This is a genomic window from Bradyrhizobium sp. MOS001 (assembly GCF_004634465.1).
Classification (GTDB): Bacteria; Pseudomonadota; Alphaproteobacteria; order Rhizobiales; family Xanthobacteraceae; genus Bradyrhizobium; species Bradyrhizobium barranii.
This window is the reverse complement of sequence record NZ_SPVJ01000010.1, coordinates 54,427-109,163: the sequence shown is the minus strand read 5'-3', so window position 1 is coordinate 109,163 and position 54,737 is coordinate 54,427. Positions and strand designations below refer to the sequence as shown.

Here is a 54,737-nt window from a genome sequence, read left to right as displayed (position 1 = left end):
CGGCGTGGTCGCCGGCATGGCGGGCATCCTGCTGATCGTCGGCGTCGACGCTTTCCACGACGTCGGCAGTGGCCTCGTCGCGGAGGCTGCCATCGTCGCCGCCACCATCTGCTACGCCTGCGCCGCGATCTTCGGCCGCAATTTCAAAGGTCTCGATCCGATGGCACCGGCTGCCGGCTCGCTGCTGGCGGGTGCGGCGGCGCTGATCCCGGCCTCGCTGATCGTCGAACAGCCCTGGACGCTGTCGCCCTCGCTGAGTTCCGTGCTGGCGCTGCTCGCGCTGGCGACCTTCTCGACTGCGGCGGCGTTCGCGATCTACTTCCGCCTGATCCAGACGCTGGGCTCGGTCGGCACCACCGCACAGGCGTATCTGCGCGTGCCCATCGGGGTCGCCATCAGCGTCGCCTTCCTCGGCGAAACCCTGAGCCGGACCGCCTGGATCGGGCTTGCCTGCGTCGTCCTCGGCGTCGCCGCCATGACGATTCCGGCCCGGCGGCCGGTCAGCGTCAAAACGTCATAATCAGGTGGGGAGAAGGGCGGCGGGCTCGCGATATTAAGGATATTCAACGGCTAGAGGCATGTTCCCCCGGGGCCGCAAACCATCGTATATTGGGCCTCCAATAGCCCGGTCCTCAAAAGCCCCAATGTCCGCCGAATTGACGCCGACCCCTGAGAAAAAGCGAACATTCTCGCTCTCCATCGGCCAGCTCACCTTCGGCAGCTTCCTCCTGGTGCTGGCCGTGATCATCGTCACCTCGACCGCGAGCGTGATCGCGATCCGGCACATCGATACGACCTTCGCCGAGTTGCAGCGGCTCCAGAGCGTCGGCGACCTGGCCGAGGACATCGACCGCCGCATGAACGAGCTGCGGCTCGCCGCGCGCGACTTCGTCACTGATCCCGGCGCCGGCACCCAGTTCAAGCAGGTCGGCGAGGCGGCCTCGACGCTGAACGACATCCTGAGGAAGACCCGCATCGAGCTCGCGCCCGAGCAGCAGGACATGATCGACGGGGTCACCGAGCGCCTTGCGACCTATCGCAATGGCCTCGAGCGGATCTCGACCCTGATCGACCGCCGCGCCCAGCTGCTCGCCGGGCTGCCGCCGCTGCGCGACCGGTTCGACGTGGCCGTCGGAGCCGCGGCGGACCGCGAGCTCGCCTCCCGCCTGTCGGAATCGCAGAGCCGGATCGCACTCGGGCTGCTCGCGCGCAACCCGTCCGCCGCCGAGCAGGCCGCACAGGGGATGCGGGCGATGGACATCGCGGACGCCAGGCTGAAGACGGCCGTGAACGACTATGCCGAGGCCATCATCGCGGTGGCGGTCCGGGAGCGGCAGATCGCCGATATCGACCGCGAGGTGCTGGGCACCGAGGGCCGCCTGATCGGCCGCGTCACGGAACTCCTGCGCGAGGTCAGCGCCCGGCGCGGCCACGTGCTGTCGCGCGATTTCGCCCGCACGCTGACGGAGGCGCGGTGGCAGAGCATCGTGTTCGGCACCATCGGCGTCTTGATCGGCATTCTCGCGGCCGGCTTCGTGGTGCGGCGGACCGTCCGGCCGCTTGCGAAGATCGCGAGATCCATCCGCGCGCTCGCAGCGGGCGAGAAGGACACCTCGATCCCGTCGGCCGACCTCGACAACGAGATCGGCGACATCGCGCGCGCGGCCGAAGTGTTCCGCCGCGCACTGGAGGAGGCCGACACGGCGCGCGAGGCGGCGGTGCGGGCGCTCACCGAGCAGCGCCTCGCCGAAGAGAGCTACCGTAAACTGTTCGAGGGCTCGGTCGACGGCATCTATGTCACGACGCCGGCCGGCGATCTCCTCAACGCCAATCCGGCGCTGGCGCGGATGATGGGCTATGACAGCCCGCAGCAGCTCATCGACAGCATCAACGACATCGCCCACACCATCTACGTCCACCCCGAGGCGCGCGCCGAATATCAGCGGCTGATGGCGCGCGACGGCATCGTGCGCGAGTTCGAGTACCAGGTGCGCCAGCGCAGCGGCAACATCCTGTGGCTGTCCGACAGCGCCACGGGCGTGCAGGACGAGGCGGGCAACATCGTCCGCTACGAGGGCACGCTGCGCGACATCACCGACCAGAAGCGGGCGGAAGACGCCATCGCCGAAGGACGGCGCCTGCTCCAGCAGGTCATCGACACCGTGCCCGCGGTCATCAACGTCAAGGACCGCGAGCTGCGCTACGTGCTGATGAACCGCTACATGGCCGGCATCTTCGGCATCGAGCCCGCCGATGCGCTCGGCCGCACCACCGCGGATCTGATGTCGCGCTACGGCGCAGCCAAGACCGACGAGAACGACAAGCGGGTGCTCAGGCTTCGAAAAGGTCTCGGCTTCTACGAAGAGGAATACAAGGATTCCTCCGGCAACATGCGGCAATGGCTGGTCAACAAGTTGCCGCTGCTCGATGCCGACGGCGAGATCGAGCGGATCGTCACCGTGGCGCTCGACATCGGCGAGCGCAAGCGCGGCGAGCAGGAGATGCGCAAAGCCAAGGAATCCGCCGAGACCGCGTTGCGAAACCTGCGCGAGACCCAGGCCTCGCTGATCGAGGCGGAGAAGCTCGCCGCGCTCGGACGGCTCGTCGCCGGCGTCGCCCACGAGGTCAACAATCCCGTCGGTATCAGCCTCACGGTCGCATCCGCGCTGGAGCGCAAGACCGCGATGTTCACCTCCGAAGTCGAGCGCGGCGAGCTCCGTCGCTCCACGCTCAACGACTTCCTCAACACCAGCCGCGATGCGTCCTCGCAGCTCGTCTCCAATCTGAACCGCGCGGCCGAGCTGATCCAGTCGTTCAAGCAGGTCGCGGCCGACCGCAACTACTCGGACCAGCGCAGCTTCGATCTCGGCGACCTCACCGAGCAGGTGGTGATGAGCCTGCGGCCGGGCTTGCGCAAACACAATCTGACGCTCAACGTCGAGTGCCAGCCGAGCCTGACCATGAACAGCTATCCCGGCCCGTATGGCCAGGTGCTGACCAATCTGTTTCTCAATTCGGTGGCGCACGCCTTCCCGGACGGCCGGCCGGGGATCATCGACATCCAGGTGCGCGAGTCCGGCAAGGACAATGTCGAGATCATCTTCTCGGACAATGGCTGTGGCATGTCGCTCGACGTCCGCCGCCGCGCCTTCGATCCGTTCTTCACCACGCGGCGCGACCAGGGCGGCACCGGCCTCGGACTGCACATCGTCTACAGCATCGTGACGAACCGCCTCGGCGGGCGGCTCGATCTCGATTCCGAGCCGGGCGAGGGCACGCGCATCCAGATCATCCTGCCGCGCACCGCGCCGCTCGAGCAGGCTGCGGAATAGTCCCGCGCCTAATCAGCTTCCGCGAGCTTGTGCAGCGTGGCGCCGAAAATCAGGCTGGCCTTGCCGACGAGCGCTGTGCCCGTCATCTCGGCGCGGGTGTCCGTGTAGGTCCCGCTGACGCCGATGCCGACCGGGGCAGGGCCGCCGAACAGCGGATTGTCATCGCCCCGCGGCGAAGTGTGCCGTTGCACCAGCACCTCGCCCTTGAAGGTGTGGTCGTCCTTCACGACGTAGCTGCCGGTGTAATAGAGGTACGCATCGCCGCCAAGGATCTTGCCGTCGCGAAAAAGAATCACGCCGCTGCCCTTACCGACTCGACCGTCGAGCAGGTTCACGTGAATCGAATAGAGGCCGTTCTTCATCACGTCCCACAGGCCGGCCGCCATCGCCCAACGGCGTAACCGGTAGAGCTTTTATGCCAAAGCGCGTTCCCGCACGCAACGCGGCAGTTTGCCGGCCTGCTGCCGCCGCCAGCCGTAGTTGTCCCGGCTTGTCTATGACACCACCATGACGGTCTGATCATGAGGCGAGGCCAGTCGTTGCGAATCAAGTTGGCCCGCGAAATGCATAACCATTGTTGCACTGGCCGCGGGGTGCTGGAGCAAGACAAACGTGAGCAACTGGATCGATTCCGGCGGCGATGAGCCGCGTCTGTACAGTGTGCGTCCCACGATTTGCGAAACACAACGGCCGACTGGCGGCGCGCCACGCTGGCGAAGCATGGTGAGCCTCACTTGCGCCCTGGCCCTGATCGCGCTCGCTGCCCCCTCGGGGCATGCGCGCGACCGCGGCCAGTTCGTCAACACCAATGCCGAATTGAAGGCGTGGTTCGACAGCCTGCGCAGCGGCAAGGGGCCTTGCTGTTCCGATGCCGACGGCTCGGCGCTCTCGGACACCGACTGGGAGAGCAAGGATGGACATTATCGTGTCCGCATCCCGCGCCTGGGCCACGTGCTCGACGGCCAGCAGCAGGAGCTCGTCTGGGTTGACGTGCCCGAGGAGGCCGTCATCTCGGAGCCGAACCGGGTCGGGCGCACCATGGTGTGGCCGATCTACGGCTACATGGGCGTCGCCATCCGCTGCTTTATGCCTGGCAGCATGAGTTAGCCGGGCGACAGCACGCCCGGCCTCTCGTCGACCTCAGATGCGGCGCCGCGTTAGGTGTATTTCTTGTCGCGCTCGAGCAGCTCGATGGAGATGCCTTCCGGGCCGCGGATGAAGCAGATGCGCACGCCGGGCCGGATCGTGGTCGGCTCGCGCGTGAAGGTGACGCCCTTGGCCTTGATCTCGGCCGCGACGGCGTCGATGTCTTTCACGGTGAGACCGAGATGGTCGAGGCCCTGATGCGGGTGCGGCGGCGGCGGGTTGACGGCGTTGTCGCCCTCGAGCGATGCGATGAAGATCTTTGCGCCGCCGAGATTCACGTCGATCCGTCCCGGCGCGCGCACGATCTCGCCGCCGAGGATGTCCCGCAGCCAGGCCGCTGTGGCCTCCGGATCGGGACTGCGCAGATGGACGTGATCCCAAGTGACGACGACTGGCATTTCATGTTCTCCCAACGGGGTCTTCGATGTTGCAGCGCATGTTAGCGGCCCCGGCTGGTGATCGCCACCGTCCTTGCCGACTCGGCATGAGCGCGGGAACCTTAGTTCGTCTCCCGGATTAAGGTAAGCAGTGGTCGAGTCCGTCGTCGAACGAGCCCAGGCCGCGGTCGGTGATACAGCCATGAACGCCAGGTTTGATCGGATCGGGTGGGGACGTTTCGCCGGGAGCGGCGAGCGCCTGGCGCGAGCCGTGACGATCGCGAGCGTCTCGTTCGGGCGAAGCCTGCTCTGGCTACTAGCGGCGATCATCGTCGGCTGCGGGGTGTGGATGCTGCTGCCGCTCTCCAGGGGCAACAGCACCGAGCCGGTGAAGTCTGACGTGGCAACGGTCGAACCGGCACCTCCGGGCAGTACGGCGGCGGCGGTCTCGCCGATTGTCGAAGCTCAGGCGCCAGCTGCGGCAGAACTCGATCGCCTCAAAATCTCATCGCAGACCTGGCGCCGTGGCGGGCTCGGCTCGAAGGCGCTGGTGACGTTCACGCTGCGAAACGACAATGACTATGCCGTTAAGGATCTGGAGATCGTCTGCGCGTTCACGCGACGCGATGGCAGTCATCTCACCGACCGTAGCCGCGTGCTTGCCGACACGGTAACGATGAAGAGCCGCAAGACCTTTGCCCGTATCCCTGTCGGCTTCATCAACGTTAACGCCGATCAGGCGAAGTGTTCGCTGGTTGCAGCACGGCGCGCGTAACGCCCGGAGTTCCCGGTAGCGGAAAAGTTACTGTCCGCAGGCCTTGGCCGAAAAACTTGGCGTTGCCATTTGAACCAAGGGCCGGGTGCAGGAACCAATTAGAGTATCGCCGGTTTAAGGCGAAGAGCCCACGCGGGGATGCGGGGGGCGGAGCGTGGCCGATGCCCATTTTCAGGTACTTCGTTTTCGTCGGTGGAGCGTTGCTCGCACTGTTGTTCGTGGCGGATTACGTTCTGCCATCGCAACCGGATGCACGGGCCATTGTCAGCGCAAGCAACGATCAGCCCCTGATCCGGATCCGGTCGGATCGCCATTTGCCTGAGCGTGTCGTGCTCGACACCAGCCAGCCGACGATTGCCGCACCCGCAGTGAAGACCGCCGCGGTCGTTGTGCCTCAGCCGCCGGTGCAGGAGGCTGCTTCGCCAGAGCTGGCCGAGATGTCGGCCAAGGCGCGGGTGCGCGAGACTTTCGCCCAGTTTACGCCGGCCCTGAAGGCCAACGCCGCTGCGGCCAGGAAGACCGAGGCCAAGCCGCAAGTTCAGGCGCAGTCTCAGATTCCTCAGGGGCAGACTCCTCACATCCAGGCTCAGCCCAAGCGCAAGGTCGCCAGGGCGCACCCGGCGCCGTATCAGGGCCGGTCGATGATGCTGGTCGCGCAGCAGCCCCATTTCGGTCTCTTCAACACAACCTGGTAAGGGCGCCTCCGACCGTCTCGAAACGAGACGGGGAGGGCTTTTAATTGGTCAATCTCTCTGCTAATTCGAACCTATTCGAACGCCGTCCGGTGCGCTGGCTTGCCAGCAGCGGTCCGGCGCTTCTCGGTTGCGGCCCAATACCCGGGCCGGGGCGCTCGTAGCTCAGCTGGATAGAGCATCGGATTTCGATTCCGAGGGTCGGGAGTTCGAATCTCTCCGAGCGCGCCACTTGTCAGGCTGGAGCCTCCAGGCCCCGGCCGGCTCAATCCGCGGGTCCCCTTATTTGCCCTGGATCTTCAGCCCATTGGGGCCGACATTGATCTGCAGGCCGTCGGGCTGTTTCTTCGCTTGGTAGAGGTTGTAGCCGAGCACGGCTGCGGTGACGACCAGAGCGCCGATGATCAGAAACAATAGATTGCGGCTGATGGACATTCTTTTCCCTGAACCACCTGGTTGACGGCGAGAAAAACCCCGCGCGTAGGGCGCGCGGGGTTTCTCAGCGCGCCCCCGGGGCTGGCTGGCGGCGCACTGCTCGGACCTGACAACGTCGTTCGAGGGAACCTGTTCCATAGCCGCCCGACGCGTGGTCAAGGCGAGCCATCGGCGTTGCGCCTGTGATGTCAGCTCGCGGAACGGCAGGTGTGCCGGGCCCGTGCCAGCGTGTCGGAGGGCGCCTCGTGGAAGGTCGCGCGGTAGGCCGCGGCAAACTCGCCGAGGTGATGAAATCCCTGGGCGCGTGCGCACGTGGCGACCGTCGCGCCGCCGCCCTTCAGGAGCCGCGAGCGTGTGGCCCACAGCCGCTTCAGGCGGATGTATTGATGCAGGCTCATGCCGCGCACCTTGCTCACCGCGCCGCCGAGCGTTCGGACCGAAACGCCCAACTCGCCGGCGAGATTGGCCGTATAGATCGGAGCGGTCGGATAGGCCGAGACGTAATCGTCGATCTGTTGCACGAGCCTGGCTGATCGCGCGCCTGCATTCGGGGCGGTGCGATCAGACAACGGGTCGATTTGAAACAGGTCGTCGAAGGCGAGCAGCAGACCCTCCTGGAGATGCGCGGCGACCTCGGTGGTTTCGAACATGTGCGGCTCTACGGACGCGGTCCGCAGGATGTCGAGAACAAGCTGACGCGCGTAGAGATGCGCCACGGGGTCCGCGATGCGAACCCACAATGTATCGGCGCGATCAAACCAGCCGCGATCTCTGAGCGCGGGGGAGAACATGATCAGCGCGTGGTAATTGGTCTGATGCTCGACGAAATGACAATGATGATTGCCGCGCAAGGCGATGAAAAAGCGCGAGTCGAGTTCGATCCCGCTCGAGCTGGCGCGCAGGTCGTCGGTCATCGGCAGGATCACCATGCCGCCCGGTGCGCGATAGGCGGTATCGAGAATCCGCGCAAACGACCTCGCCACGATGATCCGGCACCCCGGCAGGTTCACGATCGCACGCGCCGCAGCGAAGTTGGCGACGTCGAGCGGAATGCTGCGGGCGTCTTCCATCGACTCAGCCGGCCGAAACGCGTCGACATCGGAAAACCGGATCAACTGGAGCGCGGAGGAGGGGGCGAGAGCGTCGAAGAACATGCTTCTGGCCGAATGCTGAAATGTGACAATTAAATGAAAATCGATACATCGCAATCAATGGCGAAACAGGATGATTCAGTAAACCGGATTCCGGGCCGTAGTATTGCGGACATCATGCCACGCGGCGCGGCGGGTCGATGTCACCGTCAACGGTCCCGGTTCATCGGTTGGCCTGAGGCGAGGTCGATGAAATGGAGACGCGTGCAGGCGGGACAGGCGAAGGACTCGAAGCTCCGCCCCTCGAGCCGCCGCCCCTCAAGCCCCCGCTCGTCAGGCCTTCGCTCGTCAAGGCTCCGCTCGTCAGGCCTTGGCTGCCTCTCGAGATGCGTCTGCACATTCATGCCCGTCTGGGGGCATCGGAAAACAATGAAATCCGCCATCGATGTAGAATGACGGCGCATCGAATTTCATCTTTGATCTAGATCAGTTTTGGAATCGCTCCACGCAAGCCGCGGGTACGCGAATGGACGCAACGCGCGATCTCGCAAAAGCGAAGGGGCCCGAGAGGGCCCCTTTGGAAATCACCAGCGGCGATAGCGTGGTCCGTAATAGCGAGGCCCATAGGCGCGTGGCCCATACCCATAATATCGGGGCCCGTAATACGGCCGCGGGCCGTAATACCCATAATAGTTCGGGCGCCAGAAACAGCGTCCCCAGGCGTCGCAGACCATGCGGACCTGCTCGACGTCGGAGACCTGCGGCGTCGCAGGTGCGGGCGCGATGGGCATGGCGGACGCCGCCGGTGATGCCATGATGGCACCGAACAGGGATGCGGCGACGAGGCCAGTCTTGAGATTCATGATGTCTTCCTCTGCTTACGCAATACAGGATATCGAAGTTGTTCTGATCAAATTGTGGCGGAACCGAAATGTAATGCTGATGAACAAATCTTCAGCAAAGCTCGCCGCAGACCTGACCTTTCGCTTCGCAAGACTATCCCAGGTTCGCGCGCGTGACCAATGCTGCGCTTGCACTGGCGCTGCCTGGCAGGACATTGCGTTCATCTGCGATCCTGCGCAATTCGCCGGCGCGACTTCATCCCTAGTCTTGCCGTAGCCAGCGCTTCGAGGAATTCGAAGAGCAGGCTCGCGAGATTGCCTGGAGCTGTGCAATGGACAAGATGAGAATAGACAAGGGTGACTGGCTGATCGTGTGCGACGGGCGCAAGGCGCTCATTCTGGAAAACCTCGGCGACGAGATGTTTCCGAACCTCCACACCCGGGAGGTGCACGAGCAGCCCAATCCCTCGACCAGTGCGCAAGGGACCGATGCGCCGGGCCGGCTGAACGCCGCCGTCGGCGGCGCGCGCAGCTCGGTCGAGCAGACCGATTGGCACGATGAGGCCGAGCGTGCCTTCCTGCGGAACCTGGCCGGCCGGCTCGATGCCGCCGTCAGCGCGGGCGAGACCTCGGCCCTGACCATGGTGGCCTCACCACGCGCGCTCGGGATGATCCGCGCCGATTATTCGGTCGTGGTGCGCAAGGCGCTTCAGGGCGAGGTCGGCAAGGACCTCGTCAAGCTGCCGGTCTACGAGATCGAGAAGCAATTGCTGCTGTCGGGCGCCGCCAAATAGCGGCACCCGCAGAGGACGCGCCAGCGCGCCTCAGAAGCAGGGGTGCCGGCGGCCGTCCTGGCCGATATAGGTGGCCGAGCTCTGGTAGCAGCGGTTGTTCGACGGGCCATCGTAGAAGGCGAAGGTGCCGGGGGTAACGCCGGGCCCGTAATTGTGCAGATAGCTGATCGGGTAGGGCAGCGGGTTGGTGTAGTGGCGGTGGTACCGGTGGTGTCCACGCGCCTCCGCAAGGCTGGGGGCGAGGATTGCGGCCGACAGGGCAGCAACCGCGGCTACAAGCTTCAACGTGCTCATCTCGATTCTCCGGAACCCGCGAATAGGTTAGGTGTTTATAGCCATTTCGAGCCGCTGGGACACCCGTCCGGCACCCCGAAATCAGGGCCAAACCCGCAGATTCCCGGGTGGGTGTGACAGAATTGCCGGAAGCGGGTCCTTGGCTGCCCATTTTTGGCCTTTTCGGGATGCTTAACGAATTCCCCACACAAGTATGGCCAAAGAGAATTCGCTTAAGAATCCTGTCGCCGGCCCTTTGGGGGTCCTTCGAGGCCGGTTCATTCCTGAAGGCTTTCGCCGTCACGCACCATGCGCATCACGCTTTTGAGCCTGCTGTTGCTCTCCGTCGCCGCCGCCACGCCGGCGCGCGCCGAGCTGCACATCACCCGTGACCACGGCGGCTACGTCGAGGAGTACAAGGCCAAGTACAAGCGCGTCCGCGAGAAGGGTGAGCGCGTCATCATCGACGGCATCTGCAACTCGGCCTGCACCCTGGTGCTCGGCATGGTGCCGATGAACAAGATCTGCGTGACGCCGCGCGCCAGCCTCGGCTTCCATCAGGCCTATTACGACAAGGCCTTCACCTTCGGCATCAAGGTCACCAGCGCGGAGGGGACGTCCGACCTGATGTCCTACTACCCCAACACGGTGAAGGACTGGATCCGCCGCAATGGCGGGCTCACCACCGACATGAAGAAGATCAAGAACGGTGTCGAGCTCTGGAAGATCATCGACCCCTGTCCGGAAGAATGGTGAGCGGCTGAGCTGCGCTCCCGCTGTCCGTCGCAGCGCAGCATCGCTCGTTTGGAAATTCGCATTGCCGCACAGGCCCCGGTCGGGCAATGAGGGCGGCAATGAACCATAATCAAGAAGCCCTGACCGCCCGCGCCGCACCGATCCTGTTCGTCGTGCTCTGGAGCACCGGATTCATCGGCACCAAATACATCATCAACAACGCCGATCCCTTGACCTATCTCGCCATTCGCATGGCGATCGTGGTCGGCCTGATGGCGATCATCGCAGCGATTGCGCGACCGAAATGGCCGGACCGTGTCGACGTCGCGCATAGCGCCGTTGCCGGCATTCTCGTCCACGGCTTCTATCTCGGCGGCACGGCCATTGCGATCGCGCATTCGATCCCGGCCGGACTCTCGGCGTTGATTCCGGGCCTTCAGCCGATCCTGACCTCGACCATCGCCAACCGCTGGCTCGGCGAACGCGTGACGCCGGTGCAATGGGCGGGGCTGGTGCTTGGCCTCGGCGGTGTAGCGCTGATCCTGCACGGCCGTCCGATGACCGGCGAGGCGGGGCTCGGCTGGCTCGCCTCGGTGGTGTCGCTGATCAGCATCACGCTCGGCACGCTCTATCAGCGCCGCTACTGCAACCACATCGACTGGCGCGCCGGCAATCTCGTGCAATATATCGCCGTCACCGTCTTCTTCACGGTCGGCGCCTTCCTGTTCGAGGACCGCGTGGTGCACTGGACGCGGGAGTTCGTGCTCGCGCTTGCCTGGCTCGCCGTGGCGCTCTCGATCGGATCGATCGGGCTGTTGTACTGGCTGATCCGCCACGCAGCTGCGACCTCGGTTGCGAGCCTGTTCTACCTCGTGCCCGCCGTCACGGCGCTGATGGCCTATCTGCTGTTCGGGGAGAAGCTCGATGCGCTGGCGATTGCCGGCATGGCGATGTGCGCAGCAGCGGTGTTCGTGGTCAATCGGCGTTTCTAGGCAGGCAAGCCAGTACGTCGGAATACATCCCTGACGTGCGGCTCGTGCTAGGCTGGACTGATTTCAGCTTCCCTTTGGCAAGGTGATTTCCATGAAAAAAGCACGGCGTGCACTGCTCGGCAGGTCCTTGAGGCCGGTCCGGATTGCCTGCATCAACTACGCCGAGGAGATGATGAGCGAGCGGATGATGGGGAGGCTCACGGCGGCGCTCCAGAAATGCTACGACGAGCATTTCCTGCCGGTCTGGGGCTATCCCATCGATCTCGACGTCACCCGCAACCCGAAGCCGACGGACTGGCAGCTGCTCTATTTTGACGACGCCACCCACAAGAACTTCCTCGGGCGGCACGAGCTGACGCACCGCGGCCAGCCGATCTCAAAGATCTTTCTGAAGGCACTCGGCGAGGACGATCCGGTCAGCCTGGCGGCCTCGCACGAACTGTTCGAGATGGTGCTCGATCCCATGGCCAATCTGTGGGCCGACAAGACTCGGCACACCCAATATGCCTACGAGGTCTGCGACGCCGTGGAAGAGGAGTCTTTTCTCGTCAACGGCTTTCCTATGTCGAACTTCGTCTATCCGTCCTGGTTCGAACCGTTCGAGCATCCCCGCGGCACCAAGTTCGACCATATGGGGTCGCTCAAGGCACCGTTCTCGATGACGGAAGGCGGCTATGTCATCAAGAAGGTCAACGGCCGGAAGGTGATCAAGCAGTTCGGCTCATCCGAGAAGCGGAGGCGCTTCGCCAAGGAGGACCGGCGCGGCCATCGCAGCGAATTTCGTGATCCGCAAGGCGAGCATCACCCGGGCCGGCGCGCAGCCAAGCGGCGAGGGTAGGGGCGGGAGAAGTCTCCGGGCGCGCCCGTACCCGGAGACCTGCTCGAGCGCTGCGATCAGCGCTTGGCCTTCTTTTTCGACTTGGCCGCCTTCTTCGCGGACTTCCTGGTGGCTTTCTTTGCAGCCTTCTTGGCCGCTTTCTTCGACGACTTCTTTGCAGCCTTCTTCGAAGATTTCTTCGCAGATTTCTTGGATGCCTTCTTGGCTTTCTTCTTGGAAGCCTTCTTCGGCGCTACTTTCTTCGCGACCTTCTTGGCGGCTTTCCTGACCTTCTTGACGGCGGTGACTGCGGCTTCGCTGGTTGCCTCCACGGCGGTGGTGATCGTGTCCAGCGCCTGTTCGGTGATCGGCTTCTCGTCGTCCATATCGTCCCCCACGGTTTGTATGGAGCGATGACGATAGCGGGTTTCAAAATAGTGTCAAAGCAGCGCTCAACCTTTGCGGATCTTTGCGTAGGCGGCGAGCGCGCGCTCGCGCCCCTTCGCGTGATCGACGATCGGCTGCGGATAGGTCTTGCCGAGCGTGACGCCCGCGCTCGCAAGCTCGATCGGTGATGCCTGCCAGGGCTGATGGATCAGCCTGGCCGGCACGTCTTTCAGCTCGGGTACCCAGCGCCGGACATAGGCTCCATCAGGATCGAACTTCTCGCCCTGGAGAGTTGGATTGAACACGCGGAAATAGGGTGCGGCGTCGGCGCCGCAGCCGGCGACCCATTGCCAGTTGGCGGGATTGCTGCCGGCATCCGCATCGACGAGCGTGTCCCAGAACCAGCTCTCGCCGTCGCGCCAGTCGATCAGGAGATGCTTGACCAGGAAGGACGCCACCACCATCCGCACCCGGTTGTGCATCGCGCCGGTGTGCCAGAGCTCGCGCAGGCCGGCATCGACGATGGGATAGCCGGTGCGTCCGCGCTGCCAGGCGGCGAGCGCTTTCTTGTCGCCCTTCCAGGGAAAGCCATCGAAATTCGTTTGCAGGTTTTCGGTGGCAAGGCTCGGGTGATCGTGGAGGAGGTGGCGGCAGAATTCGCGCCAGCCGAGCTCGCTCAGGAATTTTTCGACGCCGGGCCCGATCGCGGGATTCTCCGCTGCTGCAAAGCGCGCGGCGTGCCAGATCTGCCGCGGGCTGAGCTCGCCGAACCTCAAATGAGGCGACAGGCTTGAAGTCCCCTCGCGATCCGGGCGGTCGCGATCGCCGACATAGACGCGCGCGGTGTGCATGAGGAAGTCGCGCAGGCGCACGCGGGCCGAGGCTTCACCCGGCGTCCAGGTCTGGCGCAGGCCGCCAGCCCAGTCGGGCTTTGTCGGCTCGAGCGTCCAGCTCTCCAGCGCGTCGCTGGCGAGCGGCGGCGCGGGGCGTAGCTCCCGCGGTGCGGGCAGAGGCTTGGGCGGATCGCCCAGCGACAGCATCCGCCGCCAGAACGGCGTGAAGACGCGAAGGCCGCGGCCCTCCTTGTTGCGGATCGCCGAGGGTGGGACCAGCAAGTCGCCAGGGAAGCTCTGCGAGTCCACGCCGCGCTTTGCCAGCGCCGCTTCGAGCTGTTTCTCGACGGCGTGGTGTGGCGCCTGCGCGACCCCGTTCCAGTAGACCATTGCGGCTCCGCTCTCGCGCGCCACTTCGGGGATCACCTTGGCCGCCGGCCCCTTGCGCAGGATCAGCGATCCGCCGCGCGTGGCGATCTCGGCGCCGAGCGCCCGCAGCGACTGCGCCAACCACCAGCGCGTCGCACCGCCCGGCGGCCGTCCGGCCATCTCATCCATCACATAGAGGCAGATCACCGGCGCGCCTGTCTTGGCGGCAGCATGGAGGGCGGGATGGTCGGACAGGCGGAGGTCATCGCGGAACCAGGCGATGACAGGCGGCGCGCTTGGCGTGGTCAGGGCAGGCCTCGTTTACAATTTGGCAAGCATGCCGCGTGCGGCGGTGTGAACCGTCGTTAATTCGGTCGTAAGCCGATTGCATGAATATGCAGGAATTCCGGGGGTAGTTCCATTCATGTCCAACCGTGCGACGGCAAAGTTCTTGCCGCAATTCAAGCTGGGTACCAAGGCCGTCCTGTGCGCTGTGCTGCTGATCGCCGTGAACACGGCGCTTGTGGTCGGCGCCGGCTACTGGTCGCTCACCTCCGCCTTCAACGATCGCGCGCTGCGCGACATCGAGGTTAATTTGCGCACGCTGGCCCTGGCTTTTGCCGAGGTCGTTCCCGACGCGAAGATCACGATGCGGGATGGCGGGGTCGCGCGCGCCGAGATTCCCAAAATGCCGGAGTTCAGGGATCACGCCATCGTCGATCGCGCGGTGTCCTATGTCGGCGGCAACGCGACCCTGTTCGTGTTCGATGATGCGAGCGGGCAGTTCGTCCGCCGCTCGACCAACGTGAAGAAGGAGAACGGCGACCGCGCTGTCGGGACCCAGCTAGCCGCCGATCATCCCGGGCAGGCCGTCCTGCGCCGCGGCGAGGCGTACAGGGGCCCGGCCACGCTGTTCGGCAAAACCTTCATGACCGCCTATTTCCCGGTCGCGGATGCCACCGGCAAGGTCGTCGGCATTCTCTATGTCGGCATCCCCATGGCGCAGTTCGAGAGCATGCTGACCCAGGCCATCGAGAGCATGGCGATTGCGGCCGGTATTGCGGCGCTCCTGGTCCTGGTCCTCACCTTGCTGGTCGTCCGCCGTATCACCAGGCCGCTGACCTCGGTCACGCGCTCGCTGACGGCGCTCGCCGAAGGCAAGAGCGACGTCGAGATCGATTGCGAGGATCGCGCCGACGAGATCGGCGAGATCGCCCGCACGGTCGCGGTGTTCAAGAGCAACTCGCTGGAGCGGGCGCGCCTGCGCAGCGAGCAGACCGCGGCCACTGCTGCCGCGGCGGAGCAGCGCAAGGCGGAGCTGCGCAATTTCGTCGAGCAGTTCCGCGGCGGCGTCGGCGGCATCCTCGACAAGGTGCTGAGCTCCTCCGGTGAGTTCGAGCGGGTGGCGCGGCAACTCACCGACACCGCACGCTCCACCGCCGATCTGTCGGCGCAGTCGGCCGGCGCATCCGAGAACGCCTCCGAGCACGTGCGCACGGCGGCCTCAGCCTCCGACGAATTGTCCCAGTCGATCTCCGAGATCACCCGCCGGGTGCAGGAATCGAACGAGATCTCCGCCGAGGCGGTACGGCAGGCCGAAGCCACCGACCAGCGCATGGCGCAGCTCTCGGAAGCGGGGGCGCGCATCGGCGACGTCGTCAAGCTGATCACCTCGATCGCCGAGCAGACCAATCTTCTGGCGCTGAACGCCACCATCGAGGCCGCGCGCGCCGGGGACGCCGGTCGCGGCTTCGCGGTGGTGGCCCAGGAGGTCAAGACGCTCGCCGGCCAGACCGCCAAGGCGACGGACGAGATCTCGAACCAGATCGCCAGCATGCAGCTTGCAACGGAGGAATCGGTCACCGCCATCAAGGCGATCGGCCAGACCATCGAGCGCATCAGCGGCATCGCGGGCTCGATCTCGGCCGCGGTCGAGCAGCAGAGGAGCGCCACCCACAACATCGCAGCCAGCGTTCGCGCTGCGGCCTCCGGTACTGCCGATGTCGCGGTCAATGTCCGTCACGCCGCCAAGGGCGCGAGCGAGACGGGAGAGACGTCGAGCCGGATGTTCGCCTCTGCCCAGGCGCTGTCAGGCGAGAGCCTGCATCTGAAGGCCGAGGTCGACAGCTTCCTCGACCGCGTGCACGCGGCCTAATCCAACTCGGTCATTTCCGGGGCGGTCCGAAGGACCGAACCCCTGGTGCGCCATTGCGCACCAGAGTTCGATGCTGGGATGACTTTTTGCGGTCGCTATCCGCGACCGCCAAAAGTCACTTCGGCTGCGGCACGATGCGGATGTAGGGCTTCGGTTCCTTCCAGCCCTGCGGATAGATCGTCTTCGCCTCGTCGTTGGAAACCGAGCCGGCGATGATGACGTCCTCGCCCTGCGTCCAGTCGGCCGGCGTGGCGACACGATGCTTGGCGGTGAGCTGAAGCGAGTCGATGACGCGCAGGATCTCCTGAAAATTCCGGCCTGTCGTCATCGGATAGACCAGCACCAGCTTGATCTTCTTGTCCGGCCCGATGATGAAGACGTTGCGGACGGTCTGGTTGTCGGCCGGCGTGCGGGTGAGGGGATCGCCCGAGGTCGAGGCCGGCAGCATCTCGTAGAGCTTCGAGACGTTGAAGTCGGTGTCGCCGATCATCGGGTAGTTGGGGGCGGCGCCTTGGGTCTCCTTGATGTCCTCCGACCATTTGGAATGGCGGTCGACCGGATCGACCGAAAGGCCCATCAGCTTGACGCCGCGCTTGTCGAATTCCGGCTTCAGCTTGGCAAGCGCGCCGAGCTCGGTCGTACAAACCGGCGTGAAGTCCTTGGGGTGGGAGAACAGGAGAGCCCAGCTATTGCCAATCCAATCGTGGAACTTGATCTTCCCTTCGGTGGTCTCGGCTTCGAAGTCGGGCGCGGTGGTGCCGATCGGGAGTGTCATGGTTCTACCTCATCTCATTGAATTTACTTGGTAATTTATCTTTGGCCGTCGCGGCCAGTATAGGGTCTCCGCGACCCTAAGTGAACCGCTTCAAGTAAAATGTGAATTTCTTCTCTGAAGGGCCGATTTCCTAGCACCTTTCTGTTACAGCCGCGCCTGCGACGAAACATCTCGACCGGAGCCGTACGGTCTCGATTGCCCCCATAATGCCTTTTATGACCCGCATCACGCTCGCCCCGACGCCTCCGGAACCGAAATGGTCCTCGTAGCGACTAATCGGCAACCATTGAGAAAAGTCGCGATCCCCATATCGAATCATTAACCACCCCTTTACGCCCGCATGAAAATGCTGGTCGATCAGAAGAAATCTGGAAGTGAACTATGTCTGCCGCTGCGCATAAGTCTGTTGAGTCGCCGTCCCTCGAACCGTCCTGCCGCGATACCGCGGCTCATGCATTGACCGTCGTGCGCGACGGCGTGATCACGGGCGAAGGCCCGACCACCAAGGGCCGGGTCCACTTTTCCCGCTCGCTCGATGCCGATGACACCGCCTGGTGCGCGCGCATCCTGACCGCCACGGCCGTCAACGACCAGCCGGTCAGCCGCGCCGAAGCCGAGGCGCTGTTCGAGATCAATGAAGCCGCAACCGAGCGCACCGATGGCGGCCGGTTCGACGACCTGCTCGCCAAGGCCGTTGCCCATTACGCCGCGAGCGCCTCGGGCCTGAAGGTGCCGCCGCGCAGCGTCGCGCTGTCGGCAGAGTCCGAGATCGAGAGCTGGGCGCCGTCCTACGCCGCCAAGGTCAACAGCGAGATGCTGGAGTGGATCGCCGGACAGATGCGCGGCAAGCGCCAGAACAACCGTCGCCTGATGGCGATGGTGGCGACCTTCCTGGGCGCCACTGCGCTGCCTTTGGCGGGCCAATTGCCGAACGTATTCGACATCGGCATGTAAAAGATCTGGGAATGTAAGAGTTAGACGAGACTGTCGCGCCCCTTGCGAGGCGCGACAGACAACGGCGGGGTTATTTCCCCGCCGTTTTTTGTTTGCCGGCGTCCGGCTCGAGCCCGAGCGTGCGGCCCGGGAAACCGGCGGCGTCGAAATAGCGCTGGCTGCCGACACGCTGGAAGTTCAGCACGGTCACCAGGCCGCCCTCGGCGGGCTTGGACTTCAGCGTGCCGGTATAGGCCTTCGGCACGATGCCGTTGGGCAGGGCCTCCGACATCACGCGGCCGACAAGGCCGCCGTTCTGCGGGCCGCGCAGGCCCATGAGCTGGGCGGCCGTCATGCCGACGTCGGCATTGCTGACCGGGATCTGGCTGACATAGCCGGCTTTGAAGTCCGGACCGATCGCGGCCATGAAGTTCATGGTGTCGCCGCGGCTGAAGCTGCCATGCATGCCCTGGCCCTGGCGCAGCACGGTGTCGGCGACCTGCACCGAGCAGTTGGTCGGCGCCTCACCGCAATCGCTGGCATAGGAGCGGAAATTGACGACGATCGCCGGCGTTGGCGTCGCCGACTTGCCGCGCAGATTGATGCTCGACAGCGGCAGGGTACCGGGGATGCGGCCGAGCGAGTCGTCCACGAACAGGCCGGAGACGTAATCCTGCTCGAGCAGCGCCTTGACGGTCTTTGCCGCCAGCTTCTTGTCCTTGTTCGGCAGGTAGATCAGGTCCGAGCCGCCATTGGTGGCGATGACGAGATCAGGCTTGGTCGGATCCTTGCCGAGCACGCCGTTGCCGGCCTTCGGATGGGCGTTGCCGGTGACGGCGGCGTTCTTGTCGTTGGGGTCGAACAGCGGCAGGTCGAGCGCCTTGGCGAGGTCGATCGCCAAAAAGCCCATCGGCAAAAAGTCCTTCGGCGTGTCGTCATAGCTGACCTTGGCCGAGGGGCTGGTCTTGCTCTCCTTGGAGATGCTCGAGAAGCCGTGGTCGGCCTGGATCATGATGTTGGTATTCGCGGCCAGCCCGAGCTCGTCGAGCGCCTTGCGGAGCTGGGCAAGGTTGTTGTCGGCGTTCTTGATGCTCGCCATCGTGCTCGGGCCGTTGATGCCCGGCTTGATCTGGTTGAGGCTGTCGCCCTGGTTGTGCTGGGTGCCGTCAGGGTCGCGCGACCAGAACACCAGCACGAACGGCTTGTTGCGCGCCTTGAACATCGGCAGCACGGCCTTGGCGGCGACGTCGGCGAAATAAGCCTGCTGCGCGACGTTGGCGACAACGGTGCCGGGCGTCTTGGCATCGCCCGCCTTGGAATTGTCGCCGCGCGGCGGCGTGGCGAGGGGCAGGCCGGCCTTGGTCAGCGCGTCCTTCACCTCGTCAGGCAGCGCCACGCCGTTCTTGCCGCCGGTGGAGTCGTCGAACACGACCGAATGCAGGCCGGCCTTTTCGGGCTTGTCGGTGTGGTCGAACTGGTAGGTCGGACCGACCTTGCCGATCGCCGCGGTGCTGAAGCCCTTGTCGCGGGCCATCTTCAGAATCGTCTCTTCGTTGAGATAGTCGCCCTTGAAATGCTCGTCGATGTCGCCGAGCACGGCGTCGTTCTCGATGAAGGGGACCACGGTGTCGCCGGCGGGGACGGACGTATAGTTGGTCCAGATCGTGTTGGAGAACACGCCGGTGTCGCCGAGATAGTGACCGGTCGACATCGCCGAGCCGTTGGCCATGGTGAAGGTCGGGAAGAGCGAATGCGGGTTCTTGAAATTGACGCCCTTGTCACGGACCTCGGCCATCGCCGGCGCGGTCTCCGGCGTCACCTTCAGCGCGCGCAGACCATCGGGGATGAAGAGGATCAGGTTGCGGGGCGTGTTGTTCTGGGCGGAGGCAAGTCCGGTGGACAAGACTGTCAGCCCGGCGGACAGCAACACCAGTGAACGGCGCATCGAAATCTCCTGCGGTGAGGCGGCAATGGCCGCGACCGCGGCCCCCGGCCATCGTTTAGTTTTGCTGCATGACAGTTTTGTTACAAGGCCCAAGGAGCAAGCAGAAGTGACGGGGAGGTGACCAGGCACCCACGGATGGGGCGTTGTCGGGCGCGAGATCGCAGTTGTTGCGCTCAGCCGCCTCGACGCCGTCACTGCGAGGGCACCGAAGCAATCCGGAATTCCTCCGCGGCAAGACCCTGGATTGCTTCGCTGCGCTCGGGGAGGAGGCGACTTCAAGCAAAATTGCCGCCGCCAAATTCGGCGAGCGCGATCAACTCCGATCAACGGGTCATGAGGACTACCCCGGAACGAAGTGTCTGAAATCAGCACAGAATCCCGGGCGACTTGCCGCACCAAGCTCCCTGTTAATCCCGTGCCTTAACCAACAATTAATTATACGTTTGCGGGTGGGCGACGGGCCGGCCTAGCGTGCGGTGGGGAGCCGCCGAAGCCAAACGAGTTGGTGCGTATCATGATGTCCAGATCATATGGGGCGCTCTTCGCCTCGCTCAGCGCAGCCGCGCTGCTCCTTTCTGCCAATGACGGTTTTGCCAGGCCTGGCGCCACCGCCACCGCCGCGCACGGGATGGCCGGCGCGCCTTCCGGCGCGATCGCGCGTCCGCAGATCGGTCCTGGCGCCCGGTTCCGCGGCCGCAACACGCCTTGGGTCTATTGGCCGGGCGGCGGCGGGTTCTACGACAACGCAGGCTATAACCAGCCTTTCGTCGATGCCGGGCAGCCGGCCTCCACCGACGTGCGTTACACCTATACGTACGACGTTCCCTGGGACTGGACCCATCGCTTCCCGCCGAATGTGGTGCCGTCCGACCGGCCCTATGTGCCGAGCTGCCCGACGGAGCAGGTGACGGTGCCCGGCCGCGGCGGCGCCGAGCACACCGTCAACATCATGCGCTGCTACTGAGCGGCGTCGTCCGCCCAGCTAGCCCAGCTCAAAGCTGGTCACGCCGAAGACGCGGTCGATCCGCAGCGGCGGGATCGGCCCTGTGTACATCCGCGCCGTCTCGAACACCGGCTGGAGCCCGAGCGATTCCGCGAGCGCGATGGCCTCGCGATTGATCGCGGGGACGTCGAGGAAGACTTCCCCGCCACCAGCGCTCGCCAGCAGGGCCTGCACGATCCCTTCCGCCGCTCCGCGGTCGTCGGCGACGAGCGGGCCGATCTTGTGGCCGGTCCGGCAGGGCCGGATCACCCCCCATGCCGCGAGCTTGCCGTCGCGCAGCAGCGCGCCGCCGAGATGGCCTGATGTGTTGACCCAGGCGCGCAGGAAGGTGCTGCGCGCGGCCGGGAAGGCGGTCGCGTCGTCGGCTTCAACGAGCGCGAACGGGACATTGTCGAGCGCGACAATTTCGGCGGGCGGATTCGGCGGCGCGGCGACGATGCCGCCGTAGCGGATATTGGCGTAGGCCAGCTGGAAGCCGGACTTCTTGTAATTATCCTGCTGCGCGACGACGCCGTCGAGCCCGATCACGCGGGCGCCCGCATGCGCGATCGCCGCGTTCCAGATGCGCAGGCCGTGGCCCACGCCGCGAAAGCCTGAGCGCACGATGTAGAAGCCGAGGAAGGCGAAGCGGTCATCGTAGTTGACGCAGGAGATTGTTGCGACCGGCTCGCCGTCGATCTCGCCGACGAAGAAGCCCTTCGCGTCCGGGATCGCGAAACAGGCGGCGTCGCCGAGGCCCGGATTCCAGCCCTCGGCCGCGGCCCAGTCGACGGCGATGGCGATCTCCTCGGGGCGCAAATTGCGGATCTGCAGATCGCTCATGATGGATGCCTTCGGCGGTGGACCTGGCGGCAGGTCCGGCGGTAGAAGGCCTCATGATAGGCCGGGCCTGGGGCTCGCCTCAACACAGGGATGATCGGTCATGGCAGCAGAGAAGGTCGCACTTGTCACGGCTGGCGGCAGCGGCATGGGGGCAGGGGCTGCGCGGCGGCTCGCGGCCGACGGCTTTCGCGTCGCGATCCTGTCGTCCTCCGGCAAGGGCGAGGCGCTGGCAGTCGAGCTCGGTGGCCTCGGCGTCACCGGCTCCAACAAGTCGAACGATGATCTGAAGCGGCTCGTCGACGGGGCGATGGCCAAATGGGGACGCATCGACGTGCTCGTCAATAGCGCCGGCCACGGGCCGCGCGCGGCGATCACGGAGATCACCGACGAGCAGTGGCACACCGGCCTCGACACCTATCTCCTCAACGTGATCCGGCCGACCCGGCTGGTGACGCCGGTGATGCAGGCGCAGAAGGCCGGCGCCATCATCAACATCTCGACCGCCTGGGCATTCGAGCCGAGCGCGATGTTTCCGACCTCTGCGGTGTTCCGCGCCGGCCTCGCCGCCTTCACGAAGATCTTCACCGACACCCATGCCGCCGACAACATCCGTATGAACAACGTGCTGCCGGGCTGGATCGACAGCCTGCCGCAGACCGATGCGCGGCGCGACAGCGTGCCGATGAAGCGTTACGGCAAGGTCGAGGAGGTCGCGGCGACGGTGTCGTTCCTGGCGTCCGAGGGTGCCGCCTACATCACCGGCCAGAATATCCGCGTCGACGGCGGACTGACGCGCTCGGTGTGAGTCGGCGCGCGGCTTCGCTCCGCCATTCTGGTGCACTTGTCGTAACGCGACGCGCGGCCTGCGCGGTGCGCCGCTGCGGCGGGGCGACGCGTGGCGTTCGGGTCACACTCGTCACTGGTCTTGCGCGATAAGTCACGGACTACGTCACAGTCCATACGAACTGCGCCGCAGACCGAGACGGCGAGCGGTCCACTCCCTATTCCCCAATCTGCGCCGGATGGCTCCCACCGGTGCGCAATTGAAACGCGAGCGTCGATCGCGTGGGGCATGGAGACTCGGAATGAACAAGTTTTTGCTGGCGGTCGCTTCAATTGTGCTCGGCACCGCATCCGCGCATGCGGCCGACCTCGCGGCGCAATACACCAAGGCGCCGGTGATGGCGCCGGCCTACAACTGGACCGGCTTTTACGTCGGCGGCAATGTCGGCGGGCAGTGGGGCAACGCCGATCTGAACACCTCGACCATCTGGACGCCGGCCGGCTATTTCGCCGCCAGCAGCGTCCCCGCCATCAACACGGTCGGCGCCCAAGGCGTCAACAGCTCCAGCGTGACCGGCGGCTTTACCGCGGGCTACAACTGGCAGGTCAACCACGCCGTGCTCGGCCTCGAAGGCGACATCAACTATTTCGGTTTCAAGGGCAGCGCGACGGGCTCTGCGCTCTATCCCTGCTGCGCGCCGACAGGCTTTACCGTGTCGTCGCAGGTCTCGGCCGATTGGCTCGCCACCATCCGCGGTCGCATCGGCTTCCTCGCGGCTCCGACCTGGCTGCTGTACGCGACGGGCGGCGCGGCGATCTCCGAGGTGAAGGGCAATTTCAATTTCACCGACACGTTCTCAGCCGCGACCGAGTCGGCCGCGATTCGCGACACGCGCCTCGGCTGGACCGCGGGCGTCGGCACCGAATATGCCTTCGGCGGCGGCTGGTCGCTCAAGGTCGAATATCTCTACGTCGATCTCGGCCGCGCCAGCGCGACCAGTACCAATCTGGTCGGCGGCGTAACGCAATATCCGAGCAACGTTTACACCCACTCGGTCGATCTCAAGTCGAACATTGTGCGCGTCGGCGTGAACTACAAGTTCGGCGGACCGGTCGTCGCCAGGTACTGAGCATCCCGTTCCTGATCTGGCGCGGAAAGCCCCGGCTCTGCCGGGGCTTTCTGTTGCGAGGGACGGTTCAGTGCGAGGCGACGAGCTTCGCCAGCGCGGGCAGGATCTTGTAGCGAACGATCTCGTGCGGGTATTCGCCGCGATTGGCGAGCAGGACGAAGCCGATCTGCCTGATAGGGACGAGGCCGAGATAGCCGGAGGCATTGTTGAGGCCGCCGGGCTTGTCGACGATGGTGGCGTCGGGGAGGTGGACCGTCTCCCAGGCCATGCCTTGTCCGAATTTGTCGTCGACGCGGAAGGTCTCGCGCTGCGTCATCCGCAGCGCCTCGCGCAAATGCGGTTCGACCGAGCGGTCGTCGACGCAGGCCGCAACGAAGGTCGCGAGATCCCGCGCGGACGAAAACATCTGGCCGGCGCCGGGAAAGTCGAAATAGCTCTGCTGGTTGCCGGGTGGGCCGATCGCCATGCCCTGATCCGAATAGCCTTGCACGACGCGCTGCATCCACGCCGTGTCCATGACGGCGCGGTTGTCCTCGCCGCGCTCCGGCAAAGAGGTCGCATTCATGCCGATCGGCCCAAGGATGCGCTCTTCGAACAGGGTTGTGATCGGAGCGCCGTAGCAGCGCTCGAGCACGAGCTGAAGCAGCACGTAACAGGCATGGCTGTAGATGCGCTGCTTGCCGGGCGCTTCGCCGGCCTGCGGCTTCCAGGCGTTGAACATGTCGATGAACTGCGCCCGCGAGAACGAGTCGTTCGGCCAGGGTGGATGGTCGGTCGACAGCAGCATGCCCGACGTGTGCATGGCGAGCTGGCCGACGGTGACGCGGCGGACATAGTCTCCGGTGAGCTCGGGCAGATATTTCGGCAGGCGGTCGTCGAGCCGCAATTCACTCCGGAGCGAGCCCAGCGCCACCAGCGCCGCCTCGAACGGTTTGCGCAGCGAACCAAGGTTGAACAGCGTGTCCGGTGTGACCGGTCGTCGCGTGCCGTCGTCGGCGAAGCCGTAGTTGAAGAACTCGACATGGCGGCCGGCATAGAGCGCGGCGGCGAGGCCGCCCGGCTGGTCCGGCGTCGCGGTCGGCGCCAGCTCGTTGGCGACGATGTCGCGCATCTGCGCGATCATGTCGGAATCCGCGGATGCGCGGCGCGGCCAGGCCAACGCGAGGGGAACCAGCGCAGCCCGCGCGAGGGCCCGCCGGGTGAGGTGTGATGAGGTGACAACAGACGGCACGGCTCTGACGCATGATGCGATGCGCCCCCTCTCTCTTCTAACGGCGAGGGCTGCGTGTCCCAATTCACGATTGCGCGTTGTGGGTTCCGCCGGCGGGGCTTGCGGAAAAATACTTAGCTTGTGGGCTAACAATTATTGACGCCGGGCGATGGCGGGCCTATAGTTAGCTTCATGGCTAACCAATTATCCCAGCTCGACCATGTCTTCGCAGCCCTTGCCGATCCCACAAGGCGGGCGATCGTGATGCGGCTCTGTGCCGGCGAGGCGTCGGTCGGCGAGCTCGCCGATCCGTTCGAGATGGCGCTGCCGAGCTTCATGAAACACATCCATGTGCTGGAGACGAGCGGGCTCGTTCAGTCGGAGAAATCCGGCCGCGTGCGCACCTGCCGGCTCAGCCCGGACGCGCTCGTCGGCGCGGAGGACTGGTTCCAGCAGCAGCGCGCGATCTGGGAGGCGCGGCTCGACCGGTTCGAGGCTTACGTCATGCAACTGAAGAAAGAGAAGGAGAGGGCGGCCGCCAAGCGACCGTCCCGCACAACCAAACGGAAAGGTTCTGAGTGATGACGAATTCTGCCAATCCCGCTCTGTCGCAATGGTCGATGGACCGCGAGATCGTGATGTCGCGCGTGATCGACGCGCCGCGCGATCTGGTGTTCGAGGCGTGGTCCGATCCAAAACATCTCCCGCAATGGTTCGGGCCGAAGGGCTTCAAGATCGAGACCTTCGAGATCGACGTGCGTGTCGGCGGCGTCTGGCGCTTCAACATGATCGGTCCCGACGGCACCGTCTATCCGAACCGCATGCGCTTCCGCCGCATCGAGCGGCCGTCGCTGATGGAGATGGATCACGGCGTCGACCAGGACGACGATCCCGGCATGTTCCGCTTCACCCTCACCTTTGCCGAGCAGAGCAACGGCAAGACCGTGCTGATGATGCGGCAACTGGCCTCGAGCACCGAGCAGCGCGACGGCATGATCGGCTTCGGTGCCGTCGAATATGGCTACCAGACGCTGGACAAGCTCGCGGCGTATGTTGGTGGGATGAAGAAATAGAGTCCCCGCGTTATTCCGGGGGCCTCGAAGAGGCGCCCCGGAATAAGCTCGGAAACGCATGGGGAGAGCAGCCGCCTTCTCGAATATGACAGCGCGCAGGTCAATTATGACAGCGCCATAACGTAGATTTTTGTCGCGTCGTGCCGCCGATTTATGACAGAATTGCTACCACTAAATGTCATATCGGTTACGGCGGAGCGATTCATGTTGCAGTGGCAGGCGCGGTCAAATCCCCTCGCGTGGTGGTGGGGGTCCCTGACGCTTGTCAGCAGTGCCAACATTCTCGTCTGGTTCATGCTGTACCGCGAGTTCTATCCGACGGTTGCCGGCAGCGCCGGCGGCGGTTCGGATATCGGGCTGATGTTCCTGCTCTGCGCCGGCTATGTGTTCGGCTGCGCGTTCCGATCGTTCCTGCCGCGCGCCGACGTGCAGCGCATCTGCCTGTTCGACACCTGGCTCTCCAGCGTCTTCGTCGGCCGCACCGTCGCGACCGTGGCCGAACTGTGCTTCGTCGCGCAATGGGCGATCATCCTGCATCAGCTGGGTCACATGACGGGCGCGGAGACCGCGGTGAACATCGCGCTGGTGATCGTGCCCATCATCATCGTCGCGGAGTGCTTCTCCTGGTACGCGGTCGTCACCACCAACTTCCTCTACAACGCGATCGAGAACTCGCTGTGGGCGGTGACGTTTTTCCTCGCCGGCATCGCGCTGTGCCGCCTCATGCCGGAATTCCAGGGACCGGTGCGATGGGCGCTGATCGCCGGCATCGTCGGCATCGCCTGCTTCCTCGCCTTCCTCGTCACCGTCGACGTGCCGATGTATCTCAGCCGCTGGCGGGCAGGGCATCAAGAGGGCAACAAGCTCCTCGGCTTCCTCGAAGGTCTGCATGACGTCGCGACGCGCTGGGTGGTGACCCACGACATCGCGCATTGGAAGGGCGAGCTGACCTGGATGTTCCTGTATTTCACCGCTGCGGTGTGGTCGAGCCTCGCGCTCTGCGCGCTCTACGCCATGGAAGGCTATCTCACGCGTTATCTGGCCTGAGCGACCGGGCTTCGCCGAGATCGGCCTGCGTCAGCAGGCCTTGCCGCAGCGCCAGCCGGACCAGCTCGATGTCGGAGCCGACGCCGAGCTTGTCCTTGATCAGCGAATGCAGGTTCGCCACCGTCTTCGGGCTGACGTGGAGCGTCTCGGCGATCTCCTCCGTCGTGTTCTCGGCGAGCAGCAGCCGCAGCACCTCGAACTCGCGCGGCGTGAGCACGTCGGCGGCCGAGCTCTCGCCGCTGATACGGCTGAGCGCGAGCTCGTGGTCGATGTCGGGGCTGACGGCGATCTTGCCGGCGAGCACGTCCATCACGGCGCGCACCAGCGTCTCGGGCGGGCTGGTCTTGGTGACATAGCCCCGCGCGCCGGCGCGGATCGCCTGCACGGCGAAGCCGGCATTCTCGTGCATGGTGAAGACGAGGATCCGTGCCGCCTTGTCCCATTGCCTGATGCGCCTGACGGCCTCGATGCCGCCGATGCCGGGCATGCTCAGATCCATGATGACGAGGTCGGGCGCCTCGGATTTGAACAGACGGTAGGCCTCGGCGCCGTCGGCCGCTTCGGCGACAACGCGAAGCCCCGGCTGCTTCTGGAGCACGGAGCGATAGCCCTCGCGGACGACGGAATGGTCGTCGACCAGCAGAATGGTCGCATCGGCCGCGCTCATGCCGCGCGCTCCAGTGAGTGCCGATCGAGGCCTGCAAGCGGAATGACCACGCGCAGCGCGGAGCCGCCGTTCGGCGCGGCCTCGAAGCTCAACTGGCCACGCAAGGCCGCGACGCGCTCGCGCATGCCGAGCAGGCCCATTCCGGATTTTGCGACGGGATCGTTCGACCGTCCGTCGTCGTCGATCGCAAGTGCGATCTCGTCGGCACGCATCGCAAGCTCCAGGCTTACCCGCGTGGCGCCGGCATGCTTGGCGGCGTTGGTGAGCGCCTCCTGCACGATGCGGTAGAGGCTCGCGCTGATCGTGGCGGGCAGGGTCGCGAACGCACCGTCGAACCGGATCGAAAACCGCGTCTGGCCGCGGCTACGCCCGTTCCAGCCCGCAACCAGGCCTTCGAGGCTCGCCACGAGCCCGAGCTCCTCGACATCAGGCGGGCGCAGCCGGAACAGCGCGCCGCGCAGCGTCTCCATCATGCCGGTTGCGGTCCGCGCGATGCCGTCGCACTCGCCAAGCAGGGAGGGGCAGTCCTGTACGGCGGTCTGGCGGGCGGAGGAGGCGAGCGCGCGGATGGCGGCCAGCGACTGGCCGAACTCGTCATGCAGCTCGCGTGCGAGATGGCGGCGCTCCTCGTCCTGGAGTGCGATCAGTTTCCGCGTCAGCTCGCTGCGCTCGGCCAGCGCGATGTCGAGGCTTTCGGCGAGATGGTTGAAGACGTCGCGGATCGCCGACAGCTCGGCGAGATCGAACGGCGGCAGCCGCGTCGACAGGTCATTGGCGGCGATCCGTTCGAGGCCGGAGCGGATCATGCGGGTGGGGCGCAGCGCACGCGCCAGCGCAGCGTAGACCAGGACGCACAACAGCGGCAGTGCGATCGCAAGTGCGAGCATCAGGCGGCCGGCCTCGTGCCAGGCGTCGGCCGTCTGCACGGCCGGGTCGACCGAGACCACGGTCTCGCCGAGTTTCGTTCCGCGCACGATCACGGGCCGTGCCGCCTCGCGGCCGGGGTCGAACAGGCTGCGATAGAAAGCCACGAAGACTTGCGGCGGCGGGTTCGCCGGGATCGGCGCGCCACTGCAGAATCGCTGGATGATGTCGCCGCTCACGCCGCGGAACGCCAGGCACAGGCCGGGCGTCATCACATAGGCCGAAACGGGGTCGAGGTTGGGAAAGTCCGAGCGCGGGCTAGCCACCCACTGGATCTTGCCCTGTTGCAGCTCCAGCGTCTTGGCCACGATGGCGGCGATGTCGTCGAGGCGCGCATGGGCCGCGCGGTCGGCGGTGATGAGGAAATAGGCGGAGATCGCGGCGAAGCACGCGGCCGATATGGCGGCCACGCGCAACGTCAGACGGACCTTGAGATCGAACCTCGGGCGGTTCCACATCGGCGGGCACCTGGCGCGAACGGAATTGTCGCCGGCGCATTAAACGGCAGAACGCGAGCGGCGGAAAGCACTGCGCATACCGCGGTGCAACGTCGTGAAATTTTCCCGGCCTTGATCGGGACCAGCGCAGCTGCATGGCATGAGGTTGCCGTCCAGATTGCGCCGCCGCTCCACCACACGAGGCCCGCATGCGCCGTATCAGCTTGATCCTCTCTGCTTTCCTCCTCTTCGTCCTCCCGGCGGCCTCCTCGCCTGCCGGCGCCGAGGATGCCATTGGCGTTGCCATGGACGATTTCAGCTACACCGATACGTCCGCCGAGCCGGCCAACCAGACCGCCGCCCATGAGCGGCGGCTGTCGGCGTTCATGGCCGCGCTCAGGCGGGATATCAGTGCGGACGGTCGTTACCGGCCGGTGCCGTCTGCCCAGGACGGCGCGGCATTCAAGGTCATCGGCGGCATCCAGAAGACGAGCACGCTGGTGCAATGGGCCAAGGTCGCCGTCATCGACGTCGGCGCCAGGAAGCTCGTGATGGACAAGCTCTACACCTTCCGCGGCGACAACGATGAATCATGGGAGCGTGCCGAGATTTTCGTGTCTCGCGAGGTCATGGCCGCGCTCGCCACGCCCGCGCCGGTCGCGCTGGCCGTGTTCGATTTCGAGCTCGAGGACACGACCGCCGCCTCGACTGGCACTTCAGCCACGTCGGATGCGTCATATCTGGCCGAGGTCACCGGCAGCGTGCGCGAGGCGCTGGGCCAATCCGGCCGCTACCGCATCGTTGATGCCGGCGGCGAGGCGGTCAAGGCGCGCGCCTTGCGGGATTGCGGTGGCTGCGAGGCGGCGATCGCGCAAAAGCTCGGCGCGGATCAGTCGTTGATCGGCGTGGTGCGGCGGGTCAGCCGCACCGAATACACGCTCGGCTTCCAGGTCCGCGATGCCAGGACCGGTGCGGTGCTGTCACGTGGCGACAGCGGCCTGCGGATGGGTGCGGACTATTCGTGGAAACGGGGCGCGGTCCGGCTGGTCAGCGATAAGCTGATCGGGAGCCAGTAACCGCGATACCAGCCCTAGAACGTCAGCTGCACCTTCATCGACTGCGAGCGGTCACTGGCGAGTTCGAACGCGGCGACCGCGTTTTCGAACGGCATGGTGGCCGTGATCAGCGGTTTCACGTCGATCAACCCTTCGCCCATCAGCCGCACCGCGAGCTCGAATTCGGGGTCGAAGCGGAAGGTGCCGCGGAGCTGCAATTCCTTGGCGACGATGGAGTTGATCGGCAGCGTCATCTCGCCGCCGAGACCGAGCTGCACCAGCGTCGCGCCGGGCCGAAGCACGTCGAGCGCGGTGCGAAGCGCGGCCTGGTTGCCGGAGGCCTCGAACAGGGTGTCGAACACGCCCTTGCCGGCGCGCCAGGGATCGAGCGCTGTGGCATCGGTCGCGACATTGATGGCGTGGGTGGCGCCGAGCTTCTTTGCAACCGCGAGCGGCGCGTCGGCGACATCGGTCACCACGATCTCGGACGCGCCGCCGAAGCGCGAGACCAGGATCATCAGCGCACCGATCGGCCCGCAACCCGTGATCAGCACGCGCTTGCCGAGGAGGGGGCCGGCCTGCTTGCCGGCATGCAGGCACACCGCGAGCGGCTCAGCCACCGCAGCTTCCGCCAGTGTCAGCTTGTCCGCGATCGGCACCGCCTGCGCGGCATCGACCGTGATGAATTCACGGAAACCGCCTTGGACATGGGGAAAACGCATCGCGCTGCCGAGGAAGCGCATGTCGAGGCACTGGTTGCGCATGCCTTCCTGGCAATGCAGGCACTGGCCGCACGGTCTGCTCGGATTGACGGCGACGCGCGTGCCCGGCTTCACATTGGTGACGCCGTCACCGACCGCCGCGACCACGCCCGCGATCTCGTGGCCCAGCGCCATCGGCTGCTGGATGCGCACGACGCCGAAGCCGCCGTGGTGGTAGTAGTGCAGATCGGAGCCGCAGATGCCGCCGTTCGCAATCTTGACGCGGACTTCGCCCGAGGCGGGGGCTGGATCGGGATAGCTGTCGATCCGCAGGTCTTTCGGGGCGTGGATGACGACGGCGCGCATGGTCTCGTTCCCTTGGCTTTCGCGATTACATCGCGGCGATCATGCCGCCATCGACATAGATGATCTGTCCGTTGACGTAGGTCGAAGCATCCGAAGCCAGGAAGATCGCCGCGCCCACCAGTTCGTCCGGCCTGCCCCAGCGCTTGGAGGGGATGCGGCCCATCAGCCAGTTGTTGAAGTCGGTGTTGTTGACCAGCGCCTCGTTCATGTCGGTCAGCATGTAGCCGGGGCCGATCGCATTGGCCTGGATGCCGTGCTGGGCCCATTCCACCGCCATCGAGCGGGTCAGGTTCTTGATGCCGCCCTTGGCCGCGGTGTAGGGCGCGATGGTGGGACGCGCGAGCTCGCTGCCGAGCGAGCCGATATTGATGATCTTGCCGTGCTTGCGCGGGATCATGCGCTTGCCGGCCTCGCGGCCGATCACGAAGGCGCTGGTGAGGTCAGTCTCGATCACCTTGCGCCATTCGTCGGTGGTGAACTCGACCAGCGGCTTGCGGTGCTGGATGCCGGCATTGTTGACGAGAATGTCGACCGCGAGCCCTTCGCGGTCGAAGCGCTCGAAGCCCGCGACGATCGCGGGCTCATCGGTGACGTTGAACGCGGCGCCCTCGGCCTGATGACCGGCGGCGCGAAACTCGGCGACGGCCTGCTCGACGCGCTTGGGGTCGACGCCGTTGATGATGATCTTGGCGCCGGCCTTGGCCATGCCTTCGGCAATGGCGCGGCCGAGCCCGCGGGAGGAGCCGGTCACGAGCGCGGTGCGGCCGGAAAGGTCGAAGAGGGCGGTGCTCATCTCAAGAAATCCTCAGACGTTGGAGCGACGCACGGTCAGATCGGAGCGGTCAAATACGGCGGGCAGAAGGTCGACGCCGAGGCCCGGTCCTTCCATCGGATAGACAAAGCCGTCCTTGATCGTGGGCATCGTGGTGACGAGCTCATTGTACCAGCCCCTGTAGAAGGCGCGTACCGATTCCTGGATCAGCGTGTTGGGCTGGCTGAACGACATGTGGATGGCGGCGATGAAGCCGATCGGGCCGATGCAGTCATGCGGCGCAAACGGGCGGTGATAGGTCTCGGCCATCGCCGCGATCTTGCGGCCCTCGGTGAGGCCACCGGTCCAGCACAGGTCTGCCATCACCACATGCATGGCGTCGCGGTCGAGCATGTCCTTGTAGGGGAAGCGTGAGCCCAGCGTCTCGCTGGCGCAGACCCAGACATCGGTCGAACGGGCATATTCGGCCAGCGCCTGCGGCGAGTTCATCCGGATCGGGTCTTCGTACCAGGTCGGCTTGTAGGGCTCGAGCGCGCGCGCGATCTGCTTGGCGGTCGGCAGGTTCCAGAGCGAGTGGAGCTCGACCATGATCTCCATCTTGTCGCCGACGGCCTTGCGGATCTTCTCGAACGGTTCGATCGCCCGCTTCATCTGGGCTGCGGTGATGTAGAGGCCCTTGTTCTCCTGGGCCGCCGGATCGAACGGCCAGATCTTCATCGCGGAAATGCCGCTCTCCAGCAGGCTTTCGGCCAGCGCGTCGGCGTGGTGCATGAAGCCGTCGAGGTCTTCGTAGGGGCCTTTGGAGGCGCCGAGATTCCAGTTGGCGACGGGGCTGATATTGGTGGAGCGGACATATTGGGTGCCGGCGCAGGTGTTGTAGATGCGCTGCTTGTCGCGGCAGAGGCCGCCGAGCATCTGGTGCACAGGCTGATTGCAGACCTTGCCGAACAGATCCCATAGCGCGATGTCGATTGCGGACGCCGCGCGGTATTCGACACCGGTGGAGGACTGCGCCATCGGCAGGTTCAGCATGTCGCGATGGATCGCCTCGATGTGCAGCGGATTGCGGCCGAGCAGGCGGCCGGCAAAGGTGTCGTGGATCTGCGCTTCGACCGCGCCCGCGCCATAGAAGGTTTCGCCGAGACCGATCATGCCCGTGTCGGTGTGAACGCGTACCCAGATGACGTTGGAAAATTCCTCGGTGCGCAGCGTCTCGATTGACGTGATCTTCACGGCAACAGTCCTCCCATCACAGGCGCCTCGCACCTGACGTCTCATTTCGCACTGCAACATGTTGCAGATCGCGCGAACGTCTTACGCCTGCTTGTAATATATCACAACATGTTTTAAGGGTCCCACAACTAAGGCGCCACCCAGCAATGAGAGCGCGGCTGACAGGAGGACGACATGGCACGGCGCAAGCGCGCGCTCGAGGTGGTGAGAAACGAGGACGACGGCGAGGGCAAGCCCTCCCGGCGCAACCGGCTCAACTTCTTCGAGCTGGCTTATCAGAGGATCGAAGAGCTGCTCGTCCACTGCGAGCTTAAGCCCGGACAATTCATGACAATGCTGGAATTGCAGCACATCACCGGCTTCGGGCGCACACCGGTGCATCACGCCGTGAATCGCCTCTCCGCTGACACGCTCATCATCATCCGTCCGCGCCACGGCCTGCACATCGCGCCGATCGATCTTGCGCGCGAGCGGATGCTGCTGGCCTTGCGCCGCGACATGGAGCGCTTCGTCGTGCGGCTCGCGGCGGATCGCGCCAGCCTGTCGCATCGCAATCAGGCGCTGCACATCGAGCGTCTGCTGCGCGAACGCCGCGCCACCCTGACCCTCGACGAATTCAACAGCATCGATCGCCGCATCGACGCGCTGGTGCTGGAAGCCGCCGGCGAGCCCTTCCTGGTGCACACGCTGCGGCCGTTGCACACGCTGTACCGCCGCATCGGCTACATCCACCATCGCTTCATGCCGGGGCAGGCCGAACTGTCAGGCACGATCGATCGCCACCTCGCCATTCTCGTTGCGGTCGCCGGCCGCCACGTCGAGGACGCGGTGAAGGCGAGCGATGCGTTGATCGACTACATGGACCACATGTTCACGGGCATGGAGGCGGGGATCGATCCGCGCCTGCTCGATTGCAGCATCGAGCCGCTGCTCGGCACGTAAGAAAGTTTTGAAGAGAGGACCAAAGATGTTAACGACGGCGATGCCACAACCGACCGCGAGCGAAGCCGCGGTCCGTTACCTCATCACGAACTACAGTCCCAAGGGCAACAAGGTCGGCTGGCTGATGATGGCCTCGATCCTGGTCGAAGCCTGGGATCTCTATTCGATCGCCTTCGTGCTGATCTTCATCAAGGAACAGTACAATCCCGATCCGCTGATGCTGGGTCTTGCCGCCGCCGGCACGCAGGGCGGCGCCCTGATCGGCGCGCTGCTCGGCGGCTGGCTCTCCGACAAGATCGGCCGCCGCGTCATGTTCCTGGTGACGATGGTGCTGTTCATCGTGCTCGCGCTGGCGCAGGCCTTCGTGCCGAACGTGACCTGGCTCATCGTGATCCGCTTCCTGCTCGGCATTCCGCTCGGCTCGGATATTTCGACCGGCTACACCTACATCATGGAATCCATGGCCAAGGGTGAGCGCGAGGTCATGGGCAATCGCTGGCAATTCATGTTCGCCGTCGGTGAAGTTCTTACCATCGGTGTCATCGTGATCTTCCTGCTGATCGACATGCAGCACGAGATGCTGTGGCGCGTGACGCTCGGTCTCGGCGCGGTTCCGGCGCTGATTATCCTGATCATGCGTCACGACGTGCCGGAGACGGCGGTGTGGCTGGTGCAGAAGGGACGTTACCGCGAGGCCAAGAAGGTCGCGCGCGAGATGTTCAACGACAATCTCGACATGTTGCCGGACCACGACGTGAAGGTGCCGAAGGTCAGCACACGTGCCTTCATCGCCGACCTCAGGAAGGACCCGATCCGCTGGCGCGCCACGATCTACGGCTGGATCGCCTGTTTCGCGCAAGGCAGCGAGTTCTCGACCTTCGCATTCTATCTGCCGGTGCTGTTCGTGATGGTCGGCGTGTCGAGCGTGCTCGGCATCAACCTGGTGACGATGGCGCTGTTCTCCTTCGCGGCCCTGTCCGGCTGGGTCGGTCCGCTGCTGACGCCAAAAATCGGCCACCGCGGCATCTCGATCGCCGGCTTCAGCATCGTGCTGGCTTCGCTGCTGGTCGCTGCCTTCGCGCTCTACACCGACAACAAGATCCTGCTGCCGTTCGCGGCGGCCGCCATGTTGTGGGGCCACTACTGGGACGCGTCGAACTGCATGACGATCCCGACCATGGTTGCGAAGCCCAAGTATCGCGGCACGGCCAGCGGCTTCGCCTACATGTTCGTGAAGCTGCCGTCGTTCCTGGCGATCTTCCTGTTCCCGACGGTATTCGCCGCGATCGGGCAGGCCAATGCCACGCTGATGGTCGCGATCTTCCCGCTGATCGGATTGCTCGCCGCAATCTTCATCCTGCCGGAAGTCTACGGCTACGAGAACGACTGACGCGTTGCCCGGTCGCGGCCTTGTGGCCGCGATCGGCTTTTCCCGCTACGGGCTCAGGAAGACGGGATTGATCCCGGACCCATGGCCGAGCAGGCCGATCGCCTGAAGCTGGGCGCTGTGGAGGTCGATCTCCACGATCGCGAACAGGGTCAGCAGCACCACGACCGAGACGACGAGCAGGGGGTGATATGTCCCGCCACCTTGTTCCGGCGCGGTGAAGCTCCGAAACGACCGACGTAGGGAAAAACTCTGCGGCAATGCCTTTGATTGAATCTGCATGATGGACCTCCGTGCCGCGCCGTATGAGACTGCGCGACGCGAAGAAGCATAGGTCCGGCTTTGGCGGCGACATTGATGCGCCGCAAATTGCACGCGATTACCGGATCGCAGCCGCAAGCGCTGCGATCAAGGCGGGTGGCGTCACCAGCAGCCCCAGCTTGAGGAACGGCCAGGCGCCGACCTCGATTTTTTCGCGGCGGAGCGCGACCAGCCACAGGATGGTCGCGAGCGAACCGGTGATCGAGAAATTCGGTCCCAGGTCGACGCCGATCAGGATGGCGCTGACGACCGAGGTGGGCAGGTGATCGGCGGCCACGATCGACCCGGCGACGAGGCCGACCGGCAGGTTATTGGCAATATTGGTGGCGATGGCGGTGGCGATCCCAACGCTCCAGCCGGCCCCGGGTACGGACTGCGCGACGGCCTCGTGCAGAAGTGCGCTGAGATGGCCGATCACGCCAGTCTTCACCAGTGCTTCCACCATCACGAAAAGCCCGCCGACCAGCGGCAGCACGCTCCAGGACACGTGCTTCAGTACCGACATGGGCGACTGACGGCTGAGCAGCAGGACGAGGCCGGTCGTCACGGCGCCGCAGATGAAGGTCGGCGGGCCAAGCTGCTTGTCGAGCGCGGAGGCCGTGATCAGCACCACGCCGATCGCAGCAATGCCGATCGCGGTCAGCTTGCCGCCGCGGCTGAGCGCCTTGTGCGGCACGCGGCGCTCGATGATCTCCTGTTTCAGCGCGCGATGCTGGGTGATGCGCAGTACGACAAAGGTCAGCACGATCGAGGCGAGCGAGGGCAGGGCGAACTGACGCAGCCATTCGGTCAGATGCGGCATGCGCGCGCCGAACACCACGAGATTGGCGGGGTTCGAGATCGGCAGCACGAAGCTTGCGGCGTTCGCAATGAAGGCGCAGACGAACAGATAGGGCAGCGGCTTGGCGCCGGCCGCGCGCGTCGCAGCGTAGACGGCGGGTGTCAGCACGATCGCGGTGGCGTCATTGGAGAGCAGCACGGTGACGACGGTGCCGACGAGATAGATCAGCAGAAACAGCCGCTGAGGTGAGCCGGCCGCATATTCGACGGCGAGGGCGGCGAGATAGTCGAACAGGCCTTCGAGCCGGGCGAGCTCGGCGATCAGCATCATGCCGATCAGGAAGAGATAGACGTCGACGCCTTTCTCGATGCCCGTGAGCGCGTCCTGCCTCGGCAGGAGGCCGAGCAGCACCAGGGCACCGGCGCCGATCACGGCCCAAATCGCCTCGGGCAGGCGAAAAGGCCGGATGATGACGCCTGCGGTCGCGGCGACGATGATGCTCCAGGCCCAGATGGCGTCAGACGGCACGTTCAGTCCTTGAGGTTGGGTCGGTTCATTCGGCAGCGATAACCGATGCTGGAGCCGCTGTCTTCCCCTGTACCTGCAAGGTGCCACGCCGGGTCTCGGGCAAGGCGAGGAGGCAGACGACGGCGCCGATCGCGGCGACCGCGCCAAGCGTGATGAACGCCGCGCTGTAGCCGGCGCCGACCACGACGAGGCCCGCAAGCGTCGTCGACAGCGCCGCGCCGATGCTCTGGGCGGTGATGACGGCGCCCTGCGCGACGTTGAAGCGGCCGGTGTTGCGCGTGAGGTCGGCGACGATGACGGGGAAGATCGCGCCAAAGATGCCGGCGCCGACACCGTCCAGAAGCTGCACGCCGACCAGCCAGAACGGATTGTCGGAGAGTGTATAGAGTGCGCCGCGAATGGGCAGGATCAACAATGCGGCGAGGAAGAAGCGCTTGTGGCCCCAGCGGTCGGCCTTCGCGCCGACCAGCATCGCGAACGGCACCATTACAATTTGAGCTGCGACGATGCAGGCCGACATCAGGCTGGTGCCCATGGTCTTGTCCTGCAGCGCGAGTTTCTGCCCGACCAGCGGCAGCATGGCCGCGTTGGACAGGTGAAACAGCACGACGCAGACCGCGAAGACGAGGAGGGGGCGGCAGGTCAGGAGCACCGCGAGACCTGAGGGCTGTTCCGGCTGGTCACCGGTATCGGCGTCGTGCAGCCCGCGGGCGAGGTCGTGGTCGATGGCGCGAGCGGGGATTGCGAGAATGCTCACGAGGCTTGCGACCGCCATGGCAGCGAGAAGGTAGAACACCACGGTCGGGCCGAACCAATAGGCGGAAAGTCCCGCCAGCCCGGCGGCGACTGCATTGCCGGCGTGATTAAAGGTCTCGTTTCGGCCGATCCGCCGGGTGAAGGCGGCATGACCGAAGATGCCGAGCGAGACGGCGGCGATCGCCGGCGGAAAGATCACTGCGGCGGCCTGCGCGATGCCCTGCGAGACCGCGACCGGCAGGAAGGTGGGAAACAGCGGCAGCGACAGTGACGCCAGCGTCACCATGATGGCGGCGATAACCATCGCCAGCCGCTTCGCCCGCGTCGCATCGACCAGCGCGCCAGCCGGCGTCTGCGCCACGATGCCGGCAACGGTCGCGATCGACATCACGAGGCCGATGCGCGCCTCGTCCCAGTGCTGCTCGGTGAGGAGATAGACGGCGAGATAGGGCCCAAGCCCGTCGCGGACGTCGGCGAGGAAGAAGTTGGCCGCATCCAGCGCGCGGCCGGCGCGTCTCGTCTGGTCGGTGGGGTGATGGGAGGCTTGGCTCGACATCGGTCTCTCGATCGAGGCTGGGAAGCGACCGGCCAGAAACCGATCTCACGCCACCTTTGTTCCGCCCTTCAAAACTTCACGGCCAGCAGCACCGCGCCGGCGCCGATCATGGCGATGCCAAGCCAGCCCTGTCCAGTCGGACGCTCGCCGAGAAAGGTGAAGGCGAAAAGGGCTACCAGCACGACGCTGAGCTTGTCGATCGGCGCCACCAGCGTCGCGGGGCCAAGCTTCAGAGCACGGAAATAGCACAGCCAGGACGCGCCGGTCGCAAGCCCGGACAACACCAGGAATAGCCAGGTCTTCGACGAGACCGCCGACGGCACCGCGAATTGTCCGGTGAAGAACAGCAGCACCGAGAAGGCGAGCAGCACCACGATCGTGCGGATGAACGTCGCCAGATCCGGATTGATGTTCTCGACGCCGACCTTGGCGAAGATCGCGGTGAGCGCCGCAAAGCAGGCCGAGAGCAGCGCCCAGGTCTGCCAGGCGGAGAAGAGGGCAGGTTTCATCGATTATTACTCACCTTGCCGCCGCCAACTTCTCCGTGATCGCCTTGCGCAAAATGCGCGACAGCGACTCCACCGAATACGGCTTCTGGATCAGCTCGAACCCGCGATGCGCGTTCTCGGCGAGGACGTTGCTGTAGCCGCTTGTGAGCACAACGGGCAGGCCCGGATAGCGCTCGCGGATGACGCCGGCGAGCTCGACGCCGTTCATGCCGGGCATGATGACGTCGGAGAAGACGAGGTCGACGGCGAATTCGTTCTCGCCGAGAATGCCGAGCGCCGCATTGGCGTTGGCGACCCGGCGGACGACATAGCCGAGATCTTCCAGCAGCTCGGTCGAGAACTGGCCGACGTCGTCATTGTCCTCGACCACGAGCACGCGATAGCCGCGCCCGGTGGTGGCGGCTTCGCTGGTCAGTGCCGCAGCGTCCTTCTCCGCGGCGGGACTGTGCGCCTGCGGCAGATAGATGGTGAAGGTCGCGCCTTCGCCGCGCGTGCTCGTCACCGCGATGTCGCCCTCGGACTGCTTTGCGAAGCCGAAGGCCTGGCTGAGGCCGAGGCCGGTGCCCTTGCCGACCTCCTTGGTGGTGAAGAATGGCTCGAAGATGGCGTCGATGTTTTCAGGGGCGATGCCGCTGCCGGTGTCCGCAACCGAGATCGCGACATAGTCGCCGCCGCGCGCCGACTGCGCACGCAGGCTCGGGATGCCCGCGACCTTGCGCACGGCGATGGTGAGGCGGCCTTCGCCATCCATGGCGTCGCGGGCGTTGATGGCGAGGTTGATCAGCGCGGTCTCGAACTGCGCGATGTCGGCCACCGTGAAGCAGTCGGCATCGTTCACCTCGACGGCGATCGCGATGCGGCCGCCGACCAGCGGCCGGACCAGTTGCGCCACGGCCTCGACCTGGCTGCCGACGTTGAAGATCTGCGGCTTCAGCGGCTGCCTGCGCGCAAAGGCCAAAAGCTGCGCGGTGAGCTTGGAGGCGCGCTCCACGGTGTCGGAGATGGCGTCGACATAGCGGCGGCGGCGTTCTTCCGGCAGCTCGCGGCGGCGCAGGAAGTCGGTCGCGGAACGGATGATGGTGAGGAGGTTGTTGAAGTCGTGGGCGACGCCGCCGGTGAGCTGGCCGATCGCCTCCATCTTCTGCGACTGCCGCAGCGCTTCCTCGCCGCGACGGCGCTCGGTGATGTCGACGGCCTCGGGCACCGCACCGGTGATATTGCCGTGGCGGTCGAGCACCGGACGCATGCCGAAGTCGAAATCGCGCTCCCCGATGGGCAGGCGCAGGCGCATCTCCAGTCGCACCGCTTCGCCTCTGAGCACGGTGTCGAAGGCCTCGCGCACGACAGCGCTCATGCCCTGGGTCTGGTTGAACCAGGGCGTGTCCCAGAACGGTTTGCCGATGACGTCGCGGGCCTCCACGCGAATGCCATCGAGCGCAGTCCGGTTCGCGTAGAGCAGCTCGCCCCTGAGATTGACCAGCCCCTGATACTGGTTGCTTGTCTCCAGGATCGCGCGCAGCCGCGCCTCGTTGGATTCGAGCTCGGCGGTGCGCTCGGTGATGCGCTCCTCCAGCGTCTCGTTGAGTCGCCTCAGCTCGATCTCGGCCTGCTTGGCGGCGGTGATGTCGTGGGCGACGCCGATGAAGCCGATATGCTTGCCGGTCGGGTCCCAGCGCGGCTGCGATTCCGAGCGCAGCCACCGCCATTCACCGCTGGCGTTCTTGTAGCGCGCTTCCAGCACGAACGGCTTCAGCGACGCTTCGCCCTGGACGGATTGCTGCAGCACATGTGGCAGGTCGTCCGGATGCAATATCTTGCGCCAGTCGAAATCGATGGCCCGGTCGTAGGGCAGGCCGATGAAGTCGACATAGGCCTGGTTGGCGAAGGAGCGCGTGCGGTCGAGCTTCGTGACCCAGATCGGCACCGGCGCGCTGTCGGCGATCAGCCGGAAACGCTCCTCGCTCTCGCGCAGCGTCTCGCGCGCGAGCGCCTGGGCGGTGATGTCGATATGGGCGCCGACGAGGCGAATGGCGCGGCCGTCACTGTCGCGCTCGAACTTGGCGACGACGCGGATCCAGCGGGTCTCGCCGTCGTTGGGGCGGATGATGCGGTATTCGGCGGTGTAGTCTTCGTTCGTCCCGGCCAGCGCATCGAGGAAGTGCTTGACCGCGGCGTCGCGATCCTCGGGATGGATGCGGTTGACCCAATCCTCATGCGACTCGTCGGTGGCATCCGCCGGCAGCCCGTGGAGCATCAGATATTCCGGCGAGCGGCGGTTCTTGAAGCCTTCGCGGAAGTCGACCTCGAGGCCGCCGACCTTGCCGATGCGCTGGATACGCGCCAGCTCTGCCTCGCGCTCCTGGAGCGCGTGATAGGCGTTGTCGCGCTCGCGCGCGATCTCTTCGAGGTGCTGGCGCAGCCTTTCGGCGGCGCTGGTATCGGGCAAGGGATCGTTCAAGGTGTCGGCCGTTGTGATGCAAGAGCGCACGTGCCGGGCCGATATTCCCACAGACAAAGCGTGATAGCCATTACTCAAAAGGGGATAAGGACGGAAAGGGCCACCGATCGCAGGGGCGGGTATGAACGAACGCCGGGTCTGGCTATTTGTTCCCGAATGTTGGAACGATGAGCCCCCGCGCGCGTATTTGCGAGGCGTCGCAACTCTTAATCATAAGACTCCCTTCCCGAAGAGGCTAAATCTTGAAGCTCTTTGTCTGCCAGGACTGCGGCAACGTTCTCTATTTCGAGAACCGCGCCTGCGAACGCTGCGGCCACCGCGTCGCGTTCCTGCCGGAGAAGGAGACGATGTCGGCGATCGAGCCCGACGGCGAGGCCTGGATGACGCTCGCCGACAAGGGCAAGGGGCGGATGCTTTGCCGTAACGCCGAATACGACGCGTGCAACTGGCTGACGGATGCGGGCGATACCACCGGCTATTGCCGCGCCTGCCGCCACAACGGCATCGTGCCCGATCTGTCCGATCCGGTTCAGCTCGCCGGCTGGCGCGAGTTGGAGGTGGCGAAACACCGGCTGTTCTATTCCCTGATCCGCTGGAAGCTGCCGCTCCAGACGCGGCAGGAAAATCCCGAACATGGGCTGATCTTCAATTTCCTCGCCGACGATCCGAACAGCGGCCAGAGGATCATGACCGGCCACGATAACGGCCTGATCACGATCGCGCTGACCGAGACCGACGAGATCGAGCGCGAGCGGCGCAGGCTCGAGATGGGCGAGCCCTACCGCACGCTGCTCGGGCATTTCCGCCACGAGGTCGGCCATTACTTCTGGGACGTGCTGGTGCGCGAGGGCGGCAGGCTGGAGCAATGCCGCGCCGTGTTCGGCGACGATTCCGCCGATTACGGCCAGGCCTTGCAGCTCCATTATGCCGAAGGCGCGCCGCCGGACTGGCAGCAGACCTACGTCTCGGCCTACGCCACCACGCATCCCTGGGAGGATTTCGCCGAGACCTGGGCGCACTACCTCCACATCGTCGACACCCTGGAGATGGCCTCCGAGTTCGGCATGGAGGTGCGCCCCCGGGTCGATCGCGACGGGGAGTTGACGGCGCGCATCCGTTTCAACCCCTATGAGACGAGGGACGTCGAGGCGCTCGTCAATGCATGGCTGCCCTTCACCTTCGCCATCAACAGCGTCAACCGCGCCATGGGGCTGCGCGATCTCTATCCGTTCATCCTGTCTCCGGCGGTGGTCGGCAAGCTGGGCTTCATTCACGGCTTGGTCAGGGACGTGGCCAAGGCCGCGAAGCCGTAGGTGCGCTCAGGGGCTCACCAGGCCCATTTCGGTCTTGCGCTGGTACGCCAGAGGGCGCGGATTTAGACCGTTGCCTCCGGCCGATTTTGATGTACCACGGGGGTCACACGGCCCGTCCCCGCAGGCCCCAACGGCCAGGGAAGGGTCCCGCCCAAGGTCGAGACTCAAGAAAAGCATGTTCAAACGCATTCTGATCGCCAATCGCGGCGAAATCGCCTGCCGGGTCATCAAGACCGCTCGCCGCATGGGAATTCAGACGGTTGCGGTCTATTCCGAGGCCGACCGCGATGCCCTCCATGTCGAGATGGCCGACGAGGCCGTGCTGATCGGCCCGCCCGCAGCCGCCGAGAGCTATCTGGTGATCGAGAAGATCGTGGAGGCCTGCCGCAAGACGGGCGCCGAGGCCGTGCATCCCGGCTATGGCTTCCTGTCCGAGCGCGAGGCGTTTCCGCGCGCGCTGGAGGCTGCCGGCATCGTCTTCATCGGCCCGAACCCGGGCGCGATCGCCGCGATGGGCGACAAGATCGAATCCAAGAAGGCCGCCGCGAAGGCCAAGGTCTCGACCGTGCCGGGCTATCTCGGCGTCATCGAGGACGACAAGCACGCGGTGAAGATAGCCGACGAGATCGGCTATCCCGTGATGATCAAGGCCTCCGCCGGCGGTGGCGGCAAGGGCATGCGCATCGCGCATTCGAAGAGCGAGGTTGCCGAGGGCTTCAACCTTGCCAAGGCCGAGGCGAAAGCCTCGTTCGGCGACGACCGCGTCTTCGTCGAAAAATTCATCGTCGATCCCCGCCACATCGAGATCCAGGTGCTGGGCGACAAGCACGGCAACGTCATCTATCTCGGCGAGCGCGAATGCTCGATCCAGCGCCGCAACCAGAAGGTCATCGAGGAGGCGCCGTCGCCGCTGCTCGATGAGGCCACCCGCCGCAAGATGGGCGAGCAGGCCGTCGCGCTGGCCAAAGCGGTGAATTACGACTCCGCCGGCACCGTCGAATTCGTCGCAGGGCAGGACAAGAGCTTTTTCTTCCTGGAGATGAACACGCGCCTTCAGGTCGAGCATCCCGTCACCGAGCTCGTCACCGGCATCGACCTCGTCGAGCAGATGCTCCGCGTCGCCGCCGGCGAGAAGCTCGCGATCAGCCAGAAGGACGTTACGCTCACCGGCTGGGCGGTGGAATCCCGCCTCTACGCCGAGGACCCGTTCCGCAACTTCCTGCCCTCGATCGGGCGCCTCGTGAAGTATCGCCCGCCGGCCGAAGCCAGCCAGGACGGCATCACCGTGCGCAACGACACGGGCGTGCAGGAGGGCGGCGAGATCTCGATCTATTACGATCCGATGATCGCCAAGCTCGTCACGCATGCGCCGTCGCGCGCGGCTGCGATCGAGGCGCAGGCCACCGCGTTGGATTCGTTCTATGTCGAGGGTATCAGGCACAACATCCCGTTCCTGTCGGCGCTGATGCACCATCCGCGCTGGCGCGAGGGACGGCTCTCGACCGGTTTCATCGCCGAGGAATTCCCCAAGGGCTTTGCCGTGCGCGTGCCCGAAGGCGAGGTCGCGCGGCGGATCGCCGCGGTCGGCGCCGCCATCGACCACGTGTTAGGGGAGCGCAAGCGGCAGATCTCGGGACAGATGGGCGGCCGCGTCGTGCAGCGCGAGCGTCGCCGCGCGGTCTGGCTCGACCGCCAGGAGATTCTGCTCGAGGTCGGACGCGAGGGTGAGGCGATCGCGATCCGGTTCGTCGATGCCGAAGGCAAGGCCGGCAATGCGCATCTGCTGCAGTCGCCGTGGAAGCCGGGCGATCCGGTCTGGCAGGGCACCATCGACGGCCATTTCGTCGCGGTGCAGGCGCGCCCGATCGCCAACGGCATCCGCCTTGCGCACCAGGGCGTCGAGGTGCCGGTCTATGTCTGGACCGAGGCGGAAGCAGCCTCGGCACGGCTGATGCCGGTGACCACGGCCTCCGACACCGGCAAGAAGCTGCTTTGCCCGATGCCAGGCCTCGTGGTCTCGATCGCGGTGACCGAAGGGCAGGAGATCAAGGCCGGCGAGACGCTCGCGGTGATCGAAGCCATGAAGATGCAGAATGTGCTCCGTGCCGAGCAGGACGGTACGGTGAAGAAGATCCACGCCAGCGCGGGCGCGACGCTCGCGGTGGACGCGCTGATTCTGGAGTTTGCGTAAAGCAAGTGAGTGGGGCCCTCACTGGCCCCACCAACACCGTCATTGCGAGCGCAGCGAAGCAATCCAGACTGCCTCTGCGGAAAGATTTTGGATTGCTTCGCTGCGCTCGCAATGACGGAGTATGTTGCGGCTGCGTCGCAACAGTTGAGAGGGCACCATGGCCTTTCGTTCCCGCCGCGAAAAACTGCGTTCGATCCTGACCGGCTCGGCCTGCGTTCATCCCGGCTCGGTCTATGACGCGATCTCCATCCGCATCGCCGAGGATCTCGGCTTTCCGCTCGGCATGTTCGGCGGCTCGGTGGCCTCGCTCGCGGTGCTCGGAGACCCCGATGTCACGCTGATCACACTCACCGAGCTTGCCGAGCAGATGCGGCGGATGTCGCGCGCGGCGACGCTGCCGGTGCTGGTCGATGCCGATCACGGCTATGGCAATGCGCTCAACGTGCGCCGCACGGTGCAGGAGCTGGAGACCGCGGGCGCCGCCGGTCTCACCATCGAGGACACGCTGTTGCCGGCCGCCTTTGGCGAGGCAAAGACACAGCTGATCTCGCTGGAAGAAGGCGTCGGCAAGATGAAGGCGGCGCTGGATGGCCGCAGCGATCCCTCGCTCGTCATCATGGGCCGCACTGGAGCTGCCTCGGTCATCTCGATCGAGGATGCGATCGGCCGCGCCAGGGCTTATGAGGCGACCGGCGTCGACGCGCTGTTCTTCACCGGCGTCAAGTCGCGCGCTGAGCTCGAAGCCATCGTAGCCGCGACGCATCTCCCCATCGTGCTCGGCGGCGCGCCGGACGAGTTGAACGCGATTGACTATCTCGCCAGCCAGCGCGTCCGCATCGCGCTTCAGGGCCACGCGCCGATCGCGGCTGCCATGCAGGCCGTCTACGAGACGCAGAAAGCGTTGCGCGAGGGCAGGCCGCCGAAGAACCTCACAGGCCTCCCGTCGCCGGACCTGACCAACCGCGTCATGCGTGAGACCGACGTCAAGGCGCGCAGCGCTGATTTTCTCGGGCTGAAAAAATGAGCCGGGCGATCCTCCAGGTCATGATCCGCGGCCGCGTGCAGGGCGTCGGCTATCGGGCCTGGGTCGAGTATCAGGCGACAACGAGTGGCCTCGAAGGCTGGGTTCGCAACCGCCGCGACGGCAGCGTGGAGGCGCTGTTCGCAGGCACACCGAAGCACGTCGCCGACATGGTCGCGCTGTGCCGCCATGGCCCGCCGTCATCGCGTGTGGATAGCGTGACGAGCGAGACGGCCGGTGCCGATGAGTTGAACCTGCGGAGGGCAGGGGAAGCGTTTTCGGTATTGCCGACGGTGTGAGAGTCACACCTCGCCCCGCAGCGGCGGTGCGCTCCCTCGCCCCGTTCCTACGGAGAGAGGTGAAAAATCACCGCGGCAACTTCGAGATCGCCTCGCTCAGTTCGTGGATCTCGTAGGGCTTGCGCAGGATCGGGAAGTCGCCGCGGACATCGGCGGCGGCTTCGCTGTAGCCGGTGGCGAGCAGGATCGGCAGGCCAGGGTGGATCTGGCGCAGATGACGGGCGAGGCCGAGCCCGTCCATCTTGCCGGGCATCACGATGTCGGTGAACACGAAGTCGACGCCGTTCTTCTCGAGCTCGCGCAAGGCGGACTCGGCGTCGGCAACCCGGTGCACGCGATAGCCGAGCTGCTCCAGCAATCCGATGCTGACGAGCGCGACGTCGGGATTGTCCTCGACCAGCAGCACGGTGCCGCTACCGGGAACCGGCACTGCTTCAGGGATATCGATTGGTGCGGTCGCGGTTTCGCGCGGCAGCAGGATGGTGAAGGTCGTGCCCTTGCCGAGCTCGCTTGCGACCCTGACCGTGCCGCCCGCCTGATGAGCGAAGCCGTGCACCTGCGACAGGCCGAGGCCGGTGCCTTTTCCGACGGGTTTGGTCGTGAAGAACGGTTCGAAGATCTTGTTGACGACGTCCGAGGGGATGCCAAGCCCGGTATCGGCGACGGTGATGGCGACGTACTCGCCGCTGTGGAGCGGATCGTTCAGGACGACGTTGCGTGCGCCGACCGTCACGGTACCGCCGTCGGGCATGGCGTCGCGAGCGTTGATGACGAGATTGAGCAGCGCCGTCTCGAGCTCGGAGACATCGGCCTTGACCGACCAGACCTCGCGGTCGATGTCGAAGGCGAGACGAACGGCGCTCCCGACGCCGGCGTGAAGCACTTCGCGGATCGCCTCGATGCGGTCGCCGAAGCGGATCGCCTGGGGATTGACGCTCTGCCGCCGCGCGAAGGTCAGGAGCTGGGCGGTCAGTGCGGCGCCGCGCTTGGTTGCGGTCTCGATCGCGGACATCGCGCGCTGAATCTTGGCCTCGTCCTCGTCGCGCTTCTTGAGGATGTGAAGGCTGCCGCTGATGATCATCAGGAGGTTGTTGAAGTCGTGCGCGACGCCGCCGGTGAGCTGCCCGAGCGCATCGAACTTCTGCGACTCGGCAAGCTGCCTCTGCATCGCTTCGAGCTTGAGCTGCGAATTGCGCCGCTCGGTGATGTCGCGGGTGATCTTGGCGAAGCCGACCAGGCTGCCGTGCTCGTAGATCGGATCGATGATGACGCTCGCCCAGAAGAACGTGCCATCCTTGCGAACGCGCCAGCCTTCCTCCTCGTAGCGACCGTGGTCCCGCGCGATGCCGAGGGCACGGGCGGGCTTGCCGTTGGCGCGGTCGGTCTCGGTGTAGAAGCGCGAGAAATGCTGGCCGACGATCTCTTCGGGCGAATAGCCCTTGATCCGCTCGCCGCCGATGTTCCAGCTCGTGATGATCCCGGTGGGATCGAGCATGTAGAGCGCGTAGTCCGCGACTCCTTCCACCAACAGCCGAAAACTGCGCTCGCTTTCGAACAAGTCTCTCTGTTGACTGGACTTTGTCGTCATTCTCAACCCGCCTGGAACCGGGGCAAACGCCCGGAAGGGTGTTTGGTTCCCGTTCTCTGGGCCGTTTTTAGGCAAATACGACGGACGGTATACAGGAGGCAAGCCGGCGAGCGCTCTTGACAATCAGTCGCGCTCGTCAGATATTTCTGTTATGACAGAAATAACCGGAAAGAAGAAACTGCCCGCCGCCGTCGAGTGCTTCATCCTGCATTGGGGCGACATGGGGGACGGGTGGGGCGTCAACCGCTCGGTCAGCCAGATCCACGGGCTGCTTTATCTCGCCGAGGCGCCGATGACGGCCGAGGACATCGCCGACACGCTCGGCATGGCGCGCTCCAACGTCTCGAACTCGCTGAAGGAGCTGCTCGCCTGGAATCTGATCCGGCGGGTGCCGATCCTCGGTGACCGCCGCGACCATTACGAGGCCGAGACCGACATCTGGGAGGTCGCCGCGAGAATCGCGGCACGGCGCAAGGAGCGGGAGCTCGATCCGGCGATCACGGCGCTCCGGGCCTGCGTGTCCGATGCGGCCGACGATCCCACCATCAATCCGGTCGCAGCCAAACGGCTGAAGGAGATGCTCGCCTTCACCGAGCTCGCCGACCACTGGTTCATGCAGATGCTGAAGGTGCCGCGACCGCGGCTGGTCGCCTTGATGCGGCTTGGCGAGAAGATCGCCAACCTGCTGCCGCTGGGCAAGGCCAAATAGCGTTGAGGAGGGTGCGATGACGTCGGCTCGATTATCAGGCTCCAGCGCATCTCCCTCAGCTCACGTCAAACTACTCGACGACCGCCGCTTCCGCGCGTTGCTGTCGGACGAGGATTGGGGCCGGCTGCCGCTCGCGACCTGGCGGCGCTTCTCGAAACGCGTCGCCGACGGCGACAGCGTCGTCTATCTCGGCGTGGTCGACGAGGTCAGCTTCAGCGAGATCGGCTGGTGGTTCGCGCAAGCCGCTCGCCTGATCGGCGGACCGCTGCCGACCGGCCGTGACACCGGTGTCCCCATGATCGTGACCGTCACCGAGGACGGCGCGACCGGCGGCCAGACCTGGACCCGCATCTGCACGCGCAAGCGCGGCTTTCCGCAAGTGATCCATTCCGCCAAGCGTTTTGCCGGCCCGACCGGGCTCGAGGAATATGTCGGCTTCGGCGTCTCGATGGCGCTCCGCATCGCGGTCGAGGGACAGGCGCTGACCTTCCGTAGTGCCGGTTACGGACTCCAGCTCGGACGCTTGTGGATCCCGCTGCCGCAATGGCTCACGCCCGGCGATCCCACGGTGACGCATAGCGATCTCGGCGAGGGCGCCTTTCGTTTCACCCTCGATGTCACTCACCCGCGTTACGGCGCGCTGATCCACCAGTCCGCCGTCTTCAGGGAGGCCGTATCATGACGCCGCTGTTGTGGACCCTCATCGCCATCCAGATCGTGATGGGCGTGTTCGACACCTTCTATCACCACGAATTCACCGAGCGCCTGGCTTAGCGCCCGTCGCAGCGTTTCGAGCTGAAGCTGCACGGCATCCGCAACATGCTCTATGCGCTGCTGTTCCTGCTGCTCGACTGGTTGGAGGTTTACGGCGTGCTGGCGATCCTGATCGTGGCAGTCCTGGTCGCCGAGATCGTCACTACGCTGATGGATTTCGTCGAGGAGGATCTGAGCCGCAAACTGCCGCCGAGCGAGCGGATCAACCACACGCTGCTCGCGATCAACTATGGCGCCATCCTGGTGCTGCTGCTGCCGGTGCTGATCGAATGGGCGATGCAGCCGTTCGGCGTGAGTGTCGTGTATCAGGGCCTGCTCAGCATCGCCGCCACTGCCTGCGCAGTCGGTGCAGCGCTCTGCGGCGTCAGGGACTTTGCCGCGATGCGCCGGCTCGGCCGCATGCGAAGCGTGCCCGCGCACGGGCTCGTCGAGAAGCTCCCCGGCCGCAAGACCGTGCTGATCACTGGCGCCACCGGCTTCATCGGCAGCCGCCTAGCGGCGAGCCTCAGCGGGGCAGGGCACGACGTCATCGCGCTGATCCGCAACCCCGCGAAGGCCGAGATGCTGCCGCCGCCGGTCACGCTGATCACCAGCCTTGATCAGCTCGCCGCGGACACGCCAATCGACGCCATCGTCAATCTCGCCGGCGAGCCGATCGGCAACGGCCTCTGGACCGAGGCGAAGCGCGCGAAAATTCTCGGCTCCCGCATCGACATGACCGGCGAGGTCGTAAATCTGATCGCGCGGCTCGAGCGCAAGCCGGAGGTCCTCGTCAACGGCTCTGCGATCGGCTGGTACGGCCTATGGGCCGACCAGGTGCTGACGGAATCGGCGAAGTCACATGCCTGCTTCAGCCACGAGCTGTGCGCGGCGTGGGAAAAGGCGGCGCGGCCGGCCGAGGAGCTTGGCGTCCGCGTGGTCTGTTTGCGCATCGGCCTCGTGCTGGGCACCGAAGGCGGCTTCATCACGCGCATGTTGACGCCGTTCGAGTTCGGCCTCGGCGGTCCGCTCGGCACCGGGCGGCAGTGGATGTCCTGGATCGAGCGCGACGATCTGATCCGGCTGATTGCCTATGTGATGGCGACGCCCGATCTCACTGGGCCCGTCAACGCCACCGCGCCGATCCCGGTCACCAACGCAAAGTTCACCGAAGAGCTCGGCCGCCGTCTGCACCGGCCCGCGGTGTTTCGTATCCCCGGCGGGTTGTTGCGCCGGATCGGCGGCGGCTTTGCCGACGAACTCCTGCTCGGCGGTCAGCGCGTGCTGCCGAACAAGGCGCTGAGCCGCGGCTTTGTCTTTCGGCACGAAACGCTTCGCAGCGCGTTCGAGGCGATCCTGTGAGGTGATGTCATGGCTTGCGAGACCTGCGCCCGGACGACACGAGGCTGGCTTGGCGGATGCCTGACGGCGACGGCCGTTATTCGGCTGTTCTTTCTGTTCATCCTGGCGTTGGCTAGTGCCAATCGCGTCACCCCAATGTCCCCGTGGGATTTTGTCTTCGCGATCTTGATCGGCGTGCCACTGATCTTGTTCTTCGTTTGCGTGCTCAGTGGCATTCCGTCGATTGCGGCAATCTGGCTGAGCGAACGGTTTTGTATCCGATCGCTCGCATTCTTTGTTCCTGCGGGCGGCTTGATCGGAGCCGCGAGCCAGATGGCGCTCTACCGGTCTTTCGCTTCATTCGCCGAACTGGGTTGGCTGTTCGTGGTCGCCGGCTGCTTCGCCGGGTTGGGTTATTGGTATGTCGCAGGCAGATTTGCCGGCACGGAAAAGGGGTGACTTGCGAGCTAAGCCGCCACGCTCCGGAACGTCGCAGCGACCGCGCGCAGCGCTGTCAGCTTGGCGGGATCGCTGACCTTCGAATGCAGCATCACCTTCGAGCTGCCGAGCTTCGGCAGCTTGTGCGCAGGCCCGACGTCGATCAGCCCGGGAGGCGCGATCCGGCGCGCGAGCGGCGCAATCGCGAGGCCAGCTAGCGCGGCCGCGACCACCGCGGTGACGCCGCCGCCGACAAAGCGTTCGCGCCAGGCGAGGCCGGCCTTGTCCAGCGCGCGGATGGCGACGGCGCGGACGCCGCAGGGCGGGGCGAGGGTTGCGAGCGGCAGCGGCTCACCCTTCGGCAGGGTGAAGCGTCGAGCGGCGAACCAGCCGAACTCATCCTCGGTCAGCTTCTCGCCGCCGCGGCGGCTGCCTTCCTGGCGGACGATCACGGCGTCCAATTCGCCCGCGTCATAGGCGTCCTGCATCTCGCGCGAGAAGCCGATGGTGACGGCGAGGGTTAGGTCGGACGACATCGCATGCAGGCGTTCGAGCAGCGGCACCAGCTCGGGGCCCGCGGCGTGATCGGAGATACCAAGCGAGAGCGACTGCGCGGCCGGGGCGTCGCCCGACAGCGCACTGTCATGCGCCTCCATCAGTGCGCGGGCGCGATCGAGGAACGCGGCGCCGTCGGCGGTGAGCCGGACCGCCCGCGGCGAGCGCTCGACGAGGCGTTTTCCCAGCAGTGCCTCCAGCCGCTGAAGCTTGAGGCTGACGGCGGCCTGCGTCGTGCCGAGTGCTTCGGCGGCGCGCGTAAAACTCTGGAGGTCGGCGACCAGCAGGAAGGCCTTGATGGTGGCGATGTCGAGTGTGGCTGTCATTATGAATGGTTATCACTGGTATCAACAGAGATAAGATACTAAAATGACGGAGCAAGGTCTACCTTCTCATCAACGCCGCGCAAACGCCGCGCAGCATCTTGAGGAGAACCACCATGCCCCTGATCACTGTGTCCTACACCGCCTCTCGCCAGTCGCCGTCGCTGAAGGCCGATATCGCCAACGCCGTGTCGGAGCTCACCGCAAAGATCCTGCACAAGGATCCCAGGGTGACCGCCATCATCGTGAAATCGGTCGACGCAGGCGACTGGTTCGCCGGCGGCAAGTCGCTCGCCGAGCAGAAACTGGCCAGCTATTGGATCGACATCCATGTCAGCGAAGGCACCAACACCAAGGACGAGAAGGCGGCCTATCTCGCCGCAATGTTCAAGCGCATGGCCGAGATTTTGGGCCCGCTGCATCCCGAGACGTATCTGCATGTCGACGAGGTCAAGGGCGACGCCTACGGCTTTGGCGGCCTGACCCAGGAGCGGCGCTACATTGCCGGCAAGCTCGAAGTTGCGTTGCAGGCAGCTTGAGGTCGCAAGCCGCGGGTGAAGAAACTCGCCCGCGGCCTGAAGCCATCAGCTCGCCGCGCGGAACTGGACTTCGGCGTTGTTGATGAAGCACGTCTTGTCGAACAGCTTGAGGTCCAGCGGGTTCGGCAGCCTGATATCGTCGAGGTCTGGGCACGGCTTGACCGACGGATCATAGGATCGATCGATCTGGGAGATGAAGACGACGATCAGCCCCGCGTTGCGCGCGAAGGATTTCAGTGCGCGCACCTGAACAGCGAGATCAGGATTTTCCCGCCTCTGGTCGAGCAGTTGCAGATAGTCGATCACCACGACCGTGCCACGAGGCGCCGCGGCCATTTGCTTGACGACGTAGTCGGCGCTGATGGCGTCGGAGCAGTCGATCTCGAACATCTCAGCGAATTGCGCGGGGTCCACGCCAATCGCCCGCAAGCGGTCGAATACGTCTTTCTCGGTGTATTCGAGCGAGAAGAACGCAGCGCGATGGCCCGACTTCATGGCCTCCACCGCGAGTTCGAGGCTCATCAGCGTCTTGCCCTGACCGGGGCGCGCGCCCACCAGCACCAGATCACCCGGCCGGAATTGCGGGAACAGGCGATTGGCGGGCGTCAGAGCGGCGGCCTTTGCCGCGAGCATGCTCCAGGCGGAAAACCCTTCCGTCGCAGCGATGCGGTCAAGCGCGTCGTGGAGCGGAATGCCTTCCTCGCGCGACAGGCGCCTGGCTCGTCGCTTCAGATGATAGATCGGCGCAGAGAGTCTCATCGTCAAAACCTCCCATTGCGAGCAGAAAGCGCAATCCCTCCTTATGCCTGGCGCTCGAACAGTCGGTCCGATGATCATTCGCCCGGCATGAAGTCTGCTTTCCCGGCGGAGGGGGGAGGCGTGGGCGGCACCGGGATCGACCGTAGCCGATTCCGCGCCTGCGGAGAATGCGGGCGGTGTGTGTCCAACAGGAAACGCTAGACGGCCGCTTCCGCCACCAGCGCGCGGGTTGGCCCGAACAGCTCCTCGAACGCCTGGCGCAGCGCGACGTCGACATCGGCCATGGTCGCGAGCTTGCCGAGATCGACCAGCGAGGTGACGCCGTAGCGGGGATCGGCGACGCCGCAGGGCACGATGCCGGCGAAATGGGACAGCTCCGGCTCGACATTGATGGCGATGCCGTGGAACGAGACCCAGCGCTTCAGCCGCACGCCGATCGCCGCGATCTTGTCCTCGTGCTCGGGCCCCTTGTCGGGGCGCTTCACCCAGACGCCGACCCGGTCCTCGCACCGCTCGCCGCGGACATTGAAGGCGGCGAGCGTCCGCAGGATCAATTCCTCCAGGCTCGCGACATAGGCCCGGACGTCCGGCCGGCGCCGCTTGAGGTCGAGCATGATGTAGGCCACCCGCTGGCCGGGCCCGTGATAGGTGAGCTGCCCGCCGCGCCCGGTGGCAAAGGTCGGGAAGCGGGGATCGAGCAGGTCGGTTTCCTTGCCCGAGGTGCCGGAGGTGTAGAGCGGGGGGTGCTCGAGCAGCCAGACCAGCTCGGGCGCCTCGCCGGCGGCGATCTGGGCGACTCGCGCCTCCATGGCGGCCACGGCCTCCGGATAGGGCACCGGCGCGTCCGAGATTCGCCATTCCACGGGCTCGCCGGTGGAGGCGGAAAACGACGTCAAATCGAGGTCTTGGCGGGGGTTTTGAGGCGAATTAACCATTGGCTAACCATAACGTGGTGATCATCTGGGGAGCAAATGCCAAGTCCTTTGGCTTAAGTCCCAAGTTGCGGCGGTCCTGACAGTGCCCACTCTCGATAAAGTCACCGTGGATCTCATGGTCGTCCTCGGGACGACCACCATGCCGATCCATCAAGTATTACGTCTTTCCCGCGGCGCCATCATCGAACTGGACGCAACCGAGGCCGACGAGGTCAAGGTTCTCGCCAACAATCTGCCGGTCGCCTCGGGCGTCGTGCTGGTCGACCGCAACCGGATCGCGGTCGAGGTCAAGCAGATGCTGCCACGCACGACGGGGACGCGGTAGCGGCCCCGGGTACCCGGCGGGGCCGGGACACTCGATAGGGCCGATCCGGGCATGGGTCCGGATTTTTCCTGCCAAGCTTGTGGAATTCTGGGCCTTTGCAGGCTTGTACCCCTCTGATGGATTTGTTAGATCGGCGCCGTTGATCCGGCAGGCCTCAAGCCCTAAGCCGGCATCCCCAAAGCGCTCGTGGCGGAATTGGTAGACGCGCTGCCTTGAGGTGGCAGTGAGTAAAATCGTGGGGGTTCGAGTCCCTCCGAGCGCACCACAAACCCACCTTTCACGTTGAAATCATTAGACTTTTTTCCGAATGTTACCCGGGAAAGTTACCACTTCGTTCGCGCGCGACGTTCTCACGCTGTTAGTCTCCTGCCTGGGCACAAAATCATCAAGTGACTGGCCCCGATCGAACGTGACGATTTTCTCCATCCCGCTGATCCCGAGCCTTTCTCGATTCGCCTGAGCGATGTAGTGGGCGGGCATTTTGGGGTC

The 54,737-nt window shown here is 65.1% G+C and carries 57 protein-coding genes, 2 tRNA genes and 1 pseudogene (2 of these 60 only partly in view); 32 read left to right on the top strand and 28 right to left on the bottom strand.

Annotation, left to right across the window (positions count from 1 at the left end; all coding sequences use genetic code 11):
- Both CT676_RS16390 and CT676_RS16385 read left to right on the top strand, forming a co-directional pair.
- Positions 1-520 carry the 3' portion of a DMT family transporter gene (locus CT676_RS16390; RefSeq protein WP_135214944.1) on the top strand. Its footprint begins 395 nt before the window's first position, so 520 of the gene's 915 nt are visible here — the last part of the coding sequence; its start codon lies beyond the left edge, outside the window; its stop codon occupies positions 518-520.
- A gap of 124 nt (positions 521-644) precedes the next feature.
- The gene (locus CT676_RS16385) at positions 645-3,332 is read left to right on the top strand and encodes a PAS domain S-box protein (protein ID WP_135214943.1); all 2,688 of its coding nucleotides are present in this window, start codon (positions 645-647) and stop codon (positions 3,330-3,332) included.
- A gap of 8 nt (positions 3,333-3,340) precedes the next feature.
- Here the strand turns inward: CT676_RS16385 and CT676_RS16380 are convergent, their stop codons facing one another.
- Positions 3,341-3,694, bottom strand: coding sequence for a GrlR family regulatory protein (locus tag CT676_RS16380; RefSeq protein ID WP_063986297.1), 354 nt, complete (start codon positions 3,692-3,694; stop codon positions 3,341-3,343).
- A 250-nt stretch (positions 3,695-3,944) separates the two neighbouring features.
- Here CT676_RS16380 and CT676_RS16375 point away from each other — a divergent pair, with 250 nt between their 5' ends.
- Entirely contained in the window at positions 3,945-4,439 is a 495-nt protein-coding gene (locus CT676_RS16375) for a hypothetical protein (protein ID WP_135214942.1), read from the top strand.
- 50 nt (positions 4,440-4,489) lie between these two features.
- Here the strand turns inward: CT676_RS16375 and CT676_RS16370 are convergent, their stop codons facing one another.
- Entirely contained in the window at positions 4,490-4,876 is a 387-nt protein-coding gene (locus tag CT676_RS16370) for a VOC family protein (protein WP_085405489.1), read from the bottom strand.
- A 181-nt stretch (positions 4,877-5,057) separates the two neighbouring features.
- Here CT676_RS16370 and CT676_RS16365 point away from each other — a divergent pair, with 181 nt between their 5' ends.
- The 3 genes from CT676_RS16365 to CT676_RS16355 all read left to right on the top strand — a co-directional run bounded on the left by CT676_RS16365 (position 5,058) and on the right by CT676_RS16355 (position 6,553).
- Positions 5,058-5,630: a hypothetical protein gene (locus tag CT676_RS16365; RefSeq protein WP_166097179.1), complete on the top strand. Its 573-nt coding sequence runs from the start codon at positions 5,058-5,060 to the stop codon at positions 5,628-5,630.
- Between the two features lie 161 nt (positions 5,631-5,791).
- The gene (locus CT676_RS16360; RefSeq protein ID WP_135214940.1) at positions 5,792-6,325 is read left to right on the top strand and encodes a hypothetical protein; all 534 of its coding nucleotides are present in this window, start codon (positions 5,792-5,794) and stop codon (positions 6,323-6,325) included.
- 151 nt (positions 6,326-6,476) lie between these two features.
- Positions 6,477-6,553 (top strand) — tRNA-Arg (locus CT676_RS16355).
- A gap of 51 nt (positions 6,554-6,604) precedes the next feature.
- On the opposite strand, the gene CT676_RS44045 is transcribed toward CT676_RS16355, so the two are convergent.
- The 4 genes from CT676_RS44045 to CT676_RS16340 all read right to left on the bottom strand — a co-directional run bounded on the left by CT676_RS44045 (position 6,605) and on the right by CT676_RS16340 (position 8,711).
- Positions 6,605-6,757: a hypothetical protein gene (locus CT676_RS44045; protein WP_167768065.1), complete on the bottom strand. Its 153-nt coding sequence runs from the start codon at positions 6,755-6,757 to the stop codon at positions 6,605-6,607.
- A gap of 188 nt (positions 6,758-6,945) precedes the next feature.
- A complete protein-coding gene (locus CT676_RS16350) occupies positions 6,946-7,911 on the bottom strand; it encodes a helix-turn-helix domain-containing protein (RefSeq protein ID WP_135214939.1) in 966 nt (321 codons plus the stop codon).
- 146 nt (positions 7,912-8,057) lie between these two features.
- Positions 8,058-8,291 (bottom strand): hypothetical protein, encoded by a 234-nt coding sequence (locus CT676_RS45230; RefSeq protein ID WP_135214938.1) that lies wholly within the window; start codon positions 8,289-8,291, stop codon positions 8,058-8,060.
- A 141-nt stretch (positions 8,292-8,432) separates the two neighbouring features.
- Positions 8,433-8,711 (bottom strand): hypothetical protein, encoded by a 279-nt coding sequence (locus tag CT676_RS16340; protein ID WP_038945498.1) that lies wholly within the window; start codon positions 8,709-8,711, stop codon positions 8,433-8,435.
- Positions 8,712-9,022: 311 nt separating this feature from the next.
- Between CT676_RS16340 and CT676_RS16335 the strand changes: the two genes are divergently transcribed.
- A complete protein-coding gene (locus tag CT676_RS16335; protein WP_071912919.1) occupies positions 9,023-9,484 on the top strand; it encodes a host attachment protein in 462 nt (153 codons plus the stop codon).
- 30 nt (positions 9,485-9,514) lie between these two features.
- Here the strand turns inward: CT676_RS16335 and CT676_RS16330 are convergent, their stop codons facing one another.
- Complete coding sequence (locus CT676_RS16330) at positions 9,515-9,778, bottom strand: hypothetical protein (RefSeq protein ID WP_063982649.1); 264 nt, start codon at positions 9,776-9,778, stop codon at positions 9,515-9,517.
- Positions 9,779-10,066: 288 nt separating this feature from the next.
- Between CT676_RS16330 and CT676_RS16325 the strand changes: the two genes are divergently transcribed.
- The 3 genes from CT676_RS16325 (at position 10,067) to CT676_RS16315 (ending at position 12,322) form a co-directional block, all read left to right on the top strand.
- Positions 10,067-10,513, top strand: coding sequence for a hypothetical protein (locus tag CT676_RS16325; RefSeq protein ID WP_063982650.1), 447 nt, complete (start codon positions 10,067-10,069; stop codon positions 10,511-10,513).
- Between the two features lie 98 nt (positions 10,514-10,611).
- Positions 10,612-11,484, top strand: coding sequence for a DMT family transporter (locus CT676_RS16320; RefSeq protein ID WP_028153619.1), 873 nt, complete (start codon positions 10,612-10,614; stop codon positions 11,482-11,484).
- 91 nt (positions 11,485-11,575) lie between these two features.
- On the top strand, positions 11,576-12,322 hold the full coding sequence (locus CT676_RS16315) for a hypothetical protein (protein ID WP_063982651.1): 747 nt from the start codon (positions 11,576-11,578) through the stop codon (positions 12,320-12,322).
- A gap of 56 nt (positions 12,323-12,378) precedes the next feature.
- Here CT676_RS16315 and CT676_RS16310 read toward each other — a convergent pair whose 3' ends face one another.
- Together CT676_RS16310 and CT676_RS16305 are read right to left on the bottom strand one after the other, a co-directional pair.
- On the bottom strand, positions 12,379-12,687 hold the full coding sequence (locus tag CT676_RS16310) for a histone (RefSeq protein WP_167768064.1): 309 nt from the start codon (positions 12,685-12,687) through the stop codon (positions 12,379-12,381).
- A 66-nt stretch (positions 12,688-12,753) separates the two neighbouring features.
- Entirely contained in the window at positions 12,754-14,145 is a 1,392-nt protein-coding gene (locus CT676_RS16305; protein WP_244623176.1) for a deoxyribodipyrimidine photo-lyase, read from the bottom strand.
- 169 nt (positions 14,146-14,314) lie between these two features.
- Between CT676_RS16305 and CT676_RS16300 the strand changes: the two genes are divergently transcribed.
- Positions 14,315-16,045 carry a Cache 3/Cache 2 fusion domain-containing protein gene (locus CT676_RS16300; RefSeq protein ID WP_135214934.1) on the top strand — a complete coding sequence of 577 codons (1,731 nt, stop codon included), beginning with the start codon at positions 14,315-14,317 and terminating at the stop codon, positions 16,043-16,045.
- 115 nt (positions 16,046-16,160) lie between these two features.
- Here CT676_RS16300 and CT676_RS16295 read toward each other — a convergent pair whose 3' ends face one another.
- On the bottom strand, positions 16,161-16,820 hold the full coding sequence (locus CT676_RS16295) for a peroxiredoxin (RefSeq protein ID WP_014494579.1): 660 nt from the start codon (positions 16,818-16,820) through the stop codon (positions 16,161-16,163).
- A gap of 381 nt (positions 16,821-17,201) precedes the next feature.
- Between CT676_RS16295 and CT676_RS16290 the strand changes: the two genes are divergently transcribed.
- Complete coding sequence (locus CT676_RS16290; protein WP_028154483.1) at positions 17,202-17,774, top strand: hypothetical protein; 573 nt, start codon at positions 17,202-17,204, stop codon at positions 17,772-17,774.
- Positions 17,775-17,844: 70 nt separating this feature from the next.
- On the opposite strand, the gene CT676_RS16285 is transcribed toward CT676_RS16290, so the two are convergent.
- Positions 17,845-19,698, bottom strand: a complete 1,854-nt coding sequence (locus CT676_RS16285) for a nucleotide pyrophosphatase/phosphodiesterase family protein (protein WP_135214933.1) — start codon at positions 19,696-19,698, stop codon at positions 17,845-17,847.
- A gap of 514 nt (positions 19,699-20,212) precedes the next feature.
- On the opposite strand from CT676_RS16285, the gene CT676_RS16280 reads away from it, so the two are divergent.
- Entirely contained in the window at positions 20,213-20,662 is a 450-nt protein-coding gene (locus CT676_RS16280) for a hypothetical protein (protein WP_167768063.1), read from the top strand.
- An 18-nt stretch (positions 20,663-20,680) separates the two neighbouring features.
- On the opposite strand, the gene CT676_RS16275 is transcribed toward CT676_RS16280, so the two are convergent.
- Positions 20,681-21,523 carry a GNAT family N-acetyltransferase gene (locus CT676_RS16275; protein WP_135214931.1) on the bottom strand — a complete coding sequence of 281 codons (843 nt, stop codon included), beginning with the start codon at positions 21,521-21,523 and terminating at the stop codon, positions 20,681-20,683.
- A gap of 100 nt (positions 21,524-21,623) precedes the next feature.
- On the opposite strand from CT676_RS16275, the gene CT676_RS16270 reads away from it, so the two are divergent.
- Both CT676_RS16270 and CT676_RS16265 read left to right on the top strand, forming a co-directional pair.
- The gene (locus CT676_RS16270; RefSeq protein ID WP_135214930.1) at positions 21,624-22,328 is read left to right on the top strand and encodes an SDR family oxidoreductase; all 705 of its coding nucleotides are present in this window, start codon (positions 21,624-21,626) and stop codon (positions 22,326-22,328) included.
- Between the two features lie 280 nt (positions 22,329-22,608).
- The gene (locus tag CT676_RS16265; RefSeq protein WP_135214929.1) at positions 22,609-23,436 is read left to right on the top strand and encodes an outer membrane beta-barrel protein; all 828 of its coding nucleotides are present in this window, start codon (positions 22,609-22,611) and stop codon (positions 23,434-23,436) included.
- Between the two features lie 67 nt (positions 23,437-23,503).
- Here the strand turns inward: CT676_RS16265 and CT676_RS16260 are convergent, their stop codons facing one another.
- Positions 23,504-24,559 (bottom strand): serine hydrolase, encoded by a 1,056-nt coding sequence (locus CT676_RS16260; protein WP_167768062.1) that lies wholly within the window; start codon positions 24,557-24,559, stop codon positions 23,504-23,506.
- 279 nt (positions 24,560-24,838) lie between these two features.
- Between CT676_RS16260 and CT676_RS16255 the strand changes: the two genes are divergently transcribed.
- From CT676_RS16255 to CT676_RS16245, 3 genes are all read left to right on the top strand, one after another.
- Positions 24,839-25,228 carry a metalloregulator ArsR/SmtB family transcription factor gene (locus tag CT676_RS16255; protein WP_063982661.1) on the top strand — a complete coding sequence of 130 codons (390 nt, stop codon included), beginning with the start codon at positions 24,839-24,841 and terminating at the stop codon, positions 25,226-25,228.
- Positions 25,228-25,719: an SRPBCC family protein gene (locus CT676_RS16250; protein ID WP_167768061.1), complete on the top strand. Its 492-nt coding sequence runs from the start codon at positions 25,228-25,230 to the stop codon at positions 25,717-25,719. The genes CT676_RS16255 and CT676_RS16250 overlap by 1 nt, the downstream gene beginning before the upstream one ends.
- Before the next feature lie 204 nt (positions 25,720-25,923).
- Complete coding sequence (locus CT676_RS16245) at positions 25,924-26,766, top strand: hypothetical protein (protein WP_063982663.1); 843 nt, start codon at positions 25,924-25,926, stop codon at positions 26,764-26,766.
- Here CT676_RS16245 and CT676_RS16240 read toward each other — a convergent pair.
- Both CT676_RS16240 and CT676_RS16235 read right to left on the bottom strand, forming a co-directional pair.
- Positions 26,747-27,433, bottom strand: coding sequence for a response regulator transcription factor (locus CT676_RS16240; RefSeq protein ID WP_135214926.1), 687 nt, complete (start codon positions 27,431-27,433; stop codon positions 26,747-26,749). The two genes, CT676_RS16245 and CT676_RS16240, sit on opposite strands and share 20 nt — an antisense overlap.
- On the bottom strand, positions 27,430-28,815 hold the full coding sequence (locus tag CT676_RS16235) for a HAMP domain-containing sensor histidine kinase (RefSeq protein ID WP_135214925.1): 1,386 nt from the start codon (positions 28,813-28,815) through the stop codon (positions 27,430-27,432). Before CT676_RS16235 ends, CT676_RS16240 begins: the two co-directional genes overlap by 4 nt.
- Before the next feature lie 188 nt (positions 28,816-29,003).
- Between CT676_RS16235 and CT676_RS16230 the strand changes: the two genes are divergently transcribed.
- The gene (locus CT676_RS16230) at positions 29,004-29,870 is read left to right on the top strand and encodes a DUF3280 domain-containing protein (RefSeq protein ID WP_135214924.1); all 867 of its coding nucleotides are present in this window, start codon (positions 29,004-29,006) and stop codon (positions 29,868-29,870) included.
- A gap of 14 nt (positions 29,871-29,884) precedes the next feature.
- Here CT676_RS16230 and CT676_RS16225 read toward each other — a convergent pair whose 3' ends face one another.
- The 3 genes from CT676_RS16225 to CT676_RS16215 are packed head-to-tail and all read right to left on the bottom strand — an operon-like array spanning position 29,885 to position 32,921.
- Positions 29,885-30,916 carry an L-idonate 5-dehydrogenase gene (locus tag CT676_RS16225; RefSeq protein ID WP_135214923.1) on the bottom strand — a complete coding sequence of 344 codons (1,032 nt, stop codon included), beginning with the start codon at positions 30,914-30,916 and terminating at the stop codon, positions 29,885-29,887.
- Positions 30,917-30,941: 25 nt separating this feature from the next.
- On the bottom strand, positions 30,942-31,709 hold the full coding sequence (locus CT676_RS16220; protein WP_135214922.1) for an SDR family oxidoreductase: 768 nt from the start codon (positions 31,707-31,709) through the stop codon (positions 30,942-30,944).
- Between the two features lie 12 nt (positions 31,710-31,721).
- Positions 31,722-32,921, bottom strand: coding sequence for a mandelate racemase/muconate lactonizing enzyme family protein (locus tag CT676_RS16215; protein WP_167768060.1), 1,200 nt, complete (start codon positions 32,919-32,921; stop codon positions 31,722-31,724).
- A gap of 174 nt (positions 32,922-33,095) precedes the next feature.
- On the opposite strand from CT676_RS16215, the gene CT676_RS16210 reads away from it, so the two are divergent.
- The gene (locus tag CT676_RS16210; protein ID WP_028152288.1) at positions 33,096-33,863 is read left to right on the top strand and encodes a GntR family transcriptional regulator; all 768 of its coding nucleotides are present in this window, start codon (positions 33,096-33,098) and stop codon (positions 33,861-33,863) included.
- A gap of 25 nt (positions 33,864-33,888) precedes the next feature.
- Positions 33,889-35,253 (top strand): MFS transporter, encoded by a 1,365-nt coding sequence (locus CT676_RS16205; RefSeq protein WP_135214920.1) that lies wholly within the window; start codon positions 33,889-33,891, stop codon positions 35,251-35,253.
- A 45-nt stretch (positions 35,254-35,298) separates the two neighbouring features.
- On the opposite strand, the gene CT676_RS16200 is transcribed toward CT676_RS16205, so the two are convergent.
- The 5 genes from CT676_RS16200 to CT676_RS16180 form a co-directional block, all read right to left on the bottom strand.
- Positions 35,299-35,532 carry a hypothetical protein gene (locus CT676_RS16200; RefSeq protein ID WP_063982670.1) on the bottom strand — a complete coding sequence of 78 codons (234 nt, stop codon included), beginning with the start codon at positions 35,530-35,532 and terminating at the stop codon, positions 35,299-35,301.
- Between the two features lie 97 nt (positions 35,533-35,629).
- Complete coding sequence (locus CT676_RS16195) at positions 35,630-36,880, bottom strand: arsenic transporter (protein WP_167768059.1); 1,251 nt, start codon at positions 36,878-36,880, stop codon at positions 35,630-35,632.
- 25 nt (positions 36,881-36,905) lie between these two features.
- Positions 36,906-38,192, bottom strand: coding sequence for an MFS transporter (locus CT676_RS16190; protein WP_135214918.1), 1,287 nt, complete (start codon positions 38,190-38,192; stop codon positions 36,906-36,908).
- 68 nt (positions 38,193-38,260) lie between these two features.
- Positions 38,261-38,701 carry an EamA family transporter gene (locus tag CT676_RS16185; RefSeq protein WP_063982673.1) on the bottom strand — a complete coding sequence of 147 codons (441 nt, stop codon included), beginning with the start codon at positions 38,699-38,701 and terminating at the stop codon, positions 38,261-38,263.
- 10 nt (positions 38,702-38,711) lie between these two features.
- Positions 38,712-41,189, bottom strand: a complete 2,478-nt coding sequence (locus CT676_RS16180; protein WP_135214917.1) for a PAS domain S-box protein — start codon at positions 41,187-41,189, stop codon at positions 38,712-38,714.
- Between the two features lie 212 nt (positions 41,190-41,401).
- On the opposite strand from CT676_RS16180, the gene CT676_RS16175 reads away from it, so the two are divergent.
- The 4 genes from CT676_RS16175 to CT676_RS16160 all read left to right on the top strand — a co-directional run bounded on the left by CT676_RS16175 (position 41,402) and on the right by CT676_RS16160 (position 45,983).
- Positions 41,402-42,472 (top strand): putative zinc-binding peptidase, encoded by a 1,071-nt coding sequence (locus tag CT676_RS16175; protein WP_135214916.1) that lies wholly within the window; start codon positions 41,402-41,404, stop codon positions 42,470-42,472.
- A 175-nt stretch (positions 42,473-42,647) separates the two neighbouring features.
- Entirely contained in the window at positions 42,648-44,663 is a 2,016-nt protein-coding gene (locus tag CT676_RS16170) for an acetyl/propionyl/methylcrotonyl-CoA carboxylase subunit alpha (RefSeq protein ID WP_071912973.1), read from the top strand.
- Between the two features lie 157 nt (positions 44,664-44,820).
- Positions 44,821-45,687, top strand: a complete 867-nt coding sequence (locus CT676_RS16165) for an isocitrate lyase/PEP mutase family protein (RefSeq protein ID WP_135214915.1) — start codon at positions 44,821-44,823, stop codon at positions 45,685-45,687.
- Positions 45,684-45,983 carry an acylphosphatase gene (locus CT676_RS16160; protein WP_014494616.1) on the top strand — a complete coding sequence of 100 codons (300 nt, stop codon included), beginning with the start codon at positions 45,684-45,686 and terminating at the stop codon, positions 45,981-45,983. The genes CT676_RS16165 and CT676_RS16160 overlap by 4 nt, the downstream gene beginning before the upstream one ends.
- 67 nt (positions 45,984-46,050) lie before the next feature.
- On the opposite strand, the gene CT676_RS16155 is transcribed toward CT676_RS16160, so the two are convergent.
- Entirely contained in the window at positions 46,051-47,571 is a 1,521-nt protein-coding gene (locus CT676_RS16155; protein ID WP_135214914.1) for a PAS domain-containing sensor histidine kinase, read from the bottom strand.
- Between the two features lie 151 nt (positions 47,572-47,722).
- On the opposite strand from CT676_RS16155, the gene CT676_RS16150 reads away from it, so the two are divergent.
- The 4 genes and pseudogenes from CT676_RS16150 to CT676_RS16135 all read left to right on the top strand — a co-directional run bounded on the left by CT676_RS16150 (position 47,723) and on the right by CT676_RS16135 (position 50,833).
- On the top strand, positions 47,723-48,280 hold the full coding sequence (locus CT676_RS16150) for a MarR family transcriptional regulator (protein WP_135214913.1): 558 nt from the start codon (positions 47,723-47,725) through the stop codon (positions 48,278-48,280).
- A 16-nt stretch (positions 48,281-48,296) separates the two neighbouring features.
- Positions 48,297-48,962 carry a DUF4166 domain-containing protein gene (locus CT676_RS16145; protein ID WP_135214912.1) on the top strand — a complete coding sequence of 222 codons (666 nt, stop codon included), beginning with the start codon at positions 48,297-48,299 and terminating at the stop codon, positions 48,960-48,962.
- A pseudogene (locus CT676_RS16140) lies at positions 48,959-50,395 on the top strand (TIGR01777 family oxidoreductase). The gene CT676_RS16145 and the pseudogene CT676_RS16140 overlap by 4 nt, the downstream one beginning before the upstream one ends.
- Before the next feature lie 9 nt (positions 50,396-50,404).
- The gene (locus CT676_RS16135) at positions 50,405-50,833 is read left to right on the top strand and encodes a hypothetical protein (protein ID WP_135214911.1); all 429 of its coding nucleotides are present in this window, start codon (positions 50,405-50,407) and stop codon (positions 50,831-50,833) included.
- A gap of 8 nt (positions 50,834-50,841) precedes the next feature.
- Here the strand turns inward: CT676_RS16135 and CT676_RS16130 are convergent, their stop codons facing one another.
- Positions 50,842-51,693, bottom strand: a complete 852-nt coding sequence (locus CT676_RS16130; RefSeq protein ID WP_135214910.1) for a LysR substrate-binding domain-containing protein — start codon at positions 51,691-51,693, stop codon at positions 50,842-50,844.
- A 113-nt stretch (positions 51,694-51,806) separates the two neighbouring features.
- On the opposite strand from CT676_RS16130, the gene CT676_RS16125 reads away from it, so the two are divergent.
- Positions 51,807-52,229, top strand: a complete 423-nt coding sequence (locus CT676_RS16125) for a 4-oxalocrotonate tautomerase family protein (protein WP_135214909.1) — start codon at positions 51,807-51,809, stop codon at positions 52,227-52,229.
- A 45-nt stretch (positions 52,230-52,274) separates the two neighbouring features.
- On the opposite strand, the gene CT676_RS16120 is transcribed toward CT676_RS16125, so the two are convergent.
- Positions 52,275-52,988 (bottom strand): DNA helicase, encoded by a 714-nt coding sequence (locus CT676_RS16120; RefSeq protein WP_135214908.1) that lies wholly within the window; start codon positions 52,986-52,988, stop codon positions 52,275-52,277.
- 197 nt (positions 52,989-53,185) lie between these two features.
- The gene (lipB, locus tag CT676_RS16115; protein WP_135214907.1) at positions 53,186-53,923 is read right to left on the bottom strand and encodes a lipoyl(octanoyl) transferase LipB; all 738 of its coding nucleotides are present in this window, start codon (positions 53,921-53,923) and stop codon (positions 53,186-53,188) included.
- Between the two features lie 82 nt (positions 53,924-54,005).
- On the opposite strand from lipB, the gene CT676_RS16110 reads away from it, so the two are divergent.
- Positions 54,006-54,248 (top strand): FliM/FliN family flagellar motor switch protein, encoded by a 243-nt coding sequence (locus CT676_RS16110; RefSeq protein ID WP_015685538.1) that lies wholly within the window; start codon positions 54,006-54,008, stop codon positions 54,246-54,248.
- A 180-nt stretch (positions 54,249-54,428) separates the two neighbouring features.
- Positions 54,429-54,513 (top strand) — tRNA-Leu (locus CT676_RS16105).
- 26 nt (positions 54,514-54,539) lie between these two features.
- Here the strand turns inward: CT676_RS16105 and CT676_RS16100 are convergent.
- A protein-coding gene (locus tag CT676_RS16100) for a tyrosine-type recombinase/integrase (protein WP_167768058.1) crosses the window boundary here: on the bottom strand, positions 54,540-54,737 show its 3' end. 666 nt of this gene lie beyond the right edge of the window; only the last 198 of its 864 coding nucleotides appear in the window; the start codon falls outside the window, past its right edge; it ends in the stop codon at positions 54,540-54,542.

Bases quoted from the DNA above. Each gene is read 5' to 3' on its own strand.
- CT676_RS16385 (WP_135214943.1), top strand. From the start codon at position 645: ATGTCCGCCGAATTGACGCCGACCCCTGAGAAAAAGCGAACATTCTCG.
- CT676_RS16380 (WP_063986297.1), bottom strand. From the start codon at position 3,694: ATGAAGAACGGCCTCTATTCGATTCACGTGAACCTGCTCGACGGTCGA.
- CT676_RS16370 (WP_085405489.1), bottom strand. From the start codon at position 4,876: ATGCCAGTCGTCGTCACTTGGGATCACGTCCATCTGCGCAGTCCCGAT.
- CT676_RS16365 (WP_166097179.1), top strand. From the start codon at position 5,058: ATGAACGCCAGGTTTGATCGGATCGGGTGGGGACGTTTCGCCGGGAGC.
- CT676_RS16360 (WP_135214940.1), top strand. From the start codon at position 5,792: ATGCCCATTTTCAGGTACTTCGTTTTCGTCGGTGGAGCGTTGCTCGCA.
- CT676_RS44045 (WP_167768065.1), bottom strand. From the start codon at position 6,757: ATGTCCATCAGCCGCAATCTATTGTTTCTGATCATCGGCGCTCTGGTC.
- CT676_RS16350 (WP_135214939.1), bottom strand. From the start codon at position 7,911: ATGTTCTTCGACGCTCTCGCCCCCTCCTCCGCGCTCCAGTTGATCCGG.
- CT676_RS45230 (WP_135214938.1), bottom strand. From the start codon at position 8,291: ATGGCGGATTTCATTGTTTTCCGATGCCCCCAGACGGGCATGAATGTG.
- CT676_RS16340 (WP_038945498.1), bottom strand. From the start codon at position 8,711: ATGAATCTCAAGACTGGCCTCGTCGCCGCATCCCTGTTCGGTGCCATC.
- CT676_RS16335 (WP_071912919.1), top strand. From the start codon at position 9,023: ATGGACAAGATGAGAATAGACAAGGGTGACTGGCTGATCGTGTGCGAC.
- CT676_RS16330 (WP_063982649.1), bottom strand. From the start codon at position 9,778: ATGAGCACGTTGAAGCTTGTAGCCGCGGTTGCTGCCCTGTCGGCCGCA.
- CT676_RS16325 (WP_063982650.1), top strand. From the start codon at position 10,067: ATGCGCATCACGCTTTTGAGCCTGCTGTTGCTCTCCGTCGCCGCCGCC.
- CT676_RS16320 (WP_028153619.1), top strand. From the start codon at position 10,612: ATGAACCATAATCAAGAAGCCCTGACCGCCCGCGCCGCACCGATCCTG.
- CT676_RS16315 (WP_063982651.1), top strand. From the start codon at position 11,576: ATGAAAAAAGCACGGCGTGCACTGCTCGGCAGGTCCTTGAGGCCGGTC.
- CT676_RS16310 (WP_167768064.1), bottom strand. From the start codon at position 12,687: ATGGACGACGAGAAGCCGATCACCGAACAGGCGCTGGACACGATCACC.
- CT676_RS16300 (WP_135214934.1), top strand. From the start codon at position 14,315: ATGTCCAACCGTGCGACGGCAAAGTTCTTGCCGCAATTCAAGCTGGGT.
- CT676_RS16295 (WP_014494579.1), bottom strand. From the start codon at position 16,820: ATGACACTCCCGATCGGCACCACCGCGCCCGACTTCGAAGCCGAGACC.
- CT676_RS16290 (WP_028154483.1), top strand. From the start codon at position 17,202: ATGTCTGCCGCTGCGCATAAGTCTGTTGAGTCGCCGTCCCTCGAACCG.
- CT676_RS16285 (WP_135214933.1), bottom strand. From the start codon at position 19,698: ATGCGCCGTTCACTGGTGTTGCTGTCCGCCGGGCTGACAGTCTTGTCC.
- CT676_RS16280 (WP_167768063.1), top strand. From the start codon at position 20,213: ATGATGTCCAGATCATATGGGGCGCTCTTCGCCTCGCTCAGCGCAGCC.
- CT676_RS16275 (WP_135214931.1), bottom strand. From the start codon at position 21,523: ATGAGCGATCTGCAGATCCGCAATTTGCGCCCCGAGGAGATCGCCATC.
- CT676_RS16270 (WP_135214930.1), top strand. From the start codon at position 21,624: ATGGCAGCAGAGAAGGTCGCACTTGTCACGGCTGGCGGCAGCGGCATG.
- CT676_RS16265 (WP_135214929.1), top strand. From the start codon at position 22,609: ATGAACAAGTTTTTGCTGGCGGTCGCTTCAATTGTGCTCGGCACCGCA.
- CT676_RS16260 (WP_167768062.1), bottom strand. From the start codon at position 24,559: ATGATCGCGCAGATGCGCGACATCGTCGCCAACGAGCTGGCGCCGACC.
- CT676_RS16255 (WP_063982661.1), top strand. From the start codon at position 24,839: ATGGCTAACCAATTATCCCAGCTCGACCATGTCTTCGCAGCCCTTGCC.
- CT676_RS16250 (WP_167768061.1), top strand. From the start codon at position 25,228: ATGACGAATTCTGCCAATCCCGCTCTGTCGCAATGGTCGATGGACCGC.
- CT676_RS16245 (WP_063982663.1), top strand. From the start codon at position 25,924: ATGTTGCAGTGGCAGGCGCGGTCAAATCCCCTCGCGTGGTGGTGGGGG.
- CT676_RS16240 (WP_135214926.1), bottom strand. From the start codon at position 27,433: ATGAGCGCGGCCGATGCGACCATTCTGCTGGTCGACGACCATTCCGTC.
- CT676_RS16235 (WP_135214925.1), bottom strand. From the start codon at position 28,815: ATGTGGAACCGCCCGAGGTTCGATCTCAAGGTCCGTCTGACGTTGCGC.
- CT676_RS16230 (WP_135214924.1), top strand. From the start codon at position 29,004: ATGCGCCGTATCAGCTTGATCCTCTCTGCTTTCCTCCTCTTCGTCCTC.
- CT676_RS16225 (WP_135214923.1), bottom strand. From the start codon at position 30,916: ATGCGCGCCGTCGTCATCCACGCCCCGAAAGACCTGCGGATCGACAGC.
- CT676_RS16220 (WP_135214922.1), bottom strand. From the start codon at position 31,709: ATGAGCACCGCCCTCTTCGACCTTTCCGGCCGCACCGCGCTCGTGACC.
- CT676_RS16210 (WP_028152288.1), top strand. From the start codon at position 33,096: ATGGCACGGCGCAAGCGCGCGCTCGAGGTGGTGAGAAACGAGGACGAC.
- CT676_RS16205 (WP_135214920.1), top strand. From the start codon at position 33,889: ATGTTAACGACGGCGATGCCACAACCGACCGCGAGCGAAGCCGCGGTC.
- CT676_RS16200 (WP_063982670.1), bottom strand. From the start codon at position 35,532: ATGCAGATTCAATCAAAGGCATTGCCGCAGAGTTTTTCCCTACGTCGG.
- CT676_RS16190 (WP_135214918.1), bottom strand. From the start codon at position 38,192: ATGTCGAGCCAAGCCTCCCATCACCCCACCGACCAGACGAGACGCGCC.
- CT676_RS16185 (WP_063982673.1), bottom strand. From the start codon at position 38,701: ATGAAACCTGCCCTCTTCTCCGCCTGGCAGACCTGGGCGCTGCTCTCG.
- CT676_RS16170 (WP_071912973.1), top strand. From the start codon at position 42,648: ATGTTCAAACGCATTCTGATCGCCAATCGCGGCGAAATCGCCTGCCGG.
- CT676_RS16165 (WP_135214915.1), top strand. From the start codon at position 44,821: ATGGCCTTTCGTTCCCGCCGCGAAAAACTGCGTTCGATCCTGACCGGC.
- CT676_RS16160 (WP_014494616.1), top strand. From the start codon at position 45,684: ATGAGCCGGGCGATCCTCCAGGTCATGATCCGCGGCCGCGTGCAGGGC.
- CT676_RS16155 (WP_135214914.1), bottom strand. From the start codon at position 47,571: ATGACGACAAAGTCCAGTCAACAGAGAGACTTGTTCGAAAGCGAGCGC.
- CT676_RS16150 (WP_135214913.1), top strand. From the start codon at position 47,723: ATGACAGAAATAACCGGAAAGAAGAAACTGCCCGCCGCCGTCGAGTGC.
- CT676_RS16145 (WP_135214912.1), top strand. From the start codon at position 48,297: ATGACGTCGGCTCGATTATCAGGCTCCAGCGCATCTCCCTCAGCTCAC.
- CT676_RS16135 (WP_135214911.1), top strand. From the start codon at position 50,405: ATGGCTTGCGAGACCTGCGCCCGGACGACACGAGGCTGGCTTGGCGGA.
- CT676_RS16130 (WP_135214910.1), bottom strand. From the start codon at position 51,693: ATGACAGCCACACTCGACATCGCCACCATCAAGGCCTTCCTGCTGGTC.
- CT676_RS16125 (WP_135214909.1), top strand. From the start codon at position 51,807: ATGCCCCTGATCACTGTGTCCTACACCGCCTCTCGCCAGTCGCCGTCG.
- CT676_RS16120 (WP_135214908.1), bottom strand. From the start codon at position 52,988: ATGAGACTCTCTGCGCCGATCTATCATCTGAAGCGACGAGCCAGGCGC.
- lipB (WP_135214907.1), bottom strand. From the start codon at position 53,923: ATGGTTAATTCGCCTCAAAACCCCCGCCAAGACCTCGATTTGACGTCG.